At 73.2% G+C, this 48,992-nt stretch carries 39 protein-coding genes and 1 pseudogene (1 of these 40 cut by a window edge); 21 read left to right on the top strand and 19 right to left on the bottom strand.

The annotated features are described in order from the left end of the window. The first annotated feature begins 187 nt into the window (after positions 1-187). The 3 genes from J2X68_RS26945 (at position 188) to J2X68_RS26935 (ending at position 3,132) form a co-directional block, all read left to right on the top strand. Positions 188-1,177 (top strand): ribokinase, encoded by a 990-nt coding sequence (locus tag J2X68_RS26945; RefSeq protein WP_310435146.1) that lies wholly within the window; start codon positions 188-190, stop codon positions 1,175-1,177. Beyond that, the gene (gene rbsD, locus J2X68_RS26940; RefSeq protein WP_310435145.1) at positions 1,174-1,563 is read left to right on the top strand and encodes a D-ribose pyranase; all 390 of its coding nucleotides are present in this window, start codon (positions 1,174-1,176) and stop codon (positions 1,561-1,563) included. The genes J2X68_RS26945 and rbsD overlap by 4 nt, the downstream gene beginning before the upstream one ends. A gap of 360 nt (positions 1,564-1,923) precedes the next feature. Then, positions 1,924-3,132, top strand: a complete 1,209-nt coding sequence (locus J2X68_RS26935) for a hypothetical protein (RefSeq protein WP_310435144.1) — start codon at positions 1,924-1,926, stop codon at positions 3,130-3,132. A gap of 67 nt (positions 3,133-3,199) precedes the next feature. Here J2X68_RS26935 and J2X68_RS26930 read toward each other — a convergent pair whose 3' ends face one another. Next, entirely contained in the window at positions 3,200-3,466 is a 267-nt protein-coding gene (locus tag J2X68_RS26930) for a GntR family transcriptional regulator (RefSeq protein ID WP_310435143.1), read from the bottom strand. A 154-nt stretch (positions 3,467-3,620) separates the two neighbouring features. Between J2X68_RS26930 and J2X68_RS26925 the strand changes: the two genes are divergently transcribed. After that, on the top strand, positions 3,621-3,911 hold the full coding sequence (locus tag J2X68_RS26925) for a hypothetical protein (RefSeq protein WP_310435142.1): 291 nt from the start codon (positions 3,621-3,623) through the stop codon (positions 3,909-3,911). Then, entirely contained in the window at positions 3,908-4,168 is a 261-nt protein-coding gene (locus J2X68_RS26920) for a hypothetical protein (protein ID WP_310435141.1), read from the top strand. Before J2X68_RS26925 ends, J2X68_RS26920 begins: the two co-directional genes overlap by 4 nt. A gap of 32 nt (positions 4,169-4,200) precedes the next feature. On the opposite strand, the gene J2X68_RS26915 is transcribed toward J2X68_RS26920, so the two are convergent. The 3 genes from J2X68_RS26915 to J2X68_RS26905 are packed head-to-tail and all read right to left on the bottom strand — an operon-like array spanning position 4,201 to position 7,339. Continuing rightward, positions 4,201-5,001, bottom strand: a complete 801-nt coding sequence (locus J2X68_RS26915; RefSeq protein ID WP_399040918.1) for a sugar phosphate isomerase/epimerase family protein — start codon at positions 4,999-5,001, stop codon at positions 4,201-4,203. Between the two features lie 35 nt (positions 5,002-5,036). Next, positions 5,037-6,191, bottom strand: a complete 1,155-nt coding sequence (locus tag J2X68_RS26910; RefSeq protein WP_310435139.1) for a dihydrodipicolinate synthase family protein — start codon at positions 6,189-6,191, stop codon at positions 5,037-5,039. After that, positions 6,188-7,339, bottom strand: coding sequence for a Gfo/Idh/MocA family oxidoreductase (locus tag J2X68_RS26905; protein WP_310435138.1), 1,152 nt, complete (start codon positions 7,337-7,339; stop codon positions 6,188-6,190). The genes J2X68_RS26910 and J2X68_RS26905 overlap by 4 nt, the downstream gene beginning before the upstream one ends. A gap of 275 nt (positions 7,340-7,614) precedes the next feature. Between J2X68_RS26905 and J2X68_RS26900 the strand changes: the two genes are divergently transcribed. From J2X68_RS26900 to J2X68_RS26890, 3 genes and pseudogenes are all read left to right on the top strand, one after another. Next, positions 7,615-8,661, top strand: coding sequence for a LacI family DNA-binding transcriptional regulator (locus tag J2X68_RS26900; RefSeq protein ID WP_310435137.1), 1,047 nt, complete (start codon positions 7,615-7,617; stop codon positions 8,659-8,661). A 410-nt stretch (positions 8,662-9,071) separates the two neighbouring features. Further along, positions 9,072-9,860 (top strand): sugar phosphate isomerase/epimerase family protein, encoded by a 789-nt coding sequence (locus J2X68_RS26895; RefSeq protein ID WP_310435136.1) that lies wholly within the window; start codon positions 9,072-9,074, stop codon positions 9,858-9,860. 457 nt (positions 9,861-10,317) lie between these two features. Then, a pseudogene (locus J2X68_RS26890) lies at positions 10,318-11,535 on the top strand (MFS transporter); the annotation flags it as partial. A gap of 582 nt (positions 11,536-12,117) precedes the next feature. Here the strand turns inward: J2X68_RS26890 and J2X68_RS26885 are convergent. The 3 genes from J2X68_RS26885 to J2X68_RS26875 are packed head-to-tail and all read right to left on the bottom strand — an operon-like array spanning position 12,118 to position 15,022. Beyond that, the gene (locus J2X68_RS26885; RefSeq protein ID WP_310435135.1) at positions 12,118-12,750 is read right to left on the bottom strand and encodes a GNAT family protein; all 633 of its coding nucleotides are present in this window, start codon (positions 12,748-12,750) and stop codon (positions 12,118-12,120) included. Then, complete coding sequence (aroA, locus tag J2X68_RS26880; RefSeq protein ID WP_310435134.1) at positions 12,747-14,003, bottom strand: 3-phosphoshikimate 1-carboxyvinyltransferase; 1,257 nt, start codon at positions 14,001-14,003, stop codon at positions 12,747-12,749. Before aroA ends, J2X68_RS26885 begins: the two co-directional genes overlap by 4 nt. A 5-nt stretch (positions 14,004-14,008) precedes the next feature. Continuing rightward, positions 14,009-15,022 (bottom strand): EamA family transporter, encoded by a 1,014-nt coding sequence (locus J2X68_RS26875; protein ID WP_310435133.1) that lies wholly within the window; start codon positions 15,020-15,022, stop codon positions 14,009-14,011. A gap of 87 nt (positions 15,023-15,109) precedes the next feature. Between J2X68_RS26875 and J2X68_RS26870 the strand changes: the two genes are divergently transcribed. Both J2X68_RS26870 and J2X68_RS26865 read left to right on the top strand, forming a co-directional pair. Beyond that, complete coding sequence (locus J2X68_RS26870) at positions 15,110-16,033, top strand: LysR family transcriptional regulator (RefSeq protein WP_310435163.1); 924 nt, start codon at positions 15,110-15,112, stop codon at positions 16,031-16,033. Positions 16,034-16,470: 437 nt separating this feature from the next. Further along, complete coding sequence (locus J2X68_RS26865; protein WP_310435132.1) at positions 16,471-18,255, top strand: glycoside hydrolase family 3 protein; 1,785 nt, start codon at positions 16,471-16,473, stop codon at positions 18,253-18,255. 177 nt (positions 18,256-18,432) lie between these two features. Here J2X68_RS26865 and J2X68_RS26860 read toward each other — a convergent pair whose 3' ends face one another. From J2X68_RS26860 to J2X68_RS26840, 5 genes are all read right to left on the bottom strand, one after another. After that, a complete protein-coding gene (locus tag J2X68_RS26860; RefSeq protein WP_310435131.1) occupies positions 18,433-19,863 on the bottom strand; it encodes a S28 family serine protease in 1,431 nt (476 codons plus the stop codon). A 120-nt stretch (positions 19,864-19,983) separates the two neighbouring features. Further along, positions 19,984-20,349 (bottom strand): hypothetical protein, encoded by a 366-nt coding sequence (locus J2X68_RS26855; RefSeq protein ID WP_310435162.1) that lies wholly within the window; start codon positions 20,347-20,349, stop codon positions 19,984-19,986. Between the two features lie 121 nt (positions 20,350-20,470). After that, on the bottom strand, positions 20,471-24,193 hold the full coding sequence (locus J2X68_RS26850; RefSeq protein ID WP_399040915.1) for an ABC transporter ATP-binding protein: 3,723 nt from the start codon (positions 24,191-24,193) through the stop codon (positions 20,471-20,473). Between the two features lie 146 nt (positions 24,194-24,339). After that, positions 24,340-25,395 (bottom strand): esterase-like activity of phytase family protein, encoded by a 1,056-nt coding sequence (locus tag J2X68_RS26845; RefSeq protein WP_310435129.1) that lies wholly within the window; start codon positions 25,393-25,395, stop codon positions 24,340-24,342. 57 nt (positions 25,396-25,452) lie between these two features. Next, a complete protein-coding gene (locus J2X68_RS26840; protein ID WP_310435128.1) occupies positions 25,453-26,298 on the bottom strand; it encodes a serine hydrolase in 846 nt (281 codons plus the stop codon). Between the two features lie 92 nt (positions 26,299-26,390). On the opposite strand from J2X68_RS26840, the gene J2X68_RS26835 reads away from it, so the two are divergent. From J2X68_RS26835 to J2X68_RS26825, 3 genes are all read left to right on the top strand, one after another. Continuing rightward, positions 26,391-26,756, top strand: coding sequence for a hypothetical protein (locus tag J2X68_RS26835; RefSeq protein WP_310435127.1), 366 nt, complete (start codon positions 26,391-26,393; stop codon positions 26,754-26,756). A 205-nt stretch (positions 26,757-26,961) separates the two neighbouring features. Then, complete coding sequence (locus J2X68_RS26830) at positions 26,962-29,265, top strand: glycosyltransferase family 39 protein (RefSeq protein ID WP_310435126.1); 2,304 nt, start codon at positions 26,962-26,964, stop codon at positions 29,263-29,265. Positions 29,266-29,475: 210 nt separating this feature from the next. Next, positions 29,476-30,279 (top strand): endonuclease I family protein, encoded by an 804-nt coding sequence (locus J2X68_RS26825; protein ID WP_057600287.1) that lies wholly within the window; start codon positions 29,476-29,478, stop codon positions 30,277-30,279. Between the two features lie 286 nt (positions 30,280-30,565). Here the strand turns inward: J2X68_RS26825 and J2X68_RS26820 are convergent, their stop codons facing one another. From J2X68_RS26820 to J2X68_RS26805, 4 genes are read right to left on the bottom strand one after another with little or no spacing between them, the layout of a single operon-like run. Continuing rightward, positions 30,566-31,228 carry a DinB family protein gene (locus tag J2X68_RS26820; RefSeq protein ID WP_310435125.1) on the bottom strand — a complete coding sequence of 221 codons (663 nt, stop codon included), beginning with the start codon at positions 31,226-31,228 and terminating at the stop codon, positions 30,566-30,568. Between the two features lie 42 nt (positions 31,229-31,270). Continuing rightward, positions 31,271-32,971 carry a thiamine pyrophosphate-binding protein gene (locus J2X68_RS26815; RefSeq protein ID WP_310435124.1) on the bottom strand — a complete coding sequence of 567 codons (1,701 nt, stop codon included), beginning with the start codon at positions 32,969-32,971 and terminating at the stop codon, positions 31,271-31,273. Then, the gene (speB, locus tag J2X68_RS26810; RefSeq protein WP_310435123.1) at positions 32,968-33,936 is read right to left on the bottom strand and encodes an agmatinase; all 969 of its coding nucleotides are present in this window, start codon (positions 33,934-33,936) and stop codon (positions 32,968-32,970) included. The genes J2X68_RS26815 and speB overlap by 4 nt, the downstream gene beginning before the upstream one ends. Positions 33,937-33,992: 56 nt before the next feature. Then, positions 33,993-35,456, bottom strand: coding sequence for a sodium:solute symporter (locus J2X68_RS26805; RefSeq protein WP_310435122.1), 1,464 nt, complete (start codon positions 35,454-35,456; stop codon positions 33,993-33,995). A gap of 119 nt (positions 35,457-35,575) precedes the next feature. Here J2X68_RS26805 and J2X68_RS26800 point away from each other — a divergent pair, with 119 nt between their 5' ends. Together J2X68_RS26800 and J2X68_RS26795 are read left to right on the top strand one after the other, a co-directional pair. Then, positions 35,576-37,033 carry a helix-turn-helix domain-containing protein gene (locus J2X68_RS26800; RefSeq protein WP_310435121.1) on the top strand — a complete coding sequence of 486 codons (1,458 nt, stop codon included), beginning with the start codon at positions 35,576-35,578 and terminating at the stop codon, positions 37,031-37,033. Positions 37,034-37,099: 66 nt separating this feature from the next. Then, positions 37,100-37,891 (top strand): phosphatase, encoded by a 792-nt coding sequence (locus tag J2X68_RS26795; RefSeq protein ID WP_310435120.1) that lies wholly within the window; start codon positions 37,100-37,102, stop codon positions 37,889-37,891. A 56-nt stretch (positions 37,892-37,947) separates the two neighbouring features. On the opposite strand, the gene J2X68_RS26790 is transcribed toward J2X68_RS26795, so the two are convergent. The 3 genes from J2X68_RS26790 to J2X68_RS26780 all read right to left on the bottom strand — a co-directional run bounded on the left by J2X68_RS26790 (position 37,948) and on the right by J2X68_RS26780 (position 40,777). Next, positions 37,948-38,820, bottom strand: a complete 873-nt coding sequence (locus tag J2X68_RS26790) for an acyl-CoA thioesterase II (RefSeq protein WP_310435119.1) — start codon at positions 38,818-38,820, stop codon at positions 37,948-37,950. 36 nt (positions 38,821-38,856) lie between these two features. After that, complete coding sequence (locus J2X68_RS26785) at positions 38,857-40,014, bottom strand: acyl-CoA dehydrogenase family protein (protein ID WP_310435118.1); 1,158 nt, start codon at positions 40,012-40,014, stop codon at positions 38,857-38,859. A gap of 169 nt (positions 40,015-40,183) precedes the next feature. After that, the gene (locus tag J2X68_RS26780; RefSeq protein ID WP_310435117.1) at positions 40,184-40,777 is read right to left on the bottom strand and encodes a TetR/AcrR family transcriptional regulator; all 594 of its coding nucleotides are present in this window, start codon (positions 40,775-40,777) and stop codon (positions 40,184-40,186) included. 96 nt (positions 40,778-40,873) lie between these two features. Between J2X68_RS26780 and J2X68_RS26775 the strand changes: the two genes are divergently transcribed. The 6 genes from J2X68_RS26775 to J2X68_RS26750 all read left to right on the top strand — a co-directional run. Then, positions 40,874-42,490, top strand: a complete 1,617-nt coding sequence (locus J2X68_RS26775) for a carboxyl transferase domain-containing protein (RefSeq protein ID WP_310435116.1) — start codon at positions 40,874-40,876, stop codon at positions 42,488-42,490. Between the two features lie 14 nt (positions 42,491-42,504). Beyond that, positions 42,505-44,517, top strand: coding sequence for a biotin carboxylase N-terminal domain-containing protein (locus tag J2X68_RS26770; RefSeq protein WP_310435115.1), 2,013 nt, complete (start codon positions 42,505-42,507; stop codon positions 44,515-44,517). 8 nt (positions 44,518-44,525) lie between these two features. Next, complete coding sequence (locus J2X68_RS26765; protein WP_310435161.1) at positions 44,526-45,458, top strand: hydroxymethylglutaryl-CoA lyase; 933 nt, start codon at positions 44,526-44,528, stop codon at positions 45,456-45,458. Between the two features lie 6 nt (positions 45,459-45,464). Beyond that, positions 45,465-46,625 (top strand): acyl-CoA dehydrogenase family protein, encoded by a 1,161-nt coding sequence (locus tag J2X68_RS26760; RefSeq protein WP_310435114.1) that lies wholly within the window; start codon positions 45,465-45,467, stop codon positions 46,623-46,625. Positions 46,626-47,019: 394 nt separating this feature from the next. Then, entirely contained in the window at positions 47,020-48,066 is a 1,047-nt protein-coding gene (locus tag J2X68_RS26755) for an ABC transporter substrate-binding protein (RefSeq protein ID WP_310435113.1), read from the top strand. Positions 48,067-48,183: 117 nt separating this feature from the next. After that, on the top strand, positions 48,184-48,992 hold the 5' portion of the coding sequence (locus J2X68_RS26750) for a siderophore-interacting protein (RefSeq protein ID WP_310435112.1). It continues 1 nt past the right edge of the window; 809 of the gene's 810 nt are visible here — the first part of the coding sequence; it begins with the start codon at positions 48,184-48,186; the stop codon is cut by the window's right edge — 2 of its three bases fall inside, at positions 48,991-48,992.

Below are 48,992 nucleotides of genomic sequence, written 5' to 3'. Positions count from 1 at the left end.
GCCGCGCCCCGCACCCCACCCCCGCCACCGAGTGGCGCGCGGCGGCCGCGCCCGCCGCGGCCGTCGCGGACGCCGGGTTGGGGGGGGGGGTGGGGGGCCCGGGGGGTGCCCGGGGGGGGCTGGGGGGCCGGCGGGCCCCCGGGGGGCCCCCCGTCCGCCCCGAGTCACGTATCAGGGGAGTCACTCCATGTACGACTACGACCTTCTGGTCGTAGGGTCGGCCAACGCCGACCTGGTGATCGACGTCGAGCGCAGGCCCGCCGCCGGTGAGACGGTGCTCGGTTCGGACCTGGCGGTCCACCCGGGCGGCAAGGGCGCGAACCAGGCCGTCGCGGCCGCCCGGCTCGGGGCCCGTACGGCCCTGCTGGCCCGGGTCGGCGACGACGCCTACGGGCGGCTGCTGCTCGACTCGCAGCGGGCGGCCGGGGTCGACCCGGCCGGCGTGCTGGTGGGCGGGGCGCCCACGGGCGTCGCGCTGATCACCGTGGACCCGTCCGGCGACAACAGCATCGTGGTGTCGCCGGGGGCGAACGGGCGGCTGACGCCGGCGGACGTCCGCGCGGCCGCCGCCCTCTTCCGCGCCTCCCGGGTGGTGTCGGCCCAGCTGGAGATCCCGCTGGAGACGGTCGTGGAGGTGGTGCGGAGCCTGGCGCCGGGCAGCCGTTTCGTGCTGAACCCGTCGCCGCCGCGCCCGTTGCCCGACGAGGTGCTGGCGGCCTGCGACCCGCTGATCGTCAACGAGCACGAGGCGAAGGTGATCCTCGGCGGGGACGGCGCGGGCGAGGAGCCCGCGGACTGGGCCCGGGCCCTGCTCGCGAAGGGGCCGAAGTCGGTGGTGGTGACGCTGGGTTCACAAGGGGCGCTGGTGGCGTCCCCGGAGGGCGTGGCGCGGATCGCGCCCGTGACGGTGGACGCCGTGGACACGACGGGCGCGGGCGACGCCTTCACGGCGGCGCTGGCCTGGCGGCTGGGCGCGGGGTCCGCGCCGGCCGAGGCGGCGGCGTACGCGGCGCGGGTCGGGGCGGCGGCCGTGACCCGGCGGGGGGCGCAGGAGTCGTTCCCGACGGCTCGGGAGGTCGAGGCCCTGCCCGGCGCCGGCGCGGGGGACGCCCCCCGGGCCCCCGGCCGGGAGCAGGACCGCGTGTCCGGGGCCGCCCCGCGAGGGGACGCCCTGTGAAGAAGGCCGGGATCCTCAACCGTCATCTCGCCGGTGCGCTGGCCGAACTGGGGCACGGGGACGGGGTGCTGGTGTGCGACGCCGGCATGCCGATACCGGACGGGCCCAAGGTGGTCGACCTCGCGTTCCTCGCCGGGGTGCCGTCGTTCGCCGAGGTGGTCGACGGGCTGCTCGCCGAGCTGGTCGTCGAGGGCGCCACGGCGGCGACGGAGGTGCGTCAGGCCAATCCCGCGGCGGCCGGGCTGCTGGACGGGCATTTCCCCGGGCTGGCCCTGGTTCCGCACGAGGAGCTGAAGAGGCTGTCCGCCGGAGCCCGGCTGGTGGTGCGCACGGGCGAGGCACGGCCGTACGCGAACGTCCTGCTCCGGTGCGGGGTGTTCTTCTGAGGTCCACCGGGCGCGGCGGAAAAGCTTCGAGGGGGTCCGGTCCGTCGACCGGGCCCCCTCGGCTTTTCCCCTCCGTACCAGAACCCCCGCGATCCCCCCGGATCCCCCTCCAGAAGCCCTGATGCCCTGTACGACACAGCGAGGCACGGAAGGGTTGTACGGCTTCCGGGAAATTTGCGGCGGCTCGTCCGGCGCGAACGGCCGAGCGAACAGAACAGGCCAGTGGCACATGCCAAACGCATCAAACACCTGTCGGGCGCATTGCATCCCTTGTAATGAACCGCGCAGGTCAAACGGGTGACGAGGGCAAATCGCCCCTCATGATGTGGTCGTTCCCACCCCTCCCACCAGGAGACGACCATGTCGGAAACAGCCGAGCCCAACGTCGGCACGTTCACCCTCGGCGCCTCGCCGGCCGTCGAGACCCTCGCCGCGGTCGAGGTTCCCGAACACAGGGAATGGATGCTGCCGAACGGCTTCGCCTGGGTGTTCCCGGGCGAGGGCAACTCCGGCGGCCTCAGCCGTCCCGTGATCATGGCCGACGGCTTCAACCTCGGCCGCAGCGAGCTCGACAAGCTCTACCAGGGGCTGGAGACCGGCGACTTCCCGCTCGTCAGCGAGCTGCGCCGGCGCGGCAGGGACGTGATCCTGCTCGGCTTCGAGGAGCGCAGCGCGTCGATCCTGGACAACGCGGAGACGGCCATGGCCGCCATCATGCGGACCATCGCCGAGCAGGTCGGCGACACCCGGCTGGTCGTCGGCGGGTTCAGCATGGGCGGCATCGTCACCCGCTACGCGCTGGCCAAGTTCGAGAGGCAGCGCATGGACCACCGCACCGGCCTGTACTTCTCGTACGACAGCCCGCACCGCGGCGCCTCCATCCCGGTCGGCGTGCAGGCGTTCTCGTACTTCATCCCGTTCCCGAACGACTTCGCGAAGCAGATGAACAGCCCGGCGGCCCGTCAGATGCTGTGGCGGCACTACGACAAGGACACCGGGAAGATCGGGGTCGCCCCGGAACGCACCGAGTTCCTGGCCGCCCTGGAACGGGTCGGCGGCTGGCCGCAGATCCCGCTCAAGATCGGCGTGGCCAACGGCCGTGCCGACGGGGTCGGACTGCCCGACGTGAAGCCCGGCGAGGTCGCGCTGCGCATCGACCGGATCTACCCCGGCACCACCTTCTACACCCAGGCCCAGGGCGACGACGTGACCGCCGCCTACCTCAACCGGCGGTTCCCGAAGGCCGACAAGACCGTCACCACCAGCGGCTTCCCCGAGCTGGACGGCGCGCCCGGCGGCACCCTGCACACCTACGAGATCCTCGCCGGAGCGATGCGCAAACTCGGCGGCACGGTGGACCTGCGGCACAAGGACGTGTGCTTCGTGCCGTCGGTGAGCGCGGTCGCCGTCCGCGACATCGAGACGCAGTCCGACCTGTACCTGAACATCGACGGACTGCCGCCGGAGGAGAGCGAGCTGGACGACTTCCTCTGTTCGCCGACGACCACGCCGCACACCGGGATCACCCAGGAGCTGTGCACCTGGCTGATGGACCGGCTGCCCGACTGACCCGCCCCTCGCCCGGACACCACCGGGGCCGCCCGTCCGCTCACAGCGACGGAGGGCGGCCCCTTCGTCACATCTCGGGGGCGGGCGGCAGGGGGTCGGCCACGAACCACCCACGCTGCGGAACGGCGTACACCCAGCGTTCGTCGGCCAACAAGCCAAGTCCACGCCGCACGGTTGTCCTCGCGATCCCGTATCGCTGAACGAGCTGCGCTTCGCTGGGCAGCATCCGCCCGGGTTGCCAATCACCGCGCAAGATCTGCGCACGCAGAATCTCGGCCAGCTGCCGGTACGGGGTCAGTGGCGCTCCATGGTCGATCTCAGCGTCAGGGTTCATGGAGTCGACGCTAGGCAACGAGAGCGCTACACACTCTTTGAGATACGACTCGCTACGAAGCGATACAAGGCGATACCATGGCACCCATGAAAGCGCCCCGGCAGGAAGGTGAAAGCTTCCGTGCCGGGGCTGAGCCGACCCTAGGAGTCGACCTATGCGCAGCCTACTGGCCGCGATCCTGAGCCTCTTCCTGCCGCCTCGCGGAGCGCACCGCGCCCTCGACCCGCTCCCGCCCGCGTTCCCGCTGCCGTCCCCGGCCGCCTCCGCGCGGCGGCCCGTGGATGTGGTCCTGGCCGACGGCCTGCCCCTGGTCAGGCCGTACCTCGCCGTCTGGGAGCGCGAACGCGACGCCCGGGACCGCCGGCACCTCCCGCGGGAACGGCACCGCACGGCGGTCCTCGCCGCCCTCGGGCAGGACCGCCTCCCCGCGGAGGCCGCCGCATGAGCACGAGGCGCTTCCGCAGCCTCGGCGTCGACCCCGCCACCGGCAAGGAGGCGTTCGTGGTCGCGCGCCCCGGCGGTGTCCTGGAGGAACTGGCCGACACGCACGCCCTGAAGGCCGCCGCCGTCCTGGTGACGGTCGTCGGCGCCGTACTGGAGGCGGCCAGGTCGTCCGACGCCGAACTCGCCGCCTTCGTACCGTCACTGCACGCGGCGCTCGAGGAATGCGTCGGCATCATGGCGGCGGACAGGGAACGCTGACGCCGAGGGGCCGCGGGCAGGGCCCGGTGCCGTCAGTCCGCCGTGTGCGTCACGAAACGTTCCGCGGTCTCGGCGAGCACCTCCCTGCCGTCCCTCGCCCACAGGGCGTCGTTGAACAGTTCGACCTCGATCGCGCCGGTGTATCCGGCCGCCGTCACATGGCCCAGCCACTCGCGCATGTCGATCGCGCCGTCGCCGATCTGGCCGCGGCCGTTGAGGACGCCCTCCGGGAGGGGGGTCGTCCAGTCGGCGAGCTGGAAGGTGTGGATCCGGCCGCCCGCGCCCGCCCGGGCGATCTGGGCGGGCGCCTGGTCGTCCCACCAGATGTGGTACGTGTCGACGGTGACGCCGACCTGGTGGGCGGGGAAGCGTTCCGCGAGGTCCAGGGCCTGGGTGAGGGTGGAGACCACGCAGCGGTCGGCGGCGTACATGGGGTGCAGCGGCTCGATGGCCAGCCTCACCCCGTGGTCCTCGGCGTACGGGCCCAGCACCGCCAGCGCGTCCGCGATGCGTTCCCGCGCGCCGTGCAGGTCCTTCGAGCCGGCCGGGAGACCGCCGGAGACCAGCACGAGGGTGTCCGTGCCGAGGGTGGCCGCCTCGTCGACGGCCCGGCGGTTGTCGGCCAGCGCGGCGGCCCGTTCGTCCGGGTCGATCGCCGTGAAGAAGCCGCCGCGGCACAGCGTCGTCACCGTCAGGCCCGCGTCGCGGACCAGCTTGGCCGTCCGCTCCACTCCGTACGTCTGCACCGGCTCGCGCCACAGGCCGACGTTGGTCACGCCCGACTCCCGGCAGGCGTCGACCAGTTCGGGCATCGACAGCTGCTTCACCGTCATCTGGTTGATGGAGAAGCGGGTCAGGTCCGGGTTGCTCACTGGGCCACTCCGTACAGGGCGAGCAGGTTCTTCATCCGTTCCTCGGCCAGCTTGGGGTCGGGGAACAGGCCCAGGCCGTCGGCGAGTTCGTAGGCGCGGGCGAAGTGCGGGAGGGAACGGGCCGACTGCAGGCCGCCGACCATCGTGAAGTGCGACTGGTGACCGGCCAGCCAGGCCAGGAACACCACGCCCGTCTTGTAGAAGCGGGTGGGGGTCTGGAAGAGGTGCCGGGACAACTCGACGGTGGGGTCGAGGAGTTCGCGGAATCCGGCCGTGTTCCCCGTGTCGAGGACCCGGACCGCCTCCGCCGCCAGCGGGCCCAGCGGGTCGAAGATGCCGAGGAGGGCGTGACTGAAGCCCTTCTCGTCGCCCGCGATCAGCTCGGGGTAGTTGAAGTCGTCACCCGTGTAGCAGCGCACGCCCTGCGGCAGCCGGCGGCGGATGTCGATCTCCCGCCCGGCGTCCAGCAGCGAGACCTTGATGCCCTCGACCTTGTCGGGATGGGCCGCGACGACCTCCAGGAAGCCGGCCGTCGCCGTGTCGAGGTCCGACGAGCCCCAGTAGCCCTCCAGCGCCGGGTCGAACATCGGGCCCAGCCAGTGCAGGACCACCGGCTCCGAGGCCTGGCGCAGGAGGTGGCCGTAGACGTCGAGGTAGTCCTCGGGGCCCGACGCGGCCGCCGCCAGGGCACGGGACGCCATCAGAATGGCCCGGGCGCCGGAGGCCTCGACGAGGGCGAGCTGCTCCTCGTAGGCCGCGCGGACCTCGGCGAGCGTCGCCGGGCCGGTGAGCTGGTCGGTGCCGACGCCGCAGGCGACGAGGCCGCCCACGGACTTCGCCTCGGCGGCCGAGCGGCGGATCAGTTCGGCGGCCCCCGCCCAGTCCAGGCCCATGCCGCGCTGGGCGGTGTCCATCGCCTCGGCGACGCCGAGCCCGTGGGACCACAGATGGCGGCGGAAGGCGAGGGTGGCGTCCCAGTCGATCGCGGCGGGCGAGTCGGGCGAGGTGTCCGCGAACGGGTCCGCGACGACGTGCGCCGCCGAGAAGACCGTACGGGAGGTGAAGGGCGCGCCCGTGGTGAGCGCGAGCGGCTCGGTGCGGGGCTCGTGGGTCCGCAGGGTCCCGTCGGCGCCGGGGAGCTGGATCGTCACAGCGTGACCTCCGGGACGTCCAGGCGCAGGCCCTCGGAGGAGGACTTCAGGCCCAGTTCGGCGAGCTGGACGCCACGGGCGCCGGCCAGCAGGTCCCAGTGGTAGGGGGCGTCGGCGTAGACGTGCTTGAGGAACAGCTCCCACTGGGCCTTGAAGCCGTTGTCGAACTCGCCGTTGTCGGGCACCTCCTGCCACTGGTCGCGGAAGACCTCGGTGGCGGGGATGTCCGGGTTCCAGACCGGCTTGGGGGTCGCGCTGCGGTGCTGGACCCGGCAGTCGCGCAGACCGGCGACCGCCGAGCCCTCCGTGCCGTCGACCTGGAACTCCACGAGCTCGTCGCGGTTGACGCGGACCGCCCAGGAGGAGTTGATCTGGGCGATGGCGCCGCCGTCGAGCTCGAAGATGCCGTAGGCGGCGTCGTCGGCCGTGGCGTCGTAGGGCTTGCCGTTCTCGTCCCAGCGCTGCGGGATGTGGGTGGTGGCGATGGCCTGGACGGACTTCACCCGGCCGAACAGCTCGTGCAGGACGTACTCCCAGTGCGGGAACATGTCGACGACGATGCCGCCGCCGTCCTCCGCGCGGTAGTTCCAGGACGGGCGCTGGGCGCCCTGCCAGTCGCCCTCGAAGACCCAGTAGCCGAACTCGCCGCGGACGGACAGGATCCGGCCGAAGAAGCCGCCGTCGATGAGGCGCTTCAGCTTCAGCAGACCCGGCAGGAACAGCTTGTCCTGGACGACGCCGTGCTTGACGCCCGCGGCGGTGGCCAGCCGGGCGAGTTCGAGGGCGCCGTCGAGGCCGGTGGCCGTCGGCTTCTCGGTGTAGACGTGCTTGCCGGCGGCGATCGCCTTCTTGATGGCCTCCTCGCGCGCCGAGGTGACCTGGGCGTCGAAGTAGATGTCGACGGTGGGGTCGGCGAGGACCTCGTCGACGTCCGTCGAGACGTGCTCCAGGCCGTGCCGGTCGGCGAGCGCCCGCAGGGCGTGCTCGCGGCGGCCGACGAGGATCGGTTCCGGCCACAGCACGGTGCCGTCGCCGAGGTCGAGCCCGCCCTGCTCGCGCAGGGCCAGGATGGAGCGGACGAGGTGCTGGCGGTAGCCCATGCGCCCCGTCACGCCGTTCATGGCGATACGCACCGTCTTGCGTGTCACGTCGGTCCCTTCGCAGGCGTAGTACGCGGTTTGCGCGCCGCGTACGCCTGTTCCTGATCAGCGTTACAGCAAGCGCTTTCTATACAAGGAGAAGCTAGCCTCTGACCAGCGGTCCGGACAAGACCGTGTCCATCTCGAGTTGTTCGAGGGGGCGAACAGCGGGGGTCCAGGGCCGTAAGGTCTGCTCGACACGCCCGGAACCAAGCCCTTGAGGCAGCTGTCTACCAGGGCGTACGACGACGTACGACGAGATGCGTGACCGGAGGACAGACGAGATGACGGTGACCCTGGCGGACGTGGCGGCCCGCGCGCAGGTCTCGCCCGCGACGGTGTCGCGCGTGCTGAACGGGAACTACCCCGTCGCCGCTACCACCAGGGAGCGGGTGCTGCGGGCGGTCGACGAGCTGGACTACGTGCTGAACGGTCCGGCGAGCGCGCTGGCCGCGGCGACGTCCGACCTGGTCGGCATCCTGGTGAACGACATCGCGGACCCCTTCTTCGGGATCATGGCGAGTGCGATCCAGTCGGAGATCGGGGGGCCGGGCGGGCGGGCCGGTGGCGAGCGGCTGGCGGTGGTCTGCAACACCGGGGGCTCGCCGGAGCGAGAGCTGACCTACCTGACGCTCCTTCAGCGGCAGCGCGCGGCAGCCGTGGTGCTGACCGGCGGCGCCATGGAGAACGAGCCGCACGCGGCGGCGGTGGCGGCGAAGCTGCGCAGACTCGGCGAGGCGGGCACGCGGATCGTGCTGTGCGGCCGGCCGCCGGCGCCGGAGACCACGGCGATCGCCCTGACCTTCGACAACCGCGGCGGCGGGCGCGAACTGACCGAGCATCTCATCGGGCTCGGCCACCGGCGGCTCGGCTACATCGCGGGCCCGGAGGAGCGGACGACCACCCGGCACCGGCTGGAGGGCCACCGGGCGGCGCTGGCCGCGGCGGGCATCGAGGAGGACCCCCGCTGGACCGTGCACGGACGGTACGACCGCCGGGCCGGCTACGAGGCGACGCTGGAACTGCTGCGCCGGGACCCCTCGCTGACCGCGGTCGTCGCCGCCAACGACTCCGTCGCCCTGGGCGCCTGCGCGGCGCTGCGCGACTCCGGCCTGCGGATCCCGGACGACGTCTCGGTCGCCGGCTTCGACGACCTCCCCTTCAGCATCGACGCGGTGCCCTCCCTCACGACGGTGCGGCTGCCGCTGGCCGAGGCCGGAGCGCGGGCGGGACGCATCGCCATGGGCCGCGAGGAACCGCCGCCCGGCGGGATCGCCACGGTGCGGGGCGAGTTGATGGTGCGGGGGTCCTCCGGAGCGCCGCGGGCCTGAAGCCCCCCCGTCCGCGACCGGGGCGAACCGGCCGCGGCCGTCCGGACCGGCGACCGCGCCGGGCACCTCACCGCGCGGGATCCGGCCGGTGACGTCGCCGGTTCCGGGCCGGGGAGCAGGCCCGGCGGCGGCCGGGCCCGGTCGGCGAGCCGCCGGACAGCCGCGGCGGCGGCCGGTGACGTCGCCGGTTCCGGGCCGGGGAGCAGGCGCGGCGACGGCCGGGCCCGGTCGGCGAGCCGCCTCGCCGGTTCCGGGCCGGGGAGCAGGCGCGGCGACGGCCGGGCCCGGTCGGCGAGCCGCCGGACAGCCGCGGCGGCGGCCGGTGACGTCGCCGGTTCCGGGACCGGGAGCAGGCGCGGCGACGGCCCCCCACTGGACCCGACCCCCGTACCGGGGTGACAGTGGTGACCATGAAGCTCGCCTTCTCCACCCTCGGTGTCCCCGGTGTTCCCCTGCCCGAGGTGCTGCGGCTCGCGGTCGCGCACGGGTACCACGGCGTGGAGCTGCGCGCCCATCCGGAGGAGCCGGTCCATCCGGGACTGGGTCCGGACGAACGGGCCGACGTCGCCGCCGGGTTCAAAGCGGCGGGCGTCGAGATCCTGGGGCTCGCGGGCTACCCGCGGGTCGCCGCGCCGGGCGACGACGGGCCCGTGATCGAGGAGATCCGGCAGCTCGTCGGCCTCGCCCGTGACCTCGGGGCGCCCTTCGTCCGCGTCTTTCCCGGCGGCGAGGACGAGCACGCCGACGCCATCGCCGCCCGGCGGCTCGGCACCGCCGCCGAGTACGCCGCCGACCTCGGCGTACGCATCCTGCTGGAGACCCACGACTCGCACCGGACCGGCGCGGACGTCACCCGCGTGCTCGGCCTGGTCGGGCATCGGCAGGTCGGTGCGCTGTGGGACGTCATGCACACCTGGCTGGGCGGCGAGCAGCCGCAGGAGACCTACGCGGCGCTCTCGCCGTATCTCGGATACGTGCAGGTCAAGGACATCGCCTCGGCCGAGGACGGCACCCCGCTGGTGCTCGGCGCCGGGGTTCTGCCGCTCGGCGAGTGCGTGGAGGTCCTCACCCGGCACGGCTGGGACGGGTGGCTGTGCTGGGAGTACGAGCGGCGCTGGCACGAGAACGCCGAGCCCCTGCCCGGGCTGCTGGGCGCGGGGCGCGAACACCTCGGACGTCTGCTGAACGACTCCGCGTGAGAACCGGGCGCCCGGCCTGACGACCGGACCTGACACCCGGCGGACCCGGCACCCGGCCTGACACCCGGGGCGGCACGAGCCCGGTGCTCGGCAGGCGTCCCGCCGGGAGTCGCGCGGGCGCCGCGCGGACCGGTCGGCCGCCGGTCCGGCCCGGTGGACGGAAGCGCGGGCGGAAGCGCGGGAGGCACAGGCGGAGGCGCGGGCGGAAGGGCGGACGGAGGCGCAGGCGGAGGAGCGGGGGGACACGGACGGAGGCGCAGGCGGAGGCGCGGGCGGAGGCGGAGGCGCGGGCGGGCGGAGGCGGAGGCGCGGGCGGAGGCGGAGGCGCGGGCGGGCGGAGGCGGAGGCGCGGGCGGGCGGGTGCCGCCCGGTAATCGACTGGCACCCCGGTCCGTGGGCGGGTTAGCCTCCGCGCCGTGTATCAGCAGCCAGCGGCGCGCCGCGCCGTCGTCCCGTCATGAGTCTCCTGTCCAGGGCCCTGGTCGACATCCGCCCTCTGCGCTCCTCCCCCGTGTTCCGGCGACTGCTGATCGGGCGCACGGTGTCCACGCTCGGTGCCTTCATGACCATGGTCACCGTCATGTACCAGGTCTGGGACACCACCCACAGCTCGGTCTGGAGCGGCGCGGTCGGGCTGGCGCAGGCGCTGCCGCTGATCGGCGTCGGGCTGTTCGCGGGCGCCTGGGTGGACCGGGCCGACCGGCGCCGCGCGTACCTCCTGAGCACCGTCGGCTCGGCTGCGTGCTCCGTCCTGCTGGCGGTGCAGGGCTTCACCGGTCGGGCGCCGGTGGCCGTCGTGCTCGCGCTGGTGGCGGTGCAGTCGTCGTTCGGGGCGATCGGCGCGCCCGCGGCGGGCGTGTTCCTGCCCCGGCTGCTGCCCAAGGACCAGGTGGCCGCCGGTCTCGCCCTGAACCAGGTCACCGGCCAGGCGATGATGCTGCTCGGCCCGGCCGTGGCCGGCGTCGTGCTCGGCTGGTGGGGCGTCGGCGTGTGCTACCTGGTCGACGCCCTCACGTTCGGCATGGCCTTCTACGGCGCCTACGGGCTGCCCGCGCTGCCGCCCGAGGGCGAGAAGTCCCGACCCGGTGTCCACGGCGTCCTGGACGGGCTGCGCTTCCTGACCGGGCACCGGGTGGTGCGCGGGGCGCTGCTGGTCGACCTGGCCGCCACCGTGCTGGCGATGCCGGCCAGCCTGTTCCCGCTCGTCAACGAGGAGCGCTTCGGCGGCGACCCGCGCACGCTCGGTCTGTTCCTGTCCGCGCTCGCCGTGGGCGGAGTGGCGGCGACCGCCCTCTCCGGACCGGTCACCCGGCTCGCCCGCCCCGGCCCGGTGATGCTCTGCTCCGCGGGTGTCTGGGGCGCGGCCCTCGCCCTGTTCGGCCTGACGACCAGCGCCTGGGCCGGTCTGGGCATGCTGGCGGTGGCCGGTGCGGCGGACTCGGTGGCCGTGCTGTCCCGGGCCACCATCGTGCAGACCCGCACCCCGGACGCATTGCTGGGCCGGGTGACGGCGGCCGAGACGATCGTCGGTCAGGCGGGGCCCAACCTCGGCAACCTGCGCGGCGGTGTGGTGGCGGGCTGGACCTCGGGCACGACCGCGCTGATCACCGGCGGCCTGATGTGCCTGGCGGCGGTCACCGCGGTCGCCACGACGACCCCGGAGCTGCGCGGCGGCCGCGCGACCGGCACGGATCCGCGGGCCCCCGGCCGGCGGAGTCCGGGACGGAAGGCCCCGGGCCCGCAGGCCCCGGGCCCGGTCGCCCCGCGACCGCCGGCCTCGGACCCGGACGCCCCGCGACCGCCGGCCTCGGACCCGGACGCCCCGCGACCGCCGGCCTCGGACCCGCGCTCGGACGCTTGCGTCGGTCCGGCCGTCACCCCGCCGGTCTCCCCACCCGCCACACCCGTCGTCACCCCACCCGCCACACCCGTCGTCACCCCACCCGTACCCGTCCCCCCACCGGTCGCCCCGGTCGCCCCGGCCGCCGCGCCGCCCGCTCCCGCGCCATGAGCTTCGCCTCCGCGTCCGGACACCACTCCGGCGCCGACGGCCAGGAGCCGTGACCGGCCTCCAGGTCGAGGCGGGACAGGGCGACAGGTGGGACACGGCGGGGCGAGGCGAGTGGTGCGGGGCCGCGCGAGGGCACGGCGAGGCGGGATCAGGGGTACGCGCCGCCCGGCGGGAGAGCGGTTCCCGGCGCCGGGGACGGCAGCTTCCCGGGCCGGGCGGATCGCCGTGGCGCGTGGCCGGCGGCGCTCACCGCCCGCTCGGCAGGAATCCCGCCACCCGTTCCGTCAGCCGGCGCTCGCACAGCGGCCATTCCTCCTCCGTGACGGAGAAGATCGCGGAGTCGCGCAGGCGGTCGTCCTCGCCCGGCGCCCAGGAGCGGGACCAGTTGCGCAGGACACCCTCGAAACGGGCGCCGACGCTCGCGATGGCCGCGCGGGAACGGGCGTTGCGGGCGTCCGTCTTCAGGTCCACCCGGGAGACGCCCCAGTGCGCGAAGGCGTGCCGGAAGAGCAGCAGCTTGGCCTCGGCGTTGATGCCCGTGCCCTGGGCGGAACCGGCCAGCCAGGTGAAACCGATCTCGACGGCGTCCAGGCGATCGTCGGTCCGCCAGGACCGCGGCTCCCAGTACGAGGTCGCGCCGACCGCCCGGCCGGTGGCGAGGGAGATCTGCGCGTAGGGAGCGAGACTGCCGGTCGCCGCGCGGGCGAGCTGGGCGTCGACGTAGTCACCGACCTCGTGCGCCCTCGGCACCCAGGTGAACTCGTACGTCCGCCGGTTCTCCTCCGCCGCCACCGCCAGCTCGGCCGCGTGCCGGTGTCCGAGCGGTTCCAGGCGCACCAGCGCGCCTTCGAGGACCGGACCCTCCAGCCTGAAACTCACCCGTCGCTGTCCTTCCGCAGTACCTTCGCCAGCTCCGCGAACGCCTCGTGGAAACCGGGGAAAGTCTTGCGGACGCAGCCGGGGTCGTCGAACGAGATTCCGGGGACGCGCAGTCCGGTCACCGCGAAGGACATGACGATGCGGTGGTCGCCGTAGGTCTTGATGTCGGCGCCCGTGAGGGAACCGTCCGCGCCGGGCCTGATCTCGATCCAGTCGGGGCCGGTCGCCACCTCGGCGCCCAGCCGCCGGAGGTTCTCCGCGCACGCGTCGAGGCGGTCGCACTCCTTCACCCGCGTGTTCGCGACGTCCTCGATGCGTACGGGGCCGGAGGCGAAGGGGGCGATCGCGGCGAGGGTCGGCATGGTGTCGGAGATGTCCCGCATGTTGACCGTGACGCCGTGGAGTCCACCGGTCCCGGCCACGGTCGTGCGGTCCGCGCCGACGTCCACCCGGGCGCCCATCCGGCGCAGTACGTCCACGAAGCCCAGGTCGCCCTGGAGCGCGCGCTCGCCGAGGCCCGGGACGGTCACCTCGCCGCCGGTCAGCGCGGCCGCCGCGAAGAAGTAGCTCGCGGTGGAGGCGTCGGGTTCGATCGCGTAGGTCGTGGCCCGGTAGCCGCCCGGCGGGACGACGTAGGTGTTCCCCTCGCGCCCCACCTCCACCCCGAACGCCCGCATCATCGCGATCGTGATCTCGACGTAGGGCACCGAGACCAGGTCCGTGACCGTGACGCGCAGGCCGCTGCGGGTCAGCGGGCCGAGCAGGAGGAGCGCGGTCAGGTACTGGGAGGACTGGCCGGCGTCCAGCACCACGTCCCCGCCCTCGACGCCGGCCGCCCGCACGGTCAGCGGGTGGTGGCCCTCCGCCTCCTCGTGCCGCAGGTCCACGCCCAGGTCGCGCAGGGCGCGGGTGAGCGGGAGGAGGGGGCGGCGACGCATCTGCGGGGAGGCGTCGAAGCGGTAGGTGCCGTGACCGGCGGCGGCGAGCGTGGGCAGGAAGCGGGCCGTGGTCGCGCCGTCCCGGCAGTAGACCTCGGCCTCGGCGAGCGCCGGGCCCTGCGGGCGGCCGTCGACCTGCCAGGCGTCCGGCGTCCGCCCCACGCGGTAGCCGAGCCGGACCAGGCCCTCGGCGAACCCCTCGGTGTCGTCGGAGCGGAGGGGGCGCAGGAGGGTGGTGACGCCGTCGGCTGCCGCCGCGAGGAACAGGGCGCGGGCGGTGAGGGACTTGGAACCGGGGATGTCGACGAGGGCCATGCCCCTCATGATCCCGCGCCGGTCCGCTCAGGCGCCGGTACGTCCACGGGATGGACGGGTGTCGGAAGGGTTCCCTCCGGCCGAACGGCGGCGTCGGCGGCGGGTCGGGGAGCGGGCCGGGGGACGTGGTCGGCGGCGGGTCGGGGAGCGGGCCGGGCGGCCCTCCCGGCCGGTGCGAGCGACGCCAGAGCCACGCCGCCCACCAGCAGCGCCGCCGCGCACCAGCGCAGGCCGCTCACCGGCTCGCCGAGGAACAGGGCGGCCGACGTCATGCCGAAGACGGGGACCAGGAGGGAGAAGGGGGCCACCGTGGACGCCGGGTGACGGCGCAGCAGCCAGCCCCAGGCGCCGAAGCCGAAGACCGTGGTGACCCAGGCGACGTAGCCCACCGTCCCGGCGCCCTGCCAGTCCAGCGCGCGCAGCGCGGCCAGGTCCCGCGACGGGCCCTCGGTCAGCAGGGAGAGGGCGAGCAGCGGCAGCACCGGGACCGTGCTCACCCACACCATGAAGTTCAGCGCGTCCGGCGGGGAAGCCTTGCGGGTCAGGACGTTCGACGCGCCCCAGCAGGCCGCCGCCGCGATGACCAGCGCGAACGCGCCGAGTGAGCCGGTGGCGCCCTCGTCGGCCGCGGCCACCCCGATCCCGGCGAGGGCCACGGCCATGCCCAGCAGCCGGACCCGGGTCGGGCGTTCACCGAGCACCGCGCACGCGAGGGCGGCCGTGAACACCGACTGGATCTGGAGGACCAGCGACGACAGACCGGCCGGCATGCCCGCGTCCATGCCGACGAACAGCAGCCCGAACTTCGCCACCCCCAGCACCAGGCCCACCGCGACGATCCACTTCCAGGCCACCTTCGGGCGGCCCACGAAGAACACGGCGGGCAGGGCCGCCACCAGGAATCGCAGGGCCGAGAAGAGCAGCGGCGGGAAGTGGCCGAGACCGATCTCGACGACGGTGAAGTTGACGCCCCACACGGCGGCGACGAGGACGGCGAGGGCGAGGTGAGCGGGGCGCATGAGCCGAGGATCACCCGCCCGGACCGTGTAGCACCAGCGATGATTGCTGCATGGTTGGATGAAGGAACGCTACCGATCGGACTCACGGTGCTCGACCTCCAGCGACTGCGCGCCCTGCACGCCGTCTCCGTCCACGGCACCGTGGGCGCGGCGGCCGCCGCTCTCGGATACACCCCGTCGGCGGTCTCCCAGCAGATCACCAAGCTGGAACGGGAGACCCGGACGGTGCTGCTGGAGCGGGCGGGGCGCGGGGTCCGGCTCACCGACGAGGCGCTTCAACTCGCCGCCACGGCGAAGGAGTTGCTGGCGATCGTCGAGCGGGCCGAGACCGGGCTCGAAGAGCGGCGCGGGGTGCCGGCCGGGCGGCTGACCATCGCCGCGTTCGCCTCGGCGGCGCGCGGACTGCTGCCCCGCGTCCTCGCCGATCTGGCCCGTCGGCACCCGGCCCTGGACGCGCGGCTCACCGAGGTCGACCCGCACCTGTCCGTGGATCTGGTGGCGAAGGGGGCCGTCGACCTCGCCGTCGCGCACGACTGGGACATCGTGCCGCTGCCCGCTCCGGCGGGTGTCGAGCACGCGGTGATCGGCGACGACGCGTGCGATCTGCTGGTGCCCGAGGGCCATCCCTTCGCGGGGCGGACGGGCGTGCGGCGGGAGGAGCTGGGCGGGGAGCGGTGGATCTGCCAGCCGCCGGGCCGGGTCTGTCACGACTGGCTGGTGCGCACGCTGCGGACGGCGGGGCACGAGCCCGACCTCGTCCACACGGCCGAGGAGAATCCGACCCTCGTCGCCCTGGTGGCCGCCGGTCTCGGGGTCGCGCTGATCCCCCGCCTCGGGCGCGGTCCGCTGCCCGCCGGGGTCGTGGAGGTCCCGCTCGACCCGACGCCGGTGCGGCGGCTGTACGCGCTGTGGCGCACGGGGGCGGCCCGGCGTCCGGCGATCGCGGAGGCGGTACGGGTGCTGCGGGAGGAATGGCCGAGGGCGTCGGCCCACCAGCCCCCCGCCCACTAGCCCCTCGGCCACCGGCCCTGCGCCGACCTCCCCTCGACCACCGGCCACCGGCCCTGCGCCCGCCTCCCTCGGCCACCGGCCCCGCACGCCCCGGCCCCTCGCCCACCGGCCCTGCGCCCTCGGCCCCTGGACCACCGACCCTGCGCCCCCTCGCCCCCTCGGCCCCTCGCCCCCTCGCCCCCTCGCCCCCTCGGCCCCTCGGCCCCTCGGCCGCCGGCCCTGCGTCCCCGCCCCCGGCCACCGACCCCGCACCCACCGACCCCTCGCTGATCGGCCCCTCTGGCGGAGCCGCGGCCGACGGCGGTCGCCGAACCGCCTCTCCGCCGCACCGCGGCCCGGCGACCCGGCCCTCATCGGCGCGCCCCCCTTCCATGCGCCGATGACGGCGCCTTCCACGGGTAGCGTGCGCCACCGGCCCCCCACCGGAAGGAGCGCCCATGCCCTCCAGACGCACCGTCCTCGCCGCCGGCGCAGGCGTCACCGCCGCCCTCGCCGTCGGCGGCCCCGCGCACGCGGACGACCGTCGTCCCGGCGAACTCCTCGCCCGTATGACCCTGGAGGAGAAGGTCGGCCAGGTCTTCGTCTCGCGGGTGTACGGCCACTCGGCGACCGCGCCCGACCAGGCCGACGTCGACGCCAACCTCGCTGAACTCGGCGTCCGCACGGCCGCCGAGCTGCTCGCCCGCTACCGGCTCGGCGGGATCGTCTACTTCGGCTGGGCGCACAACGTCCGCGACCCGCGACAGATCGCGGACCTCTCCGACGGCATCCAGCGGGCCTCCCTCCGGCAGCCGCGCGGCCTGCCGGTGCTGATCTCCACCGACCAGGAGCACGGCGCCGTCTGCCGGGTGGGCCGCCCGGCCACCCTCTTCCCGGGCGCCATGGCGATCGGCGCCGGGGGCAGCCGCGGCGACGCCCGTACCCTCGGCCGCCTCGCCGGCCGTGAGCTGCGCGCGATGGGCGTCCGGCAGGACTACTCCCCCGTCGCGGACGTCAACGTGAACCCGGCCAACCCGGTCATCGGCGTGCGGTCCTTCGGCGCCGACCCTGCCGCGGTGGCCGCCCTGGTCGCGGCGGAGGCCGAGGGTTACCGGGCGGCGGGAGTGGCGGCGACCGCCAAGCACTTCCCCGGGCACGGCGACACCGCCGTCGACAGCCACACCGGCTTCCCCGTCATCACCCACTCGCGCGAGGAGTGGGAGACGCTGGACGCGGCGCCCTTCCGGGCGGCGATCGCGGCCGGCGTCGACTCCCTGATGACCGCGCACATCCTGGTGCCCTCCCTGGACGCCTCCGGCGACCCCGCCACCCTCTCCCGGCCCATCGTCACCGGCATCCTGCGCGAGCGGCTCGGCTTCGACGGGGTCGTGGTCACCGACGCCCTCGACATGGCGGGCGTGCGCACGAAGTACGGCGACGACCGGGTGCCGGTGCTCGCGCTGAAGGCGGGCGTCGACCAGCTCCTCAACCCGCCGGACCTGGACGTGGCCTGGCACGCCGTACTGAAGGCCGTACGGGAGGGCGAGCTCACGGAGGAGCGGCTCGACGCGTCGGTCCTGCGGATCCTGCGGCTGAAGTCGCGGCTGGGGCTGTTCGACGACCCGTACACCGGCCCGGGCGAAGCGGAACGGACGGTCGGGGCGCCGGAGCACCTCGCCGCCGCCGACCGGATGGCCGAGCGGACCACCACGCTGCTGGTCAACGAGGGTCCGCTGCTGCCGCTTTCGCCCAGGACCCACCCCCGGCTCCTGGTGGTCGGCGCCGACCCGGCCTCCCCCACCGGCACCACGGGCCCGCCCACCGGTGTCCTGGCCGCCGCCCTCACCGGACTGGGGTTCACGGCGACGGCCCTGGCCACGGGCACGGCGCCCTCCGCCGAGACGATCGCCGCGGCGGTGACGGCCGCGGGCGGAGCGGACGCCGTGGTGGTCGCGACCTGCAACGTCACGGCGGCGGACGCGCAGCGGACGCTGGTGGCTCAACTGGCGGCGACCGGACGGCCGGTGGTGGCGGTGGCCGTCCGCAACCCGTACGACGTGGCGCACCTCCCGGCCGTCCGGGCCTTCCTTGCGGCCTACTCCTGGACCGACGTCGAACTGCGGGCCGCGGCCCGGGTGATCGCCGGGACGGTCGGACCGCGCGGGAGGCTGCCGGTGCCCGTGCGGCGGGCGGACGATCCGGCGCGGGTGCTGTACCCGATCGGACACGGCCTGACGTACTAGGCCCGGTCCGCGGCGAAGCGCCGTCCGCCCGCGGGGCGGGACCCGCTGCCTCCGGTGCGGGCGGGCCCGGCGAGGGCCCGCCCCGCGGTGAACGGCCCGACGGCCGGCCGGCACGGGGCCGGCCGGCACGGGGCCGGCCGGCCGTCGGGGCCGCTGTGCGCGGCGGGTCGGCGGATGTCACGGGCGCAGCGCGGGCTCCCGCTCCACGTCCCGGACGTCCAGCTTCGCGTCGAACTTCGCCAGCGGGCGGGCCTGCGAGACGGCGGTCGGCGCGACACCCGCCCAGGCCAGGATGCGGGCCGTGGCCAGCGCCTTCTGGTCGGCGACCAGACCGGCCACGTTCGCGCCGTGGTTCAGGCCGGGGGCGGTGAAGACGTAGCTGTCCTTCGCGCCCTTGCCGAGCCGGAAGCGCTCCGCGCCCCACGGGTCGTTCTGGCCGTAGACGAAGAGCATGTGGTGGGCGTTGTTCTTCACCCACGTGTCGACGTCACGCATCGCCCGCGGCTGGAACTTCATGGCGATGTCGCGGGGGACGAAGTTGCGCGGGGGCTGGTAGCCGTAGCGGACGTACTGCTTCTCGATGGCCGGGAAGTGGATGGTGGGGGCGCCCAGTTGGGTGCCCGCCTGGTAGTAGTACGGGGTGTACGGGGACAGGCCCTGGTCCGTGTAGAACGAGAAGCCCGAGATCGTGTCGACGGACGTCCAGATCTCGTCGTCGGTCGCGGTGGCCGCATTCGCCGGGATCGTCGCGCAGTCGGACAGCAGGCTGTACTGCCAGAAGCCCCAGACGTAGTCGAGGACGACCGCCTCGTAGGCGCGGTCCAGGCCGCCGATGGTGTCGAAGGTGAAGCCCTCCGCCGCCGCGTAGTCCGCGTACTTCTTCTCCAGCGGCTCCCGGCGCACCAGCGCCTCGCGCTGTACGGCGTTCAGGCGGTCGCGGCACTCCTTGGTGCCCACGCCCGCGAAGAAGCGGTCGTAGGCGGAGTCCTCGTCGTTGACGACGTCGTTCGGGGCCACGTAGGCCACCACGCCGTCCATGTCGCTGGGGTAGAAGCGCTCGTAGTACGTCGCCGTCATGCCGCCCTTGGAGCCGCCCGTGGAGATCCAGTTCTTGGAGTAGATCTTCTTGAGCGCCTGGAAGATGCGGTGCTGGTCGCTCGCCGCCTGCCAGATGTCCAGCTTGGACCAGTCGGCCGGGTCGGGGCGGGAGGGCGTGAAGAAGCGGTACTCCATGGAGACCTGGTTGCCGTCCACGATCTGGGTGGGCTCGCGGCGGCTGGGGGTGGTGGAGACGTTGTAGCCGCCGGTGTAGAAGACCGTGGGGCGGGCGGTGTCCTTGTGCAGCACGGTGATGCGCTGCTGGAACGTGCCGCCGCCGGGGTGCCGGTGATCCACCGGCTGGGTGTAGTTCAGGACGAAGTAGCGGTAGCCGGGGTACGGCTTCTCCTCGATCAGGCTCATGCCCGGTACGGCGAGGAGCCGGTCCTTGATGTCCGTACCGGCGGTGGCCCTGGGCTCGGCGGCGGTGGCCGCCCCTGCCGTGGCCGCCGAACCCAAGGTGCCTATGAGCACCGTGAGCGCGAGCAGCCATCTGAGCGCCTTGCGCATGCGCGTGCACCCTCCCTGTGAGACAGATGTGCGTCGCCGGAAGCTATCGGAGCAACACCCGTCACACCAGAGGGGATTGACGCACGCCGTCGATCCACCGCGGTGGATCCGGCCGGAGGATCAGCAGAGGATCCAGCCCGAGCGGTACGAACCGCCGGCCACCGCGCCCGTCACCCGCACGCACCGGTGCCCCGCGTAGACCCTGGCCGGCGGGGAACTGCGTGTGTGCTTCCTCGACCTCGGCACGGCGACATGGCCGCGCGCCTGCACGCTCACCGAGATCAGCCGCTTGGTCCCGGGGTTCTTCTGGACGGTGACGGCACAGACGTAGCCGCTGCCCTTGTAGACCAGCACGGAGCCGGTGGAGAAGGGCAGGGTCCGCACCTTGCGGCCCGGGCAGGAACCGGCGGAGGTCGCGGCCAGGGCGCTGCCCGGAGCGACGACGGCGAGCAGTGCCGACACGATCAGCAGGACCAGCCCGAGCATCAGCCGCCGGACTGTCACGCTTCTCGCACCTGTGCCCACGGTCCCCGCCCCTCCCGCATCCGCCGTACTCACGATCGCCGTACTGATGTACGGACGCACGGCGCACGCCGAATGGTTGCCCTCACACCGCCGCGGGCTCGTCCTCGCCGACGAACGTGCGCCAGAGGCGGGCGTACCGGCCGTCCAGGGCCAGGAGGGCGTCGTGGGTGCCGTCCTCGACGACCCGGCCGTGATCCATGACCACGACGCGGTCCGCCCGGGCGGCGGTCGTCAGACGGTGGGCCACGACCAGGGTGGTGCGGCGGCCGGTCAGACGGTCCGTGGCCTGGTTGACCTGGGCTTCCGTGGCCAGGTCCAGGGCGGCCGTCGCCTCGTCGAGGAGCAGGACGTCCGGGTCGACGAGCTCGGCGCGGGCCAGCGCGATCAGCTGGCGCTGGCCGGCGGACAGGTTGCGGCCGCGCTCGGCGACCTCGTGGAGGTAGCCGCCGTCCAGCGTGGCGATCATCTCGTGCGCGCCGACCGCCCGGGCCGCCGCCTCCACCTCGGCGTCGGTGGCGTCGGGCCGGCCGTAGGCGATGGCGTCGCGGACGGTGCCGGGGAAGAGGTACGCCTCCTGCGGGACGACGCCCAGCCGGTGGCGGTACGAGGTGAGGTCGAGGGCGCGCAGGTCTGTTCCGTCGACCGTGACCCGGCCGCCGGTGGGGTCGTAGAACCGGGCCACCAGCTTGACCAGGGTCGACTTGCCCGCGCCGGTCTCGCCGACGAAGGCGACGGTCTGGCCGGCCGGGATGCGCAACTCGATGCCGGTCAGGGCCTCTTCGGGTACCTCGGCGGAGCCGTACGCGAAGTGCACGTCCTCGAAGGCGATCTCGCCGCGCAGCGAGAGGACCTGCTCGGGCTCGTCGGCGGACCTCGTGGACGTCGGCTCCCGGAGCAGCTCCTGGATCCGGCCCAGCGAGACGGTCGCCTGCTGGTAGCCGTCGAAGACCTGGGAGAGCTGCTGGACGGGGGCGAAGAACAGGTCGATGTAGAGGAGGTACGCGACCAGCGCGCCGGTGGTGAGGGTCGCCGCGTCCACCCGGCCCGCGCCGGCGATCAGCACCGCCGCCGCCGCGACCGACGACAGCAGCTGCACGAACGGGAAGTAGACGGAGATCAGCCACTGGCCCCGGATCCGCGCCCTGCGGTAGCTGTCGCTGCGCTCGGCGAACCGGGCCGCGCCGTCCCGCTCGCGCCCGAAGGCCTGCACGATCCTGAGCCCGGACACGGACTCCTGGAGGTCGGCGTTGACCGTCGACACGCGCTCGCGGGCGAGTTCGTACGCCTTCACGCTCGCCCGGCGGAAGAAGTACGTGGCGACGATCAGGGGCGGGAGCGTCGCGAAGACGACCAGCGCGAGCTGTACGTCGATGACCAGCAGGGCGCCCATGATGCCGAAGAAGGTGACGACCGAGACGAAGGCCGTGACGAGGCCGGTCTGCAGGAAGGTGGAGAGGGCGTCGACGTCCGTCGTCATCCTCGTCATGATCCGGCCGGTCAGCTCCCGCTCGTAGTAGTCGAGTCCGAGACGCTGGAGCTGGGCGAAGATCTTCAGCCGCAGGGTGTAGAGGACGCGTTCGCCGGTCCGGCCGGTCATCCGGATCTCCCCGGTCTGCGCCGTCCACTGCACCAGCACGGAGAGCAGTGCCAGGAGCGAGGCCGCCCAGACGGCGCCCAGCGCCGCCCGGGTCACGCCCTGGTCGATGCCGTGCCGGATCATCACCGGCAGCAGCAGGCTCGTCCCGGCGTCGACGGCGACCAGGACGAGGCTGACGAGAAGGGGCGCGCCGAAGCCGCGCAGCAGCCGGCGCAGACCGTACGACGCCTCCGGCCGGACCGCCTGCTCCTCGTCGACGTCGGGGGTGTCGGTGGCCGGGGGCAGAGCCTCGATCTGGGCGAGCAGCTCGGGGGTGGCCGGCATCCCGGACAGGGTGGTGTCCTTCGGCTCCCGGTCGCCGGTCCACAGCCGTGGGGTCACTCCCCGCTCGGCGTCGAACTCGGCGTCCAGTTCGTCGCGGACGGACGTGTCCTCGCCGGGCGCCGCCTGCGGGGTGTGGCCGGGCGAGACCCCGCCGAGCTCGTCGGGGTCGGTGAGCAGACGGCGGTAGAGCGCTGAGCGCTCCTGGAGCTCCTCGTGGGTGCCGAGGTCGGCGAGGCGGCCGGCGTCCAGGACGGCGATGCGGTCGGCGAGGTTGAGGGTGGAGCGGCGGTGCGCGATGAGCAGGGTCGTGCGGCCCTGCATCACCTGCTTGAGGGCCTCGTGGATCTCGTGCTCGACCGCCGCGTCCACGGCGGAGGTCGCGTCGTCGAGGACCAGCAGGCGCGGGTCGGTGAGGATCGCGCGGGCGAGCGCGACCCGCTGGCGCTGGCCGCCGGAGAGGGTGAGGCCGTGCTCGCCGACCGTCGTGTCGTAGCCCTGGGGCAGCTCGGCGATGAACCGGTCGGCCTGGGCGGCGCGGGCGGCCGCCTCGATCTGCTCCTGGGTGGCCTCGGGACGGCCGTACGCGATGTTGGCGCGGACGGTGTCGGAGAAGAGGAACGAGTCCTCGGGGACCAGGCCGATCGCGGCCCGCAGCGATTCGAGGGTGAGCTCGCGGACGTCGTGGCCGCCGATGAGGACGGCGCCCCGGCCGACGTCGTAGAAGCGGGGCAGCAGGAGGGAGACGGTGGACTTGCCGGAGCCGGAGGAGCCCACCACCGCCAGGGTCTCGCCGGGGCGGATCTCGAAGGTGAGGCCGTCCAGGACGGGCCGGCCGGGGTCGTAGCCGAAGCTCACGTCGTCGAACTCGACGGTGGCGGGGGCGTCGGCGGGCAGTGCCTTGGCGCCGTCCTTCATGGACGGCTCGGTGTCGATCAGCTCCAGGACCCGTTCGGTGCCCGCGCGGGCCTGCTGGCCGACCGTGAGGACCACGGCGAGCATCCGCACCGGGCCGACGAGCTGCGCGAGGTAGGTGGAGAACGCGACGAAGGTGCCGAGGGTGATGTGGCCGCGCACGGCCAGCCAGCCGCCGAGCGCCAGCATGGCGACCTGGCCGAGGGCGGGGACGGCCTGGAGGGCCGGGGTGTACGCCGAGTTCAGGCGGATCGTGCGCAGCCGGCCCGCGAAGAGCCGGCGGCCCACCTCGCGCAGCTTGCCGGTCTCCTGGTCCTCCTGCCCGAAGCCCTTCACGACCCGGACGCCGCTGACGGCTCCGTCGACCACGCCCGCGACGCCCGCCGCCTGGGCCTGGGCGTACCAGGTCGCGGGGTGGAGCTTGGTACGGCTGCGCCGGGCGATGTACGCGAGGGCGGGCGCCACGGCGAGGGCGACCAGGGTGAGCGGCAGGGACAGCCAGGCCATCACGACCAGGGAGATCAGGAAGAGGAGCAGGTTCCCGATCGTCATCGGGAGCATGAAGAGCAGACCCTGGATGAGCTGCAGGTCGCTGGTGGCGCGCCCCACGACCTGGCCGGTGGAGAGCTCGTCCTGGCGCCGGCCGTCGAGGCGGGTGATCGTCTCGAACATCTCGGTCCGCAGGTCGTGCTGGACGTCGAGGGCGAGGCGTCCGCCGTAGTAGCGGCGGACGTAGGTGAGGAGGTAGACGAGGACGGCGGCGGCGATCAGGGCCCCGGCCCAGGGCGCCATGTCCCGGGTGTGGTCGCCGATCACATCGTCGATGATCACCTTGGTGACCAGCGGGACCAGCGCCAGGACGGCCATGCCGACCAGCGAGGAGCCGAGGGCGAGCACGACGTCGGCCGGGTGCCGCCAGGCGTACCCGGCCAGTCTGCGCGCCCAGCCTCGCCGCTGGTCCCCCTGCTGCACTGCCACGCCGGTGCCTTCCTGTCGTCCCCGTCGTCCTGCTCTGCCGGAAGGCACCAACGCCGAAGGAAGCGGATTTCATCCCTCCGCAACAATCGGGGGACCGCGGTGGGCGCCGTTCCCGTGCGCCCGGAGGCGTCCGGAGGCGCTCAGACGCGGACGCGCAGGCGGTAGAAGCGGGTCGTCTGGACCGCGTTCTGGTTGTCGTCGCTGACCAGGAGGACCGTCAGGCGGCCCTGGGCCCGGCCGGTGATCACCATGCCCTCGATGTTGTCGAGCAGCGGGTTCGGCTGGGGCTGCTTCGCGGTCGCTCCCCGTGACGGGCAGTTCACGAGGTCGGCGAGGAGCGTCTTCCCGGCCGGGCGCACGCCGTCCTGGCCGGTGAGAGCGGCGATGCCGCCGGTGTCCGTGGCGTGGCGGAGGTCGGCCAGGTAGAGACGCACGGTGTTGCCGACGCCGGCGGTGAAGCCCCGCTCCAGGACCAGGAGCCGGCCGTCGGGAAGGGCCTGGATCTCGGGGACGCCGAGGCCGGTGTCGGTGCGGTAGGCGTACTGGGCCGAGAGCGCGAACCGGCCGTGCTGCCGCCGCCAGGTCTGGAGCCGGACGATGCCCGTGCTGTCGCCGGAGATCGCGTACTCCATCGACGCGAGGAGGGTGCGTCCGCCGGGCAGCAGCGTCAGCCCCTCGAAGGTCTGATTGGCCGTGGCGCGGCCGGCCGGGGCGACGAGGAGCGAGGGCGGGACCGGGAGCCGGTCGAGGAGTGCGCCGTCCCGGCTGTAGCGGCGCACGGACGGCTCGGTCTCGGAGGTGACCAGCCGGGTGCCGTCACGATCGACGGCGAGACCCTCGCTGTCGAGCGCGGCGCCGCTCTCGTCGGCGAGCGGGACGACCGACCGGGGGGCGAGGGTCCTCGCGTCCAGGCCGAAGAGCGAGGAGCGGTCGGAGAGGGCGGCGAGGGAGCCGTCCCGGTCCAGGGCGAGCGCGGAGAGGTTTCCGACGAAGGTGCCGTCGAAGGCCGTCTTGTCGAGGGCGTCGGAGAAGCCGCCGAGGGAGACGGCCGGTCCGCAGGCGTCGCCCAGGGCCGTGTCCGTGGCCGTCTTCGTGGCCGCTCCGGCGGCCGGGTGGGCGTTCGCGGGCCCGGCGGCGAGGGTGGTGGCCGCCGCCAGGCCGGCGGTCAGGGTGGCGAGTACGGTTCGCAGGCGCATGGCCGTCACCGTAGGCCGGGTCGGTGACGTGCGGTGGGACACCGCGTGAAGGCCGGTTCAGGAGGCGGCCAGGTCCTTGTGGATGACCTTGGCGACGCCCTGAATGGTCGTGATGCCGTAGTCCATGGTGCTGTTGCCGTGGGTGAGGACGGTCATGACGTAGTCGTGGCCGCCGCCCTTGAAGGTGCCGACGCTGTGCACCCGCCAGCCGTTCGTGGCACGCGACAGCCACCCGTTCTTGACGTGCCAGCTGACCCCGGCGGGCCTCCCGTACGGCGTGCCCCAGCGCTGCGACGAGACGACCTGGCCCATCAGCGTGTTGACGTAGGCGCGCGAGGCGTCCGTCAGGACCGTGTTCCTGGCGGTGAGCAGCTTCAGCAGCTTCTGCTCGTCGGTGACGGTGATCTGGGTCAGGCCCCAGTAGCCGTTCGCGCCCGGCTTGGTCTGCGTCATCTTCGCGGCCGTCAGGAAGTTCTTGATCTTCGTGGTGCCGAGCTGCTTCCACAGGGTGGAGGTGGAGGCGTTGTCCGACTTGGTGATCATGGCCGTGGCGAGGGTCTTCTCACGGCTGGTCAGCGCCCGGCCGGTCTTCTGCGCGTCCCACAGCAGCGCGGACAGGACGGTGACCTTGACGACGCTGGCCGAGTCGAAGGCGGTGGAGGCGCGCAGGGTGCACGTGGTGCCGGTCGTGCGGTCGTGGAGGCCGACGGCGACCGTGCCCTTGCGGTTCGCCAGTGCGGCGGTGATGTCCTTCTTCAGCTTGGCCGCGAGCCCGGTTCTGGCCGACGTGCAGCTGACGGTGGGCGTGGCGGCCGAGGCGGGCGCGGCGGCCGCCACGCCGGAAATGAGGACGCCGGCGGTGAGCCCGGCGCCGAGCAGCCTTCTTCGTATCCGGTGAGTCATGACGTGTTGACTCACACACATGAGCGAAAGTTGTACGCACGTTCCGCGCGCGGACGTCCGTAACGCGCAGGAGCGCGGGGCATGCATGAGGGATGCCGACCGAGACACCGAACGGACACTTCACAGCCGGGCAGCTGCGCGCCGCCCTGTGGGTGCTGCGCCATCTCGGCACGCCCGAGGAGACGGTGCCCGACGTGAAGAGGTTCCGAGGGAAGAAGGTGCCCACCGAGCTCGTCAGCGACGGCCTGAGGACCCTGGCGAGGGACCTCCTGCTCGCGAGGAACCGGGGCGGAGAACGATGGCAGGCGGCCGTCGAAGTGTTCCGTGAGATACCGGACTTCCTGCAGACCGCCCTGCCCGGCAGCACGATGGATCCCGCTGAGGAGACGGCTTTCGTCGCCGGATTCCAGAAGCAACTCGCCGACCACCAGAAGAGGTTCGGCGTACTGCCGCGCTGAGGCGGCCACCCGCGCGGTGAGGTCCGCCGGCCGGCGGAGGGATGCCCGCCGGCTCCACGCGACGCGTGAGGCGCGCCCTTCCGCACGGCCGCAGGAGTGATCACCGGGCGGACCCGGATCCTCTCTTACCCACATCTCACCCACCCACAGGCTGCCCCAAGGCTGACCACAGCTCGCACTCATCGGCCGTCTGCACGGTGCACTGGTGACATCTGCCACCGATCCACTCCCCCACCCGGCCGAGCCCTCCGCCGTGTCCCCGGACTGGGCTCCGCCGACGACTCCCGAGACGGCCCCGCCGGACAAGGCGCCGCGCTGGTCGCTGCCCGCGCTGATCGCGATCATGATCCTGGCGGCGGTGCTCTACTCCTGGAACCTGTCCGGGTCGAGCCTCAACAGCTTCTACAGCGCCGCGATCTACAGCGGTACGCAGAGCTGGAAGGCGTGGTTCTTCGGCTCGCTGGACGCCGGGAACTTCATCACCGTCGACAAACCGCCGTTCGCGCTCATGATCATGGGTCTGTCCTGCCGGATCTTCGGGTTCGGCACCTGGCAGATGATGGCGCCGGAGGTCGCGGCGGCGCTGGGCACGATCTGGATCCTGCACTCCTGCGTCAAGCGGGTCTTCGGACACGCGGCCGCCGCCGTCGCGGCGCTCGTGCTGGCGCTGACGCCGATCACCGTCGCCATCAACCGCGACAACAACCCGGACACCCTCCTCGTCCTGCTGATGGTCGCCGGAGCGGCCCTCGCCCTGCGCGCCACGCGCGAGGACCGGCTGCTGCCGCTGCTCGGCTCCGCGGTCTGCTTCGGGCTCGCCTTCAACACCAAGATGCTCCAGGGCTACATCGCCCTGCCCGCCGTCCTCGCCGTGTACCTGTACGCGTCACGGGCGGGCCGGCGGAAGAAGGCGGTGCACCTGGCGCTGGCCGCCGTGGCGCTGGCCGTCGCCAGCTTCTGGTGGGCGACGGCCGTGTCGCTGGTGCCCGCCGACGACCGGCCGTACATCGGCGGTTCGACCGACGGCAGCGCCTGGGACCTGATCATGGGCTACAACGGCCTGGGCCGGGTCCTCGGCGGCGAGGGCAACGGCGGGGGCGGCGGAGGCGGCGGCTCCTTCGCCGGCACCGCGGGCATCGGCCGGATGTTCAACGACGTGCTCGGCGGCCAGATCTCCTGGCTGATCCCCTTCGCCGGTGTCGCGCTCGTCGCGGGCCTGGTGCTGCGCGGCCGGGCCCCGCGCACCGACCCCACCCGCGCCGCGCTGGTGCTGTGGGGCGGCTGGCTGGTGCTGCACTATCTGACCTTCGCCATGGCCGAGGGCACCATGCACCCGTACTACACGACCGCGCTCGCCCCGGGGATCGCGGCGCTGTGCGGTGGCGGCGGGGTCATGCTGTGGCGTGCCCTGCGCGGCGGTGACGCCCGCTGGTCGTGGGTGCTGCCGGCCGGCCTCGCGGTCACCGGGATCTGGGCGATCGTGCTGCTGCGGCGCGCCACCGGCTGGAACACCTGGCTGTGGCCGGTCGTCGGCGTGGTCATGGTCCTCGCGATCGCGGGGCTGTTCGTCCTGCGGTCCGCGCGTGCGGGCGTCGGGGTCCGGCTGCTCGGCGCGTCCGTCGCCGCGGCGCTCGTGGCCGCTCTCGCCGGTCCGACGGCGTACGCGGCCTCGCCGGCCTTCGGTTCGTCGAGCGGCATGATGGGCGGCACCAACCCGACCGCGGGCCCGTCCACCGGCGGCGGCATGGGCGGCCCGGGTGGCGGCCGGGGCGGCTTCGGCGGCGGTCCCGGCGGCGAGGCTCCCGGCGGCACGCAGCAGGGCGGCCAGGCGGGCGGGGAGTTCCCCGGCGGCGGCAACGGCCAGGCCATGCCGGGCGGCGGCGACCTCCCGCAGGGCGGCGGCGCGCCTGGCGGCCAGGGCGGCGAGGGCGGCCAACCGGGCGGCGCGAACGGGGGGTTCCCCGGTGGTGCCCAGGGCGGCACGGGTGGTGGCCCCGGCGGGACGGGCGGCGGCGGGACGGGCGGCGGCGGGACGGGCGGCGCCGACAGCGAGCTGATCTCGTACCTGGAGAAGCACCAGGACGGCGCCATCTGGCTGATCGCGGTCTCCAACTCGCAGAGCGCGGGTCAGATGATCCTCGGCAGCGGCAAGCCCGTCATCTCCATGTGGGGCTTCACCGGCAGCGACCAGGCGATGACCCTCGCCAAGCTCGAGGAGCTGGTGAAGAAGGGCGAGCTGCACTACATCCAGCTGGGCGGCGGCGGGATGGGCGGCAACAGCACCCTGAACCAGGAGATCACCGCCTGGGTGCAGAAGAACGGCACGGCGGTGCCGGAGAGCGCCTACAGCTCGGCGTCGGCCTCCACGTCCGGCTCGGGTTCCGCGTCGGATTCCGGTGCGGAGACCTCCGGTACGGAGACCTCCGGCTCCGACGCCTCGGGCACGGACGCCTCGGCGCAGAGCAACCAGTCGACGGTCTACCGGCTGGACGCCTCGGACGTGAGCTGACCGCCACGGCGCAACAGGACGGAACGGCCCCCGACTTCACGGTCGGGGGCCGTTCCGGCGTAAGAAAGCGCGTTCAACTCGCGTGGACAAGGGGCAGTTTGCCGGTTCCCGTCATCCGATGGACATGTCAGATTCATTGCCATGGCCGCATGTGCATGTCACTCTCCCGATTGCCGCCTCCAATCAACCCGCGTAGATCGGACACCCCACATGCTGGCGACACGTATACGCCGATGGAAGTCGGTGGCGCTTGCCACCACTGCCGTCCTGGTCGGTCTCACCGCGCCCGCGCTCACCGCGACCCCCGCCGCGGCGACCACGACGGCCTACGACGCGACGTACTACAAGAACGCGGTCGGCAAGACGGGCACGAGCCTGAAGTCCTCGCTGCACACGATCATCAGCAGCCAGACGAAGATCTCGTACTCCGCGGTCTGGAACGCCCTGAAGGTCACCGACCAGGACCCGAACAACAGCAGCAACGTGATCCTGCTGTACAGCGGTGTCTCGCGAGCCAAGTCCCTCAACGGCGGTGACGTCGGCGACTGGAACCGCGAGCACACGTGGGCGAAGTCCCACGGCGACTTCGGCGAGGTGACCGGTCCGGGCACGGACCTGCACCACCTGCGCCCCGCGGACGTACAGGTCAACAGCATCCGCGGCAACCTGGACTTCGACAACGGCGGCAGCACCGTCACCAACGGCGGCGGCAGCCTCGTCGACTCCGACTCCTTCCAGCCGCGCGCGGCGGACCGGGGCGACGTGGCCCGCATGATCCTCTACATGGCCGTGCGCTACGAGGGTGACGACGGCTTCGCCGACCTGGAGCCCAACGAGAAGGTCGGCAACGGCAGCAACCCGTACATGGGCAAGCTCTCCGTGCTCAAGGCGTGGAACGAGGCGGACCCGCCGAGCGCCTTCGAGGAGAACCGCAACCAGGTCATCTACGACACCTACCAGCACAACCGCAACCCGTTCATCGACCACCCGGAGTGGGTCGAGGCGATCTGGTAGGACCGCAGGCACCGGCGAAGGGCTGGACTCCCCACTCGGACGGGGGGGTTCAGCCCTTCTCGCCGCACCAGCCGCGTTTCCCCCGGCATCCCTGCCGGCAGCCCCTCCCGTCGTGGGGGGCCGGAGCCCGGACGAGAGGCGCGCGGGGAGAGCAGAGGGAGAGCGGGCGATCTCCGGGGCGCGCGTCGGTGTTCTTGTCACGCCGACTACCGCTCGCGCCACCTGGGCGACTTCGGGGGCCGGATCGACGCGATGGGCCCGGGCGCCTGCTGAACCCGGGCCCGGGCTACCGCCGCCCGCCCTCGCCGCGCGGAGCGCCGTACCAACGCCACCGCGTGAGACGCGCGTGACCCGGGAGTTCTCCCCGGCCGGTGGCCCACAGCAGGGTGGGCCACCGGCCGGTGCCGGCCGGCGCGTCCGGGAAGAGCCGCGCCAGCACCCGGTCGCACAGGGCGGCGTCCGGCTCCCACCGGACCCCGAGCCCCTCGGCGACGTCGTGCAGATGCACCAGCGTCTCGACGACCCCCATGGCGGCGAACCCCTCGGGGTCGGAAGCCCCGAAGACGTGATGCGACCTGACGCTCGCCGGCGTCGTCCGCACCATCGCGGTCAGCAGCGCCCCGCAGGCCTCCAGCACCCGCGCGAGTCCGGCCGCCCCGGCCGTCCGGTCGGCGAAGACGACGTTCGCCGGCGCACCGGGCCGCTCCGCGCGCCACACGAAGGGCACCTCGGTGTCCGGCGGCCCGCCCCGCGGGCCCAGTTGGGCGGCGTAGGCGAACAGGTCGTCGGCCAGATGCTCGACCGTCTCCCAGCAACTCCAGTCCAGGGAACCGGCCTTGGCGTCCCAGTCGGCCGTCTCGGCGCCGCGCAGGGCGGCCACCGCCGACCGGACCGCCTCCTGCACGTCGTCGGCGGTGACGGGGCCGGGTGATCCGAGAGCTTCAGACATGCCGGGACCGTAGCAGCGGGCCCGCGCGGGCCCGCCGGTCGCCTAGGACGCGGGAAGGTGCGTGGGCGCGAACATCCGCAGCACCGCCGGGAGGACGACGACCGAGGGGCCGGGCGTGGACAGGGCCTTCGCCAGGTCCGTCTCCAGGGTCTCCGGGGACGTCCGCACCCCCGGCACGCCGAAGGACTCCGCCAGGGCCACGTAGTCCGGGCGGGTCAGCTCGGTGGCCGTGGGCTCGCCGAAGGCGTCGGTCATGTACTCGCGCAGGATGCCGTAACCGCCGTCGTCGACGATCAGCCAGGTGACGTTCAGGTCGTACTGCCTGGCCGTCGCCAGCTCCGCGATCGAGTACAGGGCGCCGCCGTCCCCCGACACCGCCAGCACCGGGCGGGTCGGGTCGGCCGCCGCCGCGCCCAGCGCCGCCGGGAAGCCGTAGCCCAGGCCGCCCGCGCCCTGGGCCGAGTGCATGTGGTTGGGGCCCTTGGCGTCGAAGGCCGACCAGGCCCAGTACGCGAGGATCGTCATGTCCCAGAAGGAGGGGGAGTCGGCCGGCAGCGCCCTGCGGACCGACGCCAGCACCTCCTGCTCCAGGGTGAGTTCCTGGGCGGCGATGCGGTCGGCGACCTTGGCGAGGACCTCGCGGACGCGTTCGGCGGCCTCCGGCCGCGCCCGCTCCTCCACCGGCTCCACGGTCTCGAGGAGCGCCTGCAACGCCAGTCGCGCGTCGGCGTGGATGCCGAGCGCCGGATGGTTCGACTCCAGCTTCCCCAGGTCCGCCTCGATCTGGACGACCCGGCCGCGGGGCTTGAACGTGTGGTAGTTGGAGGAGAGTTCGCCGAGCCCCGAGCCGACGACCAGGAGGACGTCCGCGTCCTCGAGGAAGTCCGTGGTGTGCCGGTCCTCGATCCAGGACTGGAGCGAGAGGGGGTGCGTCCAGGGGAACGCCCCCTTGCCGCCGGGCGTGGTGACCACCGGGGCCTGCAGGGCCTCCGCCAGCCGGCGCAGCTTGCCCGAGGCGTCCGACCGTACGACCCCGCCGCCCGCGATGATCGCCGGACGAACGGCCTTCGCCAGCAGATCGGCCGCCACGGCGGTCAGTTCGGGGCGCGGCGGCAGCTCCTCGGGAAAGGCGTCGCCACCGGTCACCACCGGGATCCCGGTCTGCGCGAGGAGCACGTCCTGCGGGATCTCCACCCACACCGGTCCGTGCGGCACGCTCAGCGCGGACTTCCAGGCCGCCTCGATCGCGGACGGGATCTGGGACTGGGTGCGGACGGTGTGGACGGACTTCACCACGCCCCGGAACGAGGCCGCCTGGTCGGGCAGTTCGTGCAGATAGCCGTGGCGTCCGCCGCCCAGGCCGGCCGTCGGGACCTGGCTGCTGATCGCGAGCACCGGCGCCGAGGCGGCCGCCGCCTCCTGGAGCGCCGCGAGCGAGGTCAGCGCGCCCGGACCCGTCGACAGCAGCAGCGGGGCCGCCTCGCCCGTGATCCGGCCGTACGCGTCCGCCGCGAACCCCGCGTTGTTCTCCACCCGCAGGCCGATGTACCGCAGCGAGGAGCGGCGCAGCGCGTCGAACATGCCGAGCGCGTGCTGGCCGGGCAGCCCGAACACGGTGGTCGCGCCGAGCCCGGCCAGGGTCTCCACGACCAGGTCTCCGCCGTTGCGACCGGCGGGAGGGTTCAGAGCAGCGGCGGTCTGCGCCTCCGTCGGGCGGAGCACCAGGTCGTGGTCGTGAGTCACTTCGCGCGAGCCTCGGCAATCTGTCGGGACATGATCGTGGTCAGTTCGTACGCCGTGTGGGACGCGGCCACCGACGTGATCTCCGCGTGATCGTACGCGGGGGCCACCTCGACGACGTCCGCGGAGACCAGGTGGCACGAGGCCAGGCCGCGCAGGATCTCCAGGAGCTCGCGCGAGGTCATGCCGCCCGCCTCCGGGGTCCCGGTGCCGGGGGCGTGCGCCGGGTCGAGGCAGTCGATGTCGATGGAGATGTAGAGGGGGCGGTCGCCGATGCGCTGACGCAGCTGGTCGGCGACCTCGTCGGCGCCGCGCCGGTAGACGTCCGCCGAGGTGACGATGCCGAAGCCCAGCTTCTCGTCGTCGGTCAGGTCCTGCTTGCCGTACAGCGGGCCGCGGGTGCCGACGTGGGAGAGGGCCTCGGTGTCGAGGATGCCCTCCTCCACGGCCCGGCGGAACGGCGTGCCGTGGGTGTACTCGGCGCCGAAGTACGTGTCCCAGGTGTCGAGGTGCGCGTCGAAGTGGAGCAGGGCCACCGGGCCGTGCTTCTTCGCGACCGAGCGCAGCAGCGGCAGCGCGATGGTGTGGTCGCCGCCCAGGGTCATCAGGCGGGCGCCGGTGCCGAGCAGGTCGTCGGCCGCGGCCTCGATCGTCTCCACGGCCTCGTGGATGTTGAACGGGTTGACCGCGATGTCGCCGCCGTCCGCGACCTGGGCGAGGGCGAAGGGGGAGGCGTCCTGCGCCGGGTTGTACGGCCGCAGCAGCCGGGAGGCCTCACGGATCGCGTTGCCGCCGAAGCGGGCGCCCGGGCGGTACGAGACGCCCGAGTCGAACGGCACACCCACCACCGCGACGTCGGCGCGGCCGACTTCGTCGAGGCGGGGCAGCCGGGCGAAGGTCGCGGGACCGGCGTACCGCGGGATGCGGGAGGAGTCGACGGGGCCGCGGGGCGTCTCGTTGCCGCTCATGCTCACATGCTCTCTTTCTTACGCTTCATCGCGTATGTACTACTTCTCGTACGACTCTACTGGGACACCGGGACGGGCGAGGGCCCGGCGTTCTCGGGGGTCCGTCCGGCCAGTCGCTCGCGCCAGGCGGCCAGGACGGCGGGGTCGGTGGCCGGGGTGACCAGGGACACCGCGAGGTAGGCGGCCAGGGAGGCGAGCAGGCCGTAGTAGACCGGCTCGTTGGCGAGGATGCCGTAACCGGCCATCAGGCCGATCACCGCGACGCCGCCGGCCACGACCGAGGCGAGGGCGCCCTGCACCGTGCCGCGCCTCCACAGCAGCCCGCCGAGGATCGGCACCAGCAGTCCGCCGACGAGCAGGTTGTAGGCCACCGTCAGCGCCTCGACGACGTTGTTCAGGGCGATCGCCGTGACGATCACCGCGACGCCCATCAGCAGGATGAACAGGCGGTTCCCCCTGACCTCGTCGCGCTCCCCGCCGTCGGCGCTCACCACGCCCCGCAGCCGGGACCAGATGTCGTTGTTGGCGACGGTCGCGCAGGCGATCAGCGCGCCCGACGAGGTCGACATCACCGCGGCGAGCGCGGCGGCCAGCACCAGTCCCCGCACGCCGACCGGGAGTTCGTCCTTGACGATCGTCGCGAAGGCGGCGTCCGCGGAGGCGAGGTCCGGGTAGAGGACCTTGGCCGCGGTACCGATGACGGCGCCGGCGAGGGCGTACACGAGGCAGTAGGTGCCCGCCACCGTGCCGCCCCACTTCGCCGTCCGGTCGCCGCGGGCGGTAAACACGCGCTGCCAGATGTCCTGGCCGATGAGCATGCCGAAGGTGTAGATCAGCACATAGGTGAAGATCGTCTCGCCGCCGATGCCCAGCGGGTCGAAGTAGCCGGTCGGCAGCTTCGCCTTCATCTCGCCGAAGCCGCCCGCCTTGACGACCGCGATCGGCAGCAGCAGCAGGAGCACGCCGATCGTCTTCACCACGAACTGCACCATGTCGGTGAGGGTGATCGACCACATGCCGCCCAGCGTCGAGTAGGCGACGACGATGGAGCCGCCGAGGACGATGGCGACGGTCCTGTTCATGTCGAAGAGGACGTCGAAGATGGTGGCGTAGGCGATGGTCGACGTCACGGCGAGCATCAGGGTGTACGCCCACATCACCACGCCCGAGATCACGCCGGCCCGGCCGCCGTAGCGCAGGTCCAGCATCTCGGAGACCGTGTAGACCTTGAGGCGGGCGATGCGGGCCGAGAAGAAGACGGAGAGGGCGAGCAGGCCCAGGCCGATGGTGAACACCATCCAGGCGCCGGACAGTCCGTACTGGTATCCCAGACCCACGCCGCCGATGGTGGACGCGCCGCCGAGGACGATCGCGGCCATGGTGCCGGAGTACATGACCGGCCCGAGGCGACGCCCGGCGACGAGGAACTCGCTCTTCGAGCGGGCGCGGCGCATGCCCCACCAGCCCATGGCCAGCATGCCGGCCAGATAGACGACGATCACGGTGTAGTCGACGGCCATGGGGCCCACCCTTCTCGATGGCTGAGGTGGTTCGGGAGTTGACCCTAGGTGGCCGAAAAGTGCCCTGGAAGTGTACGTTTCATCCACTCGATCCATGCTCAGTGGAGGGAACGTCCACCGTGCCGGAGCTCGCCGCACCCCCCACGCCACCGGTCCCCCTCGCCGCCCTGCTGGCCCGCGAGGACCTCGCCCTGCGGCAGATCGCCGGGCCCGCCGACCCCGGCGCCGTGCTGCACGGGGCGCACACCTCGGAGATGTCCGACCCGTACCCGTACCTGCTGGGCGGCGAGCTGCTGCTGACGGCCGGCGTGCACATCCCGGAGGCGGCCGGGTCGGGCACCTACTTCGAGGACTACGTCTCGCGGATCGTCGCGGCGGGCGGCGCGGCGCTCGGGTTCGGGGTCGCGCCGGTGCACGACACCGTGCCGAGGGCGCTGGTCGCCGCCTGCGAGACGTACGGGCTGCCGCTCCTGGAGGTGCCCGAGCAGACGACGTTCTCGGCCGTGGCCCGCGCCGTCTGGCAGCTGCTGGAGCGGGCCCGCACCGCCGAGCTGCGCCGGGTGACGGAGGCCCAGCAGAGCCTCGCGGCCGCCGCCTCACGCCCGGACCCGGTGCCGTCCGTCCTGCGCCAGCTCGCCCAGCGGATCGGGGGACGCGCGGTGCTGTACGGGCCGGAGGGGACGGAGATCGCGGGGGCGGGGCAGACGTCCGCGGACGCCCCGCTCGCCGGGCTCGCCCGCCTCCTCCTCTCCCGCGCCTCCGCCACCGCCAGCGACACCACCGCCGACGGGACCCACCTCGCCGCCTACGCGCTCGGGACCGGCCGGGGGTTCGTGCTCGGGGTGGCGGCGCCCCGGCGCGACCCCGGGGACCACACCATCGCCTCCGTCGCCGCCGTCCTGCTCTCGCTCCTCACCGGCGAGCACCAGAGCGGCTCGGGGGCGGCCCGCTCGTCGGCGCTCGTGCGGCTGCTGCTGGGGGCCGCGCCCGCCGAGGTGGCCCCGCTGCTGGGGGGCGAGCGGTGGCGCGTGGTGCACGCCCGGCCGGACGCGCAGGCGCCCGACCCGGTGGCGGCCTCCGCGCTCGGCGCCGGACTCGGGTCACCGCTGGTCGACCTCGCGCAGGACGTCGTACGGGTCCTCGTGCCGGCCGACGGCGCGCCGCAGCCGCAGCCGGGCTGGACCCTCGGCGTCAGCGCGGACGCGGCCCCCGCCGACTGGCCGGCCGCCGACGCGCAGGCGGCCCGCGCGCTGGCCCGGGCGCGGGCCACCCGCACGGCGCTCGTCCGCCACGGCTCCGGGGCCGGGCTGCTGGACCTGGTGCCCGACGACGAGGCCCGGGCCCACGCGCGGGCGCTCCTCGCCCCGATCGAGGCGAGCACCACGAGCGCCGCGCTCCTCGAGACGCTGCGCACCTGGCTTTCCCTGCATGGCAGTTGGGACCGCACGGCGGTGGCCCTGACCGTGCACCGCAACACCGTGCGGCAGCGGATCGCCCGCTGCGCGGCCCTGTTGGGGACGGACCTGGACGATCCGGATGTCCGGACGGAGCTGTGGTTCTCGCTGAAACACCACTGAGTGACGCGTGTCCCAGCGTCCGGAACAGCACGGACGCGCACAGCCCGCTGCCTCACAATGGAAACCATGCCGATACCCGGGACGCCCAGCCGCGCCGAACTCGTCGACCACCTCGTCAGAACCCGTATCGCCGGGGACGTCGCCACGCCCCGCGAGAACAACCTCTCGCACTACCGCCAGCTCGCGAACGGCGTCCGCAACTTCTGGCTCGGCCTGGAGCTCGGCGACCGCTGGACCGACGAGCAGGACGTGCTCGCGGTGATGGCCGAGCGGGTCGGCGTGAACGACGATCCCGAGTACCGCTACGGCCAGGACACCATCGACCCCGAGCTGACGGCCGACGGCCTGGACCGGCTCGCGGCCCGGCTGCGCAAGGCGGCCGAGGGCCGGCAGCGGGTCCTCTTCGCCACCGGCCACCCGGGTGGTCTCCTCGACGTGCACCGGGCCACCGCCGCCGCCCTGCGCGCGGCCGGCTGCGAGATCGTCGTCATCCCGGAGGGGCTCCAGACGGACGAGGGGTACGTCTGGCAGCTGGCCGACGTGGCGGTCCTCGAACACGGCGCCACGCTCTGGCACACCCACTCGGGCGAGCCGATGAAGGCCATCCTCACCGCGCTCGAGCGCGAGGGCCGGCCGCTGCCCGACCTGGTCGTGGCCGACCACGGCTGGGCGGGCTACGCCGGGCAGCACGGCGTCGACTCCGTCGGTTACGCCGACTGCAACGACCCGGCGCTGTTCCTCGCCGAGTCGGAGGGCACCGTCCAGGTCGCGGTCCCCCTCGACGACCATGTCGTCAGCCCGCGCCACTACGACGTGATGACCGCGTACCTGCTGGCCGGGGCGGGGCTGACCGACTAGGGCGGGGAGAAGACCCCGGGGAGGGGCGCCGCACGCGCGGTGCGGCGCCCGGGTGCTCAGCCGCCCCGGGGGGCGCGGACCACGCCTTCCTGGATCACCGAGACGGCGAGCCGCCCGTCCTGGGTGTAGATGCGGGCCTGGCCGAGGCCCCGGCCGCCGTGCGCGGACGGCGACTCCTGGTCGTAGAGGAGCCACTCGTCGGCGCGGAACGGGCGGTGGAACCACATCGCGTGGTCCAGCGACGCTCCCACCACGTCCCCGACCGCCCAGCCGCCGCGCCCGTGCGCGAGGAGGACCGAGTCGAGGAGCGTCATGTCGGAGACGTAGGTGGCGAGGACGACGTGCAGGAGCGGGTCGTCGGACAGCTTGCCGTTGGCGCGGAACCAGACCTGGGAGTGCGGTTCGCGCGGTGCGCCGAACCGGCCGTACGGCGGCTCGTCGACATAGCGCAGGTCGACCGCCTGACGGGCCTCCAGGAACCTCTCGACGACCTCGGGATCGAGATGGGCGTAGCCGCGCAGCCGTTCCTCGGAGGTGGGCAGCGTGGCCGGGTCCGGGGCGGGCGGCATGGGGGCCTGGTGGTCGAAACCCTCCTCGTGCCGCTGGAAGGAGGCGGACAGCGCGAAGATCGGCTGTCCGTGCTGGACGGCGACGACGCGGCGCGCGGTGAAGGACCGGCCGTCGTTCATCCGGTCGACCGTGTAGACGATGGGCGCGCCCGGGTCGCCCATGCGCAGGAAGTACGCGTGCAGGGAGTGGGCGAGACGGTCCTCGGGGACCGTCCGTCCGGCGGCGACCAGCGCCTGCGCCGCGACCTGCCCGCCGAAGACGCGCGGGACGACGGCGGAGCGGGACCGGCCGCGGAAGATGTTCTCCTCGATCTGCTCGATGTCGAGCAGATCGAGGAGATCCTGTAGTGCCTGGCTCATGGCATCCGGTTGTAGCGGTCCGTGATTGCGGACTGCTTACAGGCCCATGTCCTTCGCGATGATCGACTTCATGATCTCGCTGGTGCCGCCGTAGATGCGGTTGACGCGGTTGTCCGCGTACAGGCGGGCGATCGGGTACTCGTTCATGAAGCCGTAGCCGCCGTGCAGCTGGAGGCAGCGGTCGATGACGCGGTGGGCGACCTCGGTGCAGAACAGCTTGGCGCTGGCGGCCTCGGCCGGGGTCAGCTCGCCCGCGTCCAGGGCCTCCGTGGCGCGGTCGGCGACGGCCTCGGCCGCGTCGACCTCGGCCTGGCAGGCGGCCAGCTCGAACTTGGTGTTCTGGAAGTGCGCGACCGGCTTGCCGAAGACGACGCGCTCCTGCACGTACTGCTTGGCGAACCGGACGGCGGCCTTGGCCTGCGCGTACGCGCCGTAGGCGATGCCCCAGCGCTCGGAGGCGAGGTTGTGGCCGAGGTAGTAGAAGCCCTTGTTCTCCTCGCCGAGCAGGTCCTCGACGGGCACCTTGACGTCGACGAACGCCAGCTCGGCGGTGTCGGAGGTCTTCAGGCCGAGCTTGTCCAGCTTGCGGCCGACCGAGTAGCCCTCGGCCTTGGTGTCCACCACGAAGAGGGAGATGCCGTGGCGGCGGTCCTCGGCGGTGGGCGCGGAGGTGCGGGCGCAGACGATCATGCGGTCGGCGTGCACGCCACCGGTGATGAAGGTCTTGGAGCCGTTGAGGACGTAGTGCGTGCCGTCCTCGGAGAGCTTGGCGGTGCTCTTCATGCCCGCGAGGTCGGAGCCGGTGCCCGGCTCGGTCATCGCGATCGCCCACATCTCCTCGCCGGAGACGAACTTCGGCAGGAAGCGCTTCTTCTGCTCGTCGGTGGCGAGCAGCTTGATGTACGGCAGACCGAGCAGCACGTGCACCCCGGAGCCGCCGAAGGACACGCCAGCGCGGGCGGTCTCCTCGTACAGCACGGCCTCGAACTTGTACGAGTCGATGCCGGCGCCGCCGTACTCCTCGTCGACGCGGATGCCGAAGACGCCGAGCTCGGCGAGCTTGTAGTAGAAGTCGCGCGGCGCCTGGCCGGCCGCGAACCACTCGTCGTAGACGGGGACGACCTCGGCCTCGATGAAGGCCCGGAGGGTCTCCCGGAACGCCTCGTGATCCTCGTTGAACACCGTACGGCGCACCGCCGCCACCCTTCTTGCGCCTAAACCGGCGCCGCTCTCGCGTACCTGGTTGCTCGCCGTCGGGGTGCTCAAGTGATGGTTGCGGCCCTCATTGGCTAAGCGCTTGCTCAGAGAACAACCGTACCGGCGAGTACGAAGAGCGTCCAGGGTGGGACGGGGGTAACGCTCGTCACTCCACGGCCGCCGCGAAGGCCCCCCTGGCCATCCGGTGCAGCAGGGCCGCGGTGGCCGCGCGGCCGGGCAGGGAACCCGGACGGCCGAGGTGCGGGGTGGAGTTCAGCAGACCGAAGACGGAGTGCACCGCCGAGCGGGCGGTCGGCTCGGCGAGGCCGGGATACACGGCACGCAGGGCCTCCACCCACAGTTCGACGTACTGCCGCTGGAGCTGGCGGACCAGCTTGCGGTCGCTGTCACGGAGGCGGTCCAGCTCACGGTCGTGCAGGGTGATCAGAGGACGGTCGTCGAGGGCGAAGTCGATGTGGCCCTCGACGAGCGAGTCGAGGAAGGCCTCGGGCGGCACGCCGTCGGCCTCCTGGAGGCGGCGCTTCGCCCCGGTCAGGAGCCGGCCGCTGATGCCGACCAGCAACTCGGCGAGCATCGCGTCCTTGCCCGGGAAGTGCCGGTAGAGCCCCGGCCCGCTGATGCCGACGGCGGCGCCTATCTCGTCCACCCCGACGCCGTGGAACCCGCGCTCGGCGAACAGCCGCGCGGCCTCCCTGAGGATCTGCTCGCGACGGGTGGGGGCGTCGGTTCTCGTGGCCATGAAGGCAATTCTAGACAGGGAGGTTAGCGGTCGTTAACCTGATGGAAATGGTTAACGCTCATTAACAGTCGATCACTGGGTGAGGGGACCGCAAGGATGGAGCAGGCACCGGAGCTGACGAGCGCGGCAGACCCCGCGTCGGAGGCCTGGCGGGCCAACGAGGCGGCGCACCGCGCACTCGTCGAAGAGCTGCGCGGCAAGCTGGCCGCGGCCCGGCTGGGGGGTGGGGAGAAGGCGAGGGCGCGCCATACCGCGCGCGGGAAACTGCTGCCCCGGGACCGGGTCGACACCCTCCTGGACCCGGGTTCGCCCTTCCTGGAGCTCGCCCCCCTCGCCGCAGACGGCATGTACGAGGGGCAGGCCCCGGCGGCCGGGGTCATCGCGGGGATCGGGCGGGTCGGCGGACGCGCGTGCGTGATCGTCGCCAACGACGCCACCGTCAAGGGCGGCACGTACTACCCGATGACGGTGAAGAAGCACCTGCGGGCCCAGGAGGTCGCCCTCGAGAACCGGCTGCCCTGTCTGTACCTGGTGGACTCCGGCGGGGCCTTCCTGCCCATGCAGGACGAGGTGTTCCCGGACCGGGAGCACTTCGGGCGGATCTTCTACAACCAGGCCCGGATGTCCGGGGCCGGGATCCCGCAGATCGCCGCGGTGCTGGGCTCGTGCACGGCCGGCGGGGCCTACGTCCCGGCCATGAGCGACGAGGCCGTCATCGTCCGCGGCCAGGGCACGATCTTCCTGGGCGGGCCCCCGCTGGTGAAGGCCGCCACCGGCGAGGTCGTCACCGCGGAGGAGCTGGGCGGCGGCGAGGTGCACGCGCGGGTGTCCGGCGTGACCGACCACCTCGCGGAGGACGACGCGCACGCGCTGCGCATCGTCCGGAACATCGTCGCCACGCTGCCCGCGCGCGGGGCGCTGCCCTGGGAGGTCAAGCCCTCCGTCGAGCCGAAGGTCGACCCCTACGGGCTGTACGGCGCGGTGCCCGTCGACTCCCGTACCCCCTACGACGCGCGCGAGGTCATCGCGCGCGTGGTCGACGGCTCCCGCTTCGCGGAGTTCAAGGCCGAGTTCGGGCAGACCCTGGTCACCGGCTTCGCCCGGATCCACGGCCACCCGGTCGGCATCGTCGCCAACAACGGCATCCTGTTCTCCGAGTCCGCCCAGAAGGGCGCCCACTTCATCGAGCTGTGCGACCAGCGCGGGATCCCGCTGGTGTTCCTCCAGAACATCTCCGGGTTCATGGTCGGCCGGGACTACGAGGCCGGCGGCATCGCCAAGCACGGCGCCAAGATGGTGACGGCCGTGGCGTGCACGCGCGTGCCGAAGCTGACGGTCGTCGTCGGCGGCTCGTACGGCGCCGGCAACTACTCCATGTGCGGCCGGGCCTACTCGCCCCGCTTCCTGTGGATGTGGCCGGGCGCCAAGATCTCCGTCATGGGCGGCGAGCAGGCCGCCTCCGTCCTCGCGACCGTCAAGCGGGACCAGCTCGAGGCACGGGGCCAGGAGTGGTCCGCGGACGAGGAAGAGGCCTTCAAGGCACCGGTCCGGCAGCAGTACGAGCGCCAGGGCAACGCCTACTACGCCACCGCCCGCCTCTGGGACGACGGCGTCATCGACCCGCTGGAGACCCGGCAGGTCCTGGGCCTCGCCCTGACCGCCTGTGCCCATGCGCCGCTGGGTGACCCCCAGTTCGGCGTCTTCCGGATGTGAGGAGGGGAGCCTTGATGTTCGACACCGTGCTTGTGGCCAACCGGGGCGAGATCGCCGTCCGCGTGATCCGCACCCTGCGCGCGCTGGGCGTGCGCTCGGTGGCCGTCTTCTCCGACGCCGACGCGGACGCCCGGCACGTCCGGGAGGCGGACACCGCCGTGCGGATCGGTCCCGCGCCGGCCGCCGAGAGCTATCTGTCGGTGGAGCGGCTGCTGGAGGCGGCCGCCCGCACCGGCGCGGAGGCGGTCCACCCCGGCTACGGCTTCCTGGCGGAGAACGCCGGCTTCGCGCGCGCGTGCGCCGACGCCGGGCTGGTCTTCATCGGACCGCCCGCCGACGCCATCTCCCTGATGGGCGACAAGATCCGCGCCAAGGAGACCGTGCAGGCGGCCGGGGTGCCGGTCGTCCCCGGCGGGCGGGACCCCGAGCTGGCCGAGGCGGCCCACCTGCTGGGCGCGCCCGTCCTGCTCAAGCCGTCGGCCGGCGGCGGCGGCAAGGGCATGCGCCTGGTGCGGGACCTGGCCGTGCTGGAGGAGGAGATCGCCGCCGCCCGCCGGGAGGCCCGCGCCTCCTTCGGGGACGACACGCTCCTCGTCGAGCGGTGGGTGGACCGGCCCCGGCACATCGAGATCCAGGTGCTGGCGGACGGCCACGGGAACGTGGTGCACCTGGGCGAGCGCGAGTGCTCCCTCCAGCGCCGGCACCAGAAGATCGTCGAGGAGGCGCCCTCGGTCCTGCTGGACGAGAGGACCCGCGCGGCCATGGGCGAGGCGGCGGTCCAGGCGGCCCGTTCCTGCGGGTACCGGGGCGCGGGCACGGTGGAGTTCATCGTGCCGGGCACCGACCCGTCCTCGTACTACTTCATGGAGATGAACACCCGCCTCCAGGTGGAGCACCCGGTCACCGAACTGGTCACCGGGGTGGACCTGGTGGAGTGGCAGCTGCGGGTGGCCGCCGGCGAGCCGCTGTCCTTCGGCCAGGACGACGTCCGGCTGACCGGGCACGCGGTCGAGGCGCGGATCTGCGCCGAGGACCCCGCGCGCGGGTTCCTGCCCTCCGGCGGGACGGTGCTGCGGCTGCGCGAACCCCGGGGCGACGGCGTACGCACCGACTCGGGGCTGAGCGAGGGCACCGAGGTCGGCAGCCTCTACGACCCGATGCTGTCCAAGGTGATCGCCTACGGACCGGACCGGGAGACCGCGCTGCGCAAGCTCCGGGCGGCCCTCGCGGAGACGGTCACGCTGGGCGTGCAGACCAACGCCGGGTTCCTGCGCCGGCTGCTGGCCCATCCGGCGGTGGTGGCGGGCGACCTGGACACGGGCCTGGTGGAGCGGGAGGCCGCGACGCTCGTCGCGGCCGACGTGCCGCAGGACGTCTACGCGGCGGCGGCGCTGCTGCGCCAGGCCGCGCTCACCCCCGCGTCCGGCACGGGCTGGGTGGACCCGTTCGCCGTCGCGGACGGCTGGCGGCTGGGCGGCGAGCCCGCCTGGACGGCGCACCACCTGCACGTGCCGGGGCACGACCCGGTGACCGTCCGGGTGCGCGGCGCGGCGGACGGCACGGCCGAGGTGCTGGTGGACGGGGCGGACACCCCGCTGCGCGGCGCCGGGGGCCCGCTCCCGGCGCCCGGGGCGGATCCCCGGTTCGACTGCCGGCTGGACGGCGTCGCCCGGTCCTGGGCAGCGGTGCCGGACGGCACCTGGCTCGGCCGGGACGGCGACGCGTGGAACGTGCGCGACCACGATCCGGTCGCCGACTCCCTCTCCCGAGGGGCCCACGCGGGCGCCGACTCGCTCACCGCGCCCATGCCCGGCACGGTCACGGTGGTGAAGGTCGCCGTCGGCGACGAGGTGGCCGCGGGCCAGAGCCTGCTCGTGGTCGAGGCGATGAAGATGGAGCACGTCATCTCCGCCCCGCACGCCGGCACGGTCGCCGAGCTGGACGTGACGCCGGGCACGACGGTCGCCATGGACCAGGTGCTGGCCGTCATCGCCCCGGCCGAGGCAGAGGCACAGGAGGAACAGTGACACTTCCGATGGCCGTACCGGCCGCGGGCCTGCCGACGCGGGTGCGTATCCACGAGGTGGGCCCGCGCGACGGTCTGCAGAACGAGAAGGCGACCGTGCCGACGGCCGTCAAGGCGGAGTTCGTCCACCGCCTCGCCGACGCGGGCCTGACCACCATCGAGGCCACCAGCTTCGTGCACCCCGGCTGGGTCCCCCAACTCGCCGACGCCGAGGAGCTGTTCCCGCGGGTGAGCGGGCTCGGGGCGGCGCTCCCGGTCCTGGTGCCGAACGAACGCGGGCTGGACCGCGCCCTGTCCCTGGGCGCCCGCCGGGTCGCCGTCTTCGCCAGCGCCACGGAGTCCTTCGCCAAGGCCAACCTCAACCGCTCGGTGGACGAGGTGCTGGCGATGTCCGGGCCGGTGGTGGCCCGGGCCAAGGCGCAGGACGTGCATGTGCGCGGCTACCTCTCCATGTGCTTCGGCGACCCCTGGGAGGGCGCGGTCCCGATCGAGCAGGTCGTCCGGGTCTGCCGGGCCCTGCTCGACCTGGGCTGCGACGAACTGAGCCTGGGCGACACGATCGGCGTGGCCACCCCGGGTCACGTCCGGGCCCTGCTGACCGCGCTGAACGACCAGGGCGTACCCACGGACGCGCTGGGCGTGCACTTCCACGACACGTACGGCCAGGCGCTCGCCAACACCCTCGCCGCGCTCCAGCACGGCGTCACCACCGTCGACGCCTCGGCGGGCGGCCTCGGCGGCTGCCCGTACGCCAAGTCCGCCACCGGCAATCTCGCCACCGAAGACCTCGTGTGGATGCTGCGGGGCCTCGGCATCGACACGGGGGTGGACCTCGGCCGTCTCGTCGCCACAAGCGAGTGGATGGCCGGCCGACTGGGCCGACCCAGCCCTTCCCGCACCGTCCGAGCACTCGGCACGGCACAGTCCCACAAGGAGCAGTGACCCGAAATGGACCACCGTCTCTCCCCCGAACTGGAAGAACTCCGCCGCACCGTCGAGGAGTTCGCGCACGACGTGGTCGCGCCCAAGATGGGTGACTTCTACGAGCGCCACGAGTTCCCGTACGAGATCGTCCGCGAGATGGGCCGCATGGGCCTGTTCGGGCTGCCGTTCCCCGAGGAGCACGGCGGCATGGGCGGCGACTACCTGGCCCTCGGCATCGTGCTGGAGGAGCTCGCGCGCGTCGACTCGTCCGTGGCGATCACCCTGGAGGCGGGCGTCTCGCTGGGCGCCATGCCGATCCATCTCTTCGGGACGCCCGAGCAGAAGCGCGAGTGGCTGCCGCGGCTGTGCTCCGGCGAGATCCTCGGCGCCTTCGGGCTGACCGAGCCGGACGGCGGTTCCGACGCGGGCGCGACCCGCACGACGGCCCGGCTCGACCCCGGGACGGACGAGTGGGTGATCAACGGCACCAAGTGCTTCATCACCAACTCGGGCACGGACATCACGGGGCTGGTCACGGTCACGGCGGTGACCGGTCGCAAGCCGGACGGCCGGCCGCTGATCTCGGCGATCATCGTCCCGTCCGGCACCCCGGGCTTCACGGTCGCCGGCCCGTACTCGAAGGTCGGCTGGAACGCCTCCGACACCCGTGAGCTGTCCTTCTCGGACGTGCGCGTCCCGGCGGCGAACCTGCTGGGCGAGGAGGGCCGCGGGTACGCGCAGTTCCTGCGGATCCTCGACGAGGGGCGCATCGCCATCGCGGCGCTGGCCACCGGCCTCGCGCAGGGCTGTGTGGACGAGTCGGTGAAGTACGCGAAGGAACGGCACGCGTTCGGTCGTCCGATCGGCGCCAACCAGGCCATCCAGTTCAAGATCGCCGACATGGAGATGAAAGCCCACACGGCCCGCCTCGCCTGGCGGGACGCGGCCTCACGGCTGGTGGCCGGCGAGCCCTTCAAGAAGGAAGCCGCCCTCGCCAAGCTGTACTCGTCGACGATCGCCGTCGACAACGCCCGTGACGCCACCCAGGTGCACGGCGGCTACGGCTTCATGAACGAGTACCCGGTCGCCCGGATGTGGCGCGACTCCAAGATCCTGGAGATCGGCGAGGGCACGAGCGAGGTCCAGCGGATGCTGGTCGCCCGCGAGTTGGGGCTGCCCGTCTGAGACCGGGGCCGGGGGCCCGAGCGCCGCAGCGGGGCGCCCGGGCCCCCGGTGACGCGCCCGCGCGGGGGCCGGAAGCCGGTCCGACCGCGCGAAGGCCGCGCGCACGAGGCCGCCGTGCCGTTCCGTCCGGGCCGGTGCGGCGGCCTCCACGGCGCGCCCTGCGACGGTGCGGCCGCCGCGCACATCTCCTCGGCGCGAACGGCAACTCCGGCCCTCAATCGGCTTCCTGACATCCCGTACACCTTTGATCCACAGGAGGGGCACAGCAAGCGGGCATGCGCCGACGCGGGCGTTCCACAACCCGGAACCACCCCCTGGACACGAGCTGAGGTTAGGCTAACCTACGTTCGAACCGTCCACGGGTGATCCGCCCCGTTCGAAAGTAGCCAGAGACATGTCCAACGCCAGAGCCGCTCGTCCCACCCGCCGTGGCATCCTCGCCGTCGGTGGCGCACTGGGCCTCGGTGCCGCCCTCGCCGCCTGCGGGGACGACGACGCGAGCAGCGGTGGCTCCTCGTCGGCGAGTTCCTCGGCCAAGTCCGGTTCCTGGACGTTCAAGGACGACCGCGGCACCACGGTGAAGCTCGACAAGATCCCCGCGAACATCGTCGCCTTCACCGGCGTCGGCGCCGCCCTGTACGACTACGGCATCCAGGTCAAGGGCGTGTTCGGCCCGACCAAGACCGCCGCGGGCAAGGCCGACGTGCAGGCCGGCGACATGGACGTCAGCAAGGTGACGGTCATCGGCAACGTCTGGGACGAGTTCAACGTCGAGAAGTACGCGGCTCTCGCGCCCGACGTGCTCATCTCCACGATGTTCGACAGCGCCGGCACCCTCTGGTACGTCCCGGAGGCCTCCAAGGACAAGATAGCCAAGCTCGCCCCGAGCGTCGGCGTCTCCGTCTACGACCGTCAGCTGACCGCGCCGCTCCAGCGCATGTGGGAGCTGGCCGAGTCGCTCGGCGCCGACATGACGGCGGCCGCCGTCACCGACGCCAAGAAGAAGTTCGAGGCGGCGGCCGCCCGGCTGCGGGCCGCCGCCAAGGCCAAGCCCGAGATCAAGGTGCTGGCCGGTTCCGCGAGCGAGGCGCTCTTCTACGTCTCCGGCACCAACCTCTCCATCGACCTGGAGTACTTCAAGGCCCTCGGCGTGAACTTCGTCGAGCCGCCGGAGAGCGCGAAGGCCGAGGGCGGCGGCTGGTACGAGTCGCTCAGCTGGGAGAACGTCGACAAGTACGCGGCCGACATCATCATGATGGACGACCGTTCCTCGACGATCCAGCCCGCCGACATCACCGAGGCGACCTGGAAGAAGCTGCCCGCGGTGAAGGCGGGTCAGGTCATCGCGCGGTCGCCGGAGCCGATCCTCTCCTACGCGAAGTGCGTGCCGTTGCTGGAGAACCTCGCCGAGGCTCTCGAGAAGGCGAAGAAGGTCTCCTGACCCGGAGACGCGAGCGCCGCGGGCGACCGCGGGCCCGGCCGTGACCGGGCCCGCGGTCGCCCGCGCCCCTGAACAAGAAGGCCGGCACGTCCTCCCCGCACCCACAGGAGCACCCCCGTGACCACCGCCGTCGTCGCGCCCTTTCGGTTCTTCTCCCTCCACGTCGTCCGGACCCGGCGGCTCGGCCCCTCCCTGGTCCGGGTCACCTTCGCCGGGCAGGACCTCGAGCACTTCTTCTCCGACGGGCACGACCAGTCGCTCTCGCTGTTCCTGCCGCATCCGGGGCAGAGCGAGCCGCGGGTGCCCCACGAACTCGGGGACGGCTGGTGGCAGGCCTGGCGTGAACTGCCGGACGGCGTACGGGCCGTGATGCGGTCGTACACCCTGCGGGCGCTGCGGCGCGATCCCGACGAGATCGACGTCGACTTCGTGCTGCACACCCCCGCCGGACCCGCCTCCGCCTGGGCCGCGGGCGCCGGCGCCGGGGACCGGGTGGTCCTGCTGGGCCCGGCGCTGGCCGACAACCGGGCGATCCGGTTCCGGCCGCCCGGCGACACCGACCTGATCGTGCTGTGGGGCGACGGGAGCGCCCTTCCGGCCATCGCGTCGATCCTGGAGTCCCTGCCGGCCGGACAGCGCGTCCGGGTCTGGCTGGAGGTCCACGACGCCGGCGACGTCCAGGAGTTGACGACCGCGGCGGACGCCGAGGTCACCTGGGTGGTCGGGGCGGGCTCCGTGGACGCCCTCCGGGAGGCCCGGCTCCCCGCCGCCGAGCGCCCGTACGTCTGGATCGCGGGCGAGTCGGGGTGCGTGAAGGCCCTGCGCCGCCACTTCGTGAGGGAGCGCGGGTTCGACCGGCGCCGCATCACCTTCGTCGGGTACTGGCGGCAGGGCATGAACGAGGAACAGCTCCGCGCGGCGGAGTA

Source organism: Streptomyces sp. 3330 (assembly GCF_031456635.1).
Lineage (GTDB): Bacteria > Actinomycetota > Actinomycetes > Streptomycetales > Streptomycetaceae > Streptomyces.
The sequence above is the reverse complement of the archived record's forward strand: the minus strand, read 5'-3'. Positions and strand labels throughout refer to the sequence as shown.

Coding starts and splice junctions, on each gene's coding strand:
- J2X68_RS26945 (WP_310435146.1), top strand. CDS start 188: ATGTACGACTACGACCTTCTGGTCGTAGGGTCGGCCAACGCCGACCTG.
- J2X68_RS26935 (WP_310435144.1), top strand. CDS start 1,924: ATGTCGGAAACAGCCGAGCCCAACGTCGGCACGTTCACCCTCGGCGCC.
- J2X68_RS26930 (WP_310435143.1), bottom strand. CDS start 3,466: ATGAACCCTGACGCTGAGATCGACCATGGAGCGCCACTGACCCCGTAC.
- J2X68_RS26925 (WP_310435142.1), top strand. CDS start 3,621: ATGCGCAGCCTACTGGCCGCGATCCTGAGCCTCTTCCTGCCGCCTCGC.
- J2X68_RS26920 (WP_310435141.1), top strand. CDS start 3,908: ATGAGCACGAGGCGCTTCCGCAGCCTCGGCGTCGACCCCGCCACCGGC.
- J2X68_RS26915 (WP_399040918.1), bottom strand. CDS start 5,001: ATGACGGTGAAGCAGCTGTCGATGCCCGAACTGGTCGACGCCTGCCGG.
- J2X68_RS26900 (WP_310435137.1), top strand. CDS start 7,615: ATGACGGTGACCCTGGCGGACGTGGCGGCCCGCGCGCAGGTCTCGCCC.
- J2X68_RS26895 (WP_310435136.1), top strand. CDS start 9,072: ATGAAGCTCGCCTTCTCCACCCTCGGTGTCCCCGGTGTTCCCCTGCCC.
- aroA (WP_310435134.1), bottom strand. CDS start 14,003: ATGGCCCTCGTCGACATCCCCGGTTCCAAGTCCCTCACCGCCCGCGCC.
- J2X68_RS26875 (WP_310435133.1), bottom strand. CDS start 15,022: ATGCGCCCCGCTCACCTCGCCCTCGCCGTCCTCGTCGCCGCCGTGTGG.
- J2X68_RS26865 (WP_310435132.1), top strand. CDS start 16,471: ATGCCCTCCAGACGCACCGTCCTCGCCGCCGGCGCAGGCGTCACCGCC.
- J2X68_RS26860 (WP_310435131.1), bottom strand. CDS start 19,863: ATGCGCAAGGCGCTCAGATGGCTGCTCGCGCTCACGGTGCTCATAGGC.
- J2X68_RS26855 (WP_310435162.1), bottom strand. CDS start 20,349: ATGCTCGGGCTGGTCCTGCTGATCGTGTCGGCACTGCTCGCCGTCGTC.
- J2X68_RS26845 (WP_310435129.1), bottom strand. CDS start 25,395: ATGCGCCTGCGAACCGTACTCGCCACCCTGACCGCCGGCCTGGCGGCG.
- J2X68_RS26840 (WP_310435128.1), bottom strand. CDS start 26,298: ATGACTCACCGGATACGAAGAAGGCTGCTCGGCGCCGGGCTCACCGCC.
- J2X68_RS26835 (WP_310435127.1), top strand. CDS start 26,391: ATGCCGACCGAGACACCGAACGGACACTTCACAGCCGGGCAGCTGCGC.
- J2X68_RS26825 (WP_057600287.1), top strand. CDS start 29,476: ATGCTGGCGACACGTATACGCCGATGGAAGTCGGTGGCGCTTGCCACC.
- J2X68_RS26820 (WP_310435125.1), bottom strand. CDS start 31,228: ATGTCTGAAGCTCTCGGATCACCCGGCCCCGTCACCGCCGACGACGTG.
- speB (WP_310435123.1), bottom strand. CDS start 33,936: ATGAGCGGCAACGAGACGCCCCGCGGCCCCGTCGACTCCTCCCGCATC.
- J2X68_RS26805 (WP_310435122.1), bottom strand. CDS start 35,456: ATGGCCGTCGACTACACCGTGATCGTCGTCTATCTGGCCGGCATGCTG.
- J2X68_RS26795 (WP_310435120.1), top strand. CDS start 37,100: ATGCCGATACCCGGGACGCCCAGCCGCGCCGAACTCGTCGACCACCTC.
- J2X68_RS26790 (WP_310435119.1), bottom strand. CDS start 38,820: ATGAGCCAGGCACTACAGGATCTCCTCGATCTGCTCGACATCGAGCAG.
- J2X68_RS26780 (WP_310435117.1), bottom strand. CDS start 40,777: ATGGCCACGAGAACCGACGCCCCCACCCGTCGCGAGCAGATCCTCAGG.
- J2X68_RS26775 (WP_310435116.1), top strand. CDS start 40,874: ATGGAGCAGGCACCGGAGCTGACGAGCGCGGCAGACCCCGCGTCGGAG.
- J2X68_RS26770 (WP_310435115.1), top strand. CDS start 42,505: ATGTTCGACACCGTGCTTGTGGCCAACCGGGGCGAGATCGCCGTCCGC.
- J2X68_RS26765 (WP_310435161.1), top strand. CDS start 44,526: ATGGCCGTACCGGCCGCGGGCCTGCCGACGCGGGTGCGTATCCACGAG.
- J2X68_RS26760 (WP_310435114.1), top strand. CDS start 45,465: ATGGACCACCGTCTCTCCCCCGAACTGGAAGAACTCCGCCGCACCGTC.
- J2X68_RS26755 (WP_310435113.1), top strand. CDS start 47,020: ATGTCCAACGCCAGAGCCGCTCGTCCCACCCGCCGTGGCATCCTCGCC.